We start from the raw sequence: 53,837 nt of genomic DNA on the forward strand, positions 1-53,837 counted from the left end.
TACCCTCGGACTTTGACTTCCTGATGGTGCGCAGCCAATAGCAACTAAAGTAACAAATTTGGCTCTTGAAACAGGTCCTGTTATAAACAAAAAACAGGACCGAAATGTATCAGCATTATTTTGGGTCGAATGATCCAAGGCTCAATTGCGCCGCAGCACCGATCTTATCTTCCAACACCGCCTTGAATTCCTGCGCAATCGCTTCGCGTTGCACTTCTTCACCCACCCAACGCAGCTTCAACACCGGTACCGCCCCGCTGGTGATCACGGAAATACGCAAGGTGATCTGCTGCTCGGTCAGACCCTCGAACGGGACGGTATGGAACTGCAACGCCGTCGGCAGGGTTTCTTTACTACGCGCTTCGATCTGATCCATGGCGCTGCGGCTGGCGCTTGTGTCGCCGACAGTAGTCTCAGATTCGCTGGTAGCCTTTACGGTGATGGTTCGTACCGCCGCGATGGCCTTGGCCACCGGGATCGGGTTGCCCTCTTCGTCAATAGGCGTCAGGTACTGGTGCCAATCCTCGATCCAGTCACTGAGGTCCTTTTGGGCCAGGCGGGCACCTGCGACGGCCTGCGCAGCGGCGTAGCCGGCGGTGGCTTTCAACTTCAACACCGCGCGGTCATCGGCGTGACCAGGATCTTCAGTGGTGCCGAGGTTGAACAACACCACGCAACTCATCTCGTCCTGATTGATGAAGCCGCGCGCGCCGTCTTTGGCGCGGTCCACAACGTACGCGCTGAAATCGGCCAGAGCGTGAGTGGAGAAGGTGCCGCGAAACCGGCTGCGGCCTTCTTGGTACTTTTCCAGATCCAGCACTTTTGCGCCTTCCGGCAGCACCGCTGTGGGCGTGTAGGTCGGCAACGCCTTGCCAGTTGCTTCAAGCGCCGTGTCGGTGATGAGTTGAATAGCTTCTTTGGTCAGTGACATTCGTCATTTCTCTTCGTGAGGGAGGGTGTCGCGGAGGTGCTGCGGGAGATCAGGTACGGGGATTTATTGGCGCCTGATCCCGGGTGAACAGTTGGTCATGCTTTTCCTGGAACAGCGTGATCTTGCCGCCCGTCCCGACGTACATCGGCGTGTCCAAGCTTGTGTTCTCACTGCGGGTGCCGCGCTTGGTTGGCACTTTGTAATCGAGCTTGTGTTTGATCTTCACCTGATGGGTTTCGCCGATCTGGCTGAAGTCCAGAGTGATGACCAGTTTCCCGGCTTTGCCATGGTCGACGACGCCTGAGGCGACTTCGGAAAGGGCGTGACCGATCTGGCTGGCAAACGCGCCGCCGTTCAGTTCTTCGAAGAATTCGGCGGTATCCGTTGGTGTTGGCATGGTGCTTTCTCCGAGATGGGCTGCAGCCCGCTGGGTGGGAGTTGGTGTTGAATATCGCGTTTGCGCCGCAGTGGGGACTTGAAGATTCGTCTCACGCGGCAACCTTGAGCTGGCGCCAAGCGCCTACGGAAGAGAGCAGGGCTGAAACCTGCTCGTCGCTTACTTCGATGATCCCTGGCACCGCGAGCCAGCCCATGCCGATGCGGTGGTTCGGATTACACTCGGCCTTCACCTCGTCGTAGAAGTGCTCGACCAAGTCAGCAAGGCTGGCTACACGGTGGATGCCGTCAGGCGTGAAGACGGTCATCTTGATGTACTCGGTGCCGTCATCCTTCACGCAGACTCCGGCAATGTGCATCGTCCAGCGGTGGGCGATATCGCAGAGTGCGTCGGCCACCGGCCGGGACCGAATTTGTTTGCCGGTCTTCCAGTTGATCATGATCTGCAGGCCACTCGGGTCGATGCTGATCACTGCAGCGTGGTTGGTGCCGAGCAGGGCGCGCATGCTGCGTTCGACCTGGGCTTTGCGGTTACAGGGTTTGCGTTTGCTCATATGGCCTCCGTGATGCGGCGGAGCTTGTTGCGTTCGGTGACGCTCAGTCGCCGGCGCTTGCGAGAAAGCACGTAGTCGGGGTCGATGAATTTGCTGCGCTTGGCAGGCGGCGCTTTCTCTGGAAAGGACTCAAGCGGCTGGATCTTCTTGCCGGTAGAGAGAAAGTGGTCGATTTGCACGCGCAGGTCTTCGATGATCTGTTTCCGCGGATCAGGCAGGGGGACAAAGTTCACGACACATACCCCAGAGCAATGAAAGCCAGGAGGATGGTGATGAACACCGCAGTCCACCGAAGCGTGAGCCGGGCGAAGTTGCCAACTGTCACCTGGGCGGCCTGAGTGAAGTCAGCCACGTTTTCGAAGCTCTGCGCGGCCCGGCACGCGCTGTTGTGCCCGGCGACCTCAGCGCGCTCGACGCCGGTCTGGCGATCGAGCACGCCGAACAGGTTGTTCTGATGTGGGACCACGACGAAACGCGGCTTGGCGTTGAACTCGGCCGTGGCTTGCTTGGTGCGCTGGCGCAGCACGTCGAGGACGGCCCGCTTTTGCTGAATTGTCTGATTCATGTCCTTTCCCTCAGTTGGTTGCGTTCATTCGTCAGCACTCTGGCCGCCTGCTTGTTGCCGATGGGCGCAGGGGAGAGTGCTGGCGGATAAACGCTGGGCGAGAAAAAGCCCTGTCGACGCAGGGCTTTTTCTTTTCTCACTGGCTCAACGAGGTTACCCCCCTACGTTGGCAGTTATTCCAGAGTCGCGTGGGGCGGTAGTCCGGGCTCGCTGGTGTGCTACATGGCTGCAAATCCTCCGCTTGGTGCGCGCCGGATGATGGCGGGCGCTCGCCTGTCTTCAGGTTTGATGCAGGGGGCCGCTTGCGCGGTGTGGACTCGTCCGCATCGGAGAGTGATCGAAACACCAGGTCGCTACGCCTGCTTGTTTCCCGCCGGATTTTTGGTGTTGGCCGTCTTGCACACACCGGCCCAGGAGATTCACGGGTCTTTGCGATCCTACCGTTGCAGCCCGCTCGGGCACGCTTCGGTCACTCTCCGATGCGACCTCTTCGAGGTTTTTAAAACACACCCCAGTGAGCATTAACTCGCTTAATGCTCACTGGGGTGAGGATAAGGCCAGCTAGCGAGACCTGTTGATGCTCAGCTGTAATCCATCACTTCGCAGTGCTCGTGCACTACGTGGCGCCGCAGAACGTCGCTGTATCGATGCGTTGAAACGCATTCCCTGACGGCGTTATCAGGGCCAATCGAACTCAAGACGCTGGTTCGGTTGGGCTTCACACTGAAACTGACGCGACCCATTACCTCATCTGAGCGATAGCCAGCTGAGGTGATACCGTTGCTTTCCCCGCTGCAATAGATTCCTTGGAACATTTCCTATCCTCCGGTTGATTTCCCGTCTGGCCCTCAACCTCGAAGGCCAGCCAGTGAAACCTGGTAGCGCTACGCCGCCGATGGCTTCGCGCTTTCGTGTGTTCGGCCTTGAGCTTCCCTGTTCACTCCGCGTAGATCGGCTTCCACGGTGTGGTCATGGGGTCAGATATTCGCTACACGACAGCCACTGCAGCTCGGCGGCCCGGTGGGTGTGGGCAGTCCGTCGTGGGTTGCCGGTCCGTATTCCGGCTGGTCTGGCTACTTCATTGGCAGGTTCCTCCTCTGTCGTTTGTTCCGCTCCATGCGCGGCGCCGGATTCATATCTCTGCCCAGGTCACACATTTCGTGGACGGTGTTCTTCCCGGGTGGCTTGCATGGTTTGGCGTGCTCGCGGTTTGGCGAGCCCGGCAGCTATCCAGAGGCTGCGTGGGCGACGGTTTAGCTTTTCCCGACCCAATGGGTACGTCGCGGTGGTCACGTCGAATTTTTAAAGAGCGGCGGGGGGTTGCCCATTCGCCGTGAAGCCGCTGGCGATGGAGTAAATATGAACTACAGGTTCAAATTGAGTCAAGTACCAAAAGTACATATTTTGCTTTTGCTTCCGATCTGGGATTTACGGAGAACTGAAGGTTCGCTATCCTCGGCTTCGTCTGCTGGATATATATACAGTGTTATGGAAGGAGGTGCGTATGGCAGTTCATGGAAAAATGACCCCCCCACAGTCCAACGGAATGACCGGGATGGAGCGCTTAGCGCTGCGCGTGTCGTCGATGATCAATCACCCGATCGCCCAAGAAAGGCGCGAGGTCAGGATTCATCGGCTAGACACGGACGGAGAGAGGGAGTGGAACGAGATCGTGAATGCAATCTCAGAAGCGGACGGGATCGACCTGACGCACAATCATGAAGATGCGTCGATTACGCTGAGGTGGGAGCCGACAGAAGGTGATGAGAAGCCCGCGCAGGCGTCGGATCCATTCGATACAGAAGAGCCGGCGCCTTTCTGAACTGCATAAAGAAGCCCGCACATGTGGCGGGCTTCTCCCAAGCGTCAGTTTAAGCCACCGCTTTCAAAGCAGTTCGGACTCGGTGATGCAAATCTACTGGCAGGGTTGCCAAGGAGGACGAGATGCGTTCGGGCGAGTAACCGGCCTCAAAAAGAGCGGTTGCAAGATTCTCGATCGCTCTAGCGGTGGCTTCTTTGCGAGACCATTGTGTTGAATATCTGCCTGCACCGACCTTTTGCTCGACTAAGAGAAGTATTCTATCAGCGTCGTAGGTATAGCGGGATTCCACCGTCTGTATTGATTCAGCGCCTTGATCGATGTAGGAAAGAGTAAAAGTTACTGTTTGGTCAGAATTTCTCTTGCTGCTAACGGTACGATATTCATCATCGAAGATGTTGTCGATCAGCTCACTGGGCTGCACTCCTTTGGTGACATATAACGCCATTAGAGCATTAACGGCAATGTTTACGCCTTCCTTCATTTAAGCATGCTCCTTAGCTCTTCAATGATCGTCGGAATGTAATCAAGACACTTTATTAACATCTTGTTGTCTAAAGCGTCCCGCTTTCCGAAGCGGGAGTATAGCTTGCTGTTGACAAATATCACAAGAACTGCGTCGTTGGCCTGACCGTCGGTGATGCGCGGCACAATTTTCTTGAAATGCGCAGAGAGGTTGGTCCCCTTGGGATCTATTTGCTTGTCGAACAAGAGGCTAGCAGCCTCATCTTGGATCCTTTTCTTGAGGATCTCTCGGAGTTTTTGCCTAGCCTGCGCGGGCCGTTTTTCAATTAGCTCGGGATCGATATGTTCAGACGCTTGTTTTGTTTGGGAGTCAACTACAATTGACCGTATCTTCCGCAGCGTTTCTTCGTCTAGCACAGTTCCAGCATCTTTGAGGATCTGTACTTGAACATCTGCCGCAGCTTCAATCTCTTTCCGTTTTTGTTGGAAGATGGCGTTAAAGTCTATATCTGCGAGGTAGGAGTCTTGGGTTGCGACAAAGCTCTCTGAGCTTGCTACCCCCGCAAGAGTGTTGTCACGCTGTACATAATCCAGATCCAAATCAGAGTATTCTTTCGTGCGCTGTTGTTTTGCACGATCAACTTCAGTTTGGAACAATGACCACATATCATTAAGGCCAGTTTCTTCATGGTATATAACGAGCGCGTTGTTATCTATCTCGAACGCCGTTATTTCTGCGGCAGGGATTGCTCTCAAAACGCGCCCTACAACCTGTGCAAAAGCGTTGATGCTTCGATATGGGCGGAATAACGCCAGGACAGTCAAGTATCTATGGTCATAGCCTTCCATAAGCATGTTTACGGAGACTACTACCTCGACCTCGTTCCGTTCAATTTTCTTAAATTCGTCATCCCTGACTTCAGGATCCATCTCGCTGTGAACAAGTGCCACCTTCATCCCTCGCTCCAAATACCAGGTGCGCAAATCCTCAGCGTGCAAGATGCTGCATCCGACAGCGAGTATTTTATGAGGGACGGTTTTTGATTTCTGACGGAGGTCATTCAAGCTTTTGATACTATGATTAATGACGTCCTTGGAACATGCCTCCGACAATGCAACACTTTTCTCGATCCATTCTGCATCTTTGTACGCGAGGACCTGGTCTTTAGTAAACTGTCGGTTTGGGAATGCAGGCATCGTGAAGTAAAGGTCGGAAGCGTTAACGGTCTCTTTCCTAAGCCATTTCACGTATTGGTCACGCATCGCTTCAGACAGCTTGGTTTGGTGAATCAATTGTCCTGGGACGGCAAGTCCATCTCCGCGGAATGGGGTGCCAGTTACAAAAAGTTTTTTTGCACTATCAAAATAAGCCAGTACTTCCTTCCAGCTGTTTGCTGGAGCGTGATGTGCCTCGTCGACAATGATCATGTCGAAATAGTCCCGCGGGACCTGTCTGACCAAGCTGGTCTCTCTGCTTTGGGATAGCTGGTGAATATTAGTGTAAATAAACTGGCTGGCGTCCAAATGTGTGCGTAATAAGTTCGGGCTGTATTCAGTGGTGACAGGTAAGTGTTTGTAGTTAAAAACTATATCGAAATTAACCCAAAAATTGTCATGCAATGCGTCTTGAGTTTTGCGGATGCTATCCTTCGTGACCAGGCCTGGGGTAACGATCAACACGCGCCCATTGGCTACACCATATGGCGCGATCGAGATAAGACCGCTTTTCCCAGTCCCGGTAGGTAGGACTACTAAGGCCTCCCGATTGTCAGGGTTGCCGAAAAAATCCCTGATTTTCAGGTATGCCTCGATTTGGGGCGTTCTAAGTTTTGTGTTCCCTTCGATGTTGAATGGCGTATCTATGAAGTAAGACATAAACGCTCCCTGCTTGTCGTTGAGGTTGAATCGAAGTTTTGGATAACTTGAGTAGGGTCCTGATGGACAGCTATTAGCTGAATGATCCTTCGCCTAGGTCCCCAAAATTCCGCTAAACCAAATTTCCGTTCCACACGAATAGCACACGGGCCTGGATGTATGTCTCGTCTACAGAGATATCCTCGGCCTTGTGTTTCCGGTTGTCGGAAATCATTTTGAATTTGTCCTTGCCTTTCATCTGCAAACGCTTGATGTACTGAAAGCCACCGTACGAGAAATAGTAGATCCCGTCGCCAACGAATTCCTTAATGCTGATGTCCACCAGGCAAGGGTCGCCATGCTTGATGGTCGGCGTCATCGACTGTCCCCATCCGGTGATTACCTTCAGGTGGTAGTGCTCCTTGAACTCAACGCCCATCGAGCGGAGTTGGGAAGGGCTGACGCGCACGTCCTGGAGCATCTCAGGGAAGTCATGGGCAACCTCGCCACCACCCAGCGCGCCGCGCACATCGTAGTGCGCGATCCACACTTCGTCGCCGACCTTGCCGACGCCTGGCTTATAGGCATCGTTTACCAGGACTTCGATGCTGTCATCCTGATCGGTTCCTTCAGCCACCGATAGAAGCTTTTGCAGACGATCTTCATCCAGCGTCTTGCCGGAAAGCATCTGGCGGATTTTATCGGCGGCCGAGGTCGGCTTTGAGAGCGTCGTTTTTTCGCTGCTTGCATATATCTCAGGCTCTGGTCCAGCGCCGGAGCCATGCTGGAGCCATTCGATTTTCACGCCAAGGAATGAAGCAATGGCCTGCATCTTGGCCGGCCCTGGAAGCGACTCGCCATTGAGCCATTTACTGGCAGCTTTAGGTGTGACCTTAGCAATTTCCGAGAGCCGAGCACCCGCTCCCCAATGGTCAATCCCCTTCGCGGCGAGTGACTGTTTGAGGCGCCCGGAAAATGCGGAGCGTATCTCTTCGATCTGAACCATAGGTTCAATATCGCATGCGCTTGCATGTACTTTCAGTTCCGACATAACATGTACTGAAAGTTCATAATCTTCGGAGGCCGCATGAGCGCGCTTAAGAGATCCATCGACGATGCCGGCGGCGTGCCTGCGGTCGCGGCTGCCTGCGGTAAGTCTCCTCGTGCTGTGTACAAGTGGCTGGCAGCCGATTGTCTCCCCCGCACCGAGTACACCGGCGAGACCAAATATGCCCAACAGATCGCTGCTCTGGCCGCTACACAAGGAAAGCCCTTCGACTTCGCTTGGCTGCTTACGGAAGCCCAGCCCGGCAAATCTGTCGCTTAAACACTTTGGCTCTGCCATCGAGTCGTCCCTGAAGTTTTGATGACGCAAATCTACCGGCCAAGGCACAAGGCCACCACGGAAAATGTATTGAGGGTTTACGAATGGAAGATTTCCTGCGGGCTTGTCACGCGGCAGTCAAGGAAAGCGGAGCGGAGGAGTTGGCCGGAAAGATGTGCCTGGCTCATGTGAGCCTGTTGCAGCGCTCCAACCCTGACAACGCTGCGCATCATCTGACCATTGAGCACCTGTTCGGGATCCTGTTGCACACCGGCGACATGCGACCGCTTGCGGCCCTGGCTGATCAGTTCGGCTTCGAATTGGTAGCGAAATCCGCGCCAGCTCCAAAAGTACTGACGTCGTCGTTGCTGCATGTCTCGAAGGAAATCGCTGACCTGACGTTGGCTGTGCACAGCGCGCTGGCAGACAACCATGTGTCCCAGATCGAGAAGCAAGCCATCCGCAAAGAGATCGACCACGTTCGGCATGAGCTCAACGTGATGGAAGAGTCGGTCAAGGTCGCCTGAAACGCAGGCACAAAAAAGCCCGGCGGCAACCGGGCTTCTTCAACAACACTTGTGAGGTCCGATTATGCACACCACGACCACTCAGAGCAATAGCCCGCCTGATTCGTCAGTTTTCCCGATTGAGCAAAACATGACGCGTCAGGTCATGTCGTCCCGGCTGATTGCCGAGCTCACTGGCAAACAGCATTTCCATGTGAAGCGCGACATCGAAAAGATGCTCACCGACCTAAAAGAAGATACATCCAAGTTTGGATGCATCTATCTGGACGGGCAAAACCGCAAGCAGACCGAGTACCTGCTCGACCGCGAGCATACCGACTGCCTGCTGACCGGCTACAGCGCCCCGCTGCGCATGGCCGTTGTTCGCCGCTGGCGCGAGCTGGAAGAGCAGGCCGCGCCACGCATCCCCGCCAACTTCGCCGAGGCCCTGCAGCTTGCTGCTGATCAGGTTCGCGAGAATGGTCGTCTGCTCGGACTGATCAAGTTGCAGGCGCCAAAGGTCGCCGCGATCAAGCGATTGGCAGCCGCCGAGGGCGCGATCTGCATCAGTGATGCCGCCAAGCAACTGGGCATGGCCCCATACAAGCTTTTCGACTGGATGCAGCAGAACCGGTGGATCTTCCGTCGCGGCGGTTCAAAGCGCTGGATCGCCATGCAGCCCCGCATCCAGTCCGGTTACCTCAAGCACAAAGTCACAGCGCTGCCCCCCGACACCGAAACCGGCGCGGATCGCGCTGCATTTCAGCCCCTCGTTACTCCGAAAGGTCTGACGCGTCTGGCTGAGATATTCCAGGAGGGCAAGTAATGGCCCGTATTCGTTCGATCAAGCCGGAATTCTGGACCAGTGAGCAAGTCATGGAGTGCAGCCCGATTGCACGCCTTCTGTTCATTGGCATATGGAATTTCTGCGATGACGCTGGCAATCATCCGCTGTCCCCGAAAACCTTGAAGGCTTTGGTCTTCCCAGGTGATGACATCACTTCTACTCAGGTTTCCGACCTAGTCGCCGAACTGGAGTCGAAAGGTCTGATATCGATCTACTCCCACTCGGCGAAGCTCTATCTTCACGTCAACGGCTGGCATCACCAGAAGATCGACAAGCCTACGATTAAACACCCTGCATACGTCGCATCAGTCGGCGAAACCTCTTCGAGTACTCCACGACAACTCGACGACAACTCGTCGAGTGCTAGCGGAGGCCTCACCACCGGAGTGGAAGGGGAGGGGAATGGAAGTTCTACACACTCTCCGCACGTGCCGTTCGCGATGTCGCTGGACTGGGTTCCAGACGCTGGACTGCTCAGCGCTTACGCCGTTCGAGCTGGGTTGGGCGCCGCGATCTTCACCCAAGAGGCGATCTCCGGCTTTGTGCTTCACCACGAAGCGAAAGGTCTGGCTCAGACCGAGAAGCAGTGGGTTGCCTCGCTGGTTGGCTGGGTAAAGCGTGACGTTGCAAAAGCGGCCAGAGTCGTGCCATTCGCGCCGCGCCAGTCTCTTCAGGATTTCGATGACGACGCAACAGATTGGAACGACCAAGGAATTGGCCAATGAAAAACGTGGCGGCCGTTACGACTGGCCTTTGGGCCAAAGTTCAGTCTGGCCAGTACATCGGCAAGGATGAGGCCTTGCCTGCCGATGTCCAGGCGGAGATCAATCGGGAAACTGCCGTGGTAATCAACGGCCTGTTCCGCCAACTGCGAGCGATCTTCCCGGCCTGGAAACAGGCTTGGCCTGACATGGCTGCCTACAAGTCAGCCAAACAAGAATGGCTTCAGGCGTTTCTGGAGGCGGGCCTTCGCAGCCTCGACCAACTGAAGTTTGGTTTGATGGGGGCTCGCCAGTCGGGCCGTGACTTCATCCCTGCACCTGGTGTTTTCATAGCCTGGTGCACTCCCACCGCTGAAATGCTCGGACTCCCGACACTTGAGGCTGCCCACCGCGAAGCATGCCGCAACGCTCATCCGTGCATGGCCGGGCAGGGAAGGTGGAGCCACGACGCCGTTTGGCATACGGCCAAAGAGTGCGGGTTTGAAAACCTGAACAAGCTTGAAACCGCTCTCAGCCTGAGGCTGTTCGAGCGCAATTACGCCATCACCGTGCGCCGTCTCATCGAAGGCTTGCCGCTCCAGAAGATGCCACTGGCCCTGCCTGCCGAGGTCGCTGCTCGCCGTACACCGGACGTCGGCAACAACGCATTGGCCAAGATTCGGGCAATGCGTGCTGCAAGTTCCTCCGCTCAATCGACTGCGAAGGTGAGCTAATGGCTTTTACGGAATCCCGCATTCAGCAGATTTTGGCAGGTCAGTCCTCGACTGCCCAAAAGATCTATCAACACGTCCCCATCCAGGAGCCGTGGAGCGCCCATGACATCCACTGCGCCGCCCTCAAGGCCAACGCCACGTCAGTTTCTGCTCACGCCGTGCGCCGTGCGCTTGGCGAGCTAAAAGACGCCGGAATTATCCGCGAGCCCCAGGGCAGCAAATATCAGCGGGACGCAACCACAGTAAAACTCAGGATTGAAACGCCCATGCAGAAGCCAGCTATCGAAGTCGTCACGCCGATCAAGAAGCAGGAAGTCAATGCGCTTGATGCTCTTGCAGGCCTGTCTGCCGAGGTCGTGGCTCTGGCCGATGATTTCACCGCCCGCATGAAAGCGATGGCGACCCGCATCGAAGAAGTCGCGCTATCGGTGGAGGCTGAGCGTGAAGGCAGCGCCCAGGCCACGGCCAAGCTCAAGCAACTGCAGAGCTTGCTCAAAGAAATTGGCGGTGCAGCCTGATGGGCGGACTCGTCGAGGTGCCGGTAGGCGAGCTCACAGGCGCAGCGCTTGATTGGGCAGTGGCCGCAGTGGAAGGCGTCAGTGTCGCCCTGTGTCCGCCGGCCTACGGCAACGGCTGGCGCGTTCGATATGAGTTGATTCATTGCCAGGCCAAGTACTCACCCAGTTCTGATTGGCATCACGTGGGTCCGGTGATCGAGCAGAACCGCGTTGCCTTTCGCCCGGAGTCGGGCGCTTGGGCTGCTGGCGTGGAATCGTCGGGCGCACCGGTCGAATGGCACCACGCCAATGATCCTCTTGTTGCCATCTGCTGTGCAGTGGTTGCCCACAAGCATGGTCCCTTCATCCAAGTCCCTCAGGAGCTGGTCTGATGCTCACGATCGCCGTTGCAGCGCTGCATTACGGGTTCCTATTGCTGGAGTCCGCGTATTTCCAGGCGGTGACGCCCGTCGATTATCAGTTCGGGGGCGGCCTGTGAACTCTCACATCGCTCGCACCAATACCACCACTTTCAAAGCCACTGTCTCGGAAGCCGAGATAAACGAAGCACTGTGCAACCTCCTCGCGAAGAAGCACGGCCACAGCCTGGAAAGCGACAACGTCCGGTACAGGGGCTGGCACACCACCAAGACCTACAACGCCACGCTCTCACACGCTTGGGAGATTGAGGTAACTGTCGATCATTCACGGGAAACCGTCGCATGAGGCAGACCAAACTCACCAAGGCCGCGCGCGGGCGCGACTGTCAGATCCGAGTGCCGGGCGTGTGCAATGGCAACCCGGAAACAACCGTGCTCGCGCATTTCCGCCTGGCGGGCACGCGCAGCGGGATGGGTATCAAGCCGAATGACCTGCAGGGCGCCTGGGCCTGCTCGGCCTGCCACGACGCTGTCGATGCGCGCAGTAAGACCGAGTTCAGACACGACGAGCTTCGCGTCATGCACATGGAAGGCATCGTGCGCACGCTCGATATCCTGGTGGCGGAAGGGAAGGTGGCAGCGTGACGGCCCTCAAGCTCAAAACCTACAAGCCAAAGGCCGTGCGCGCTCCGCGGATTGATCGCGAGGGCCTGGAGCAGGCAGCGCTACTCGCTGAGCTGAAGGTGCGCTTTCCTGAGGCATGGGAGCACATCCATCACGTCCCCAACGGCGGGCACCGACACAAGGCCACCGCGGCGAAGCTGAAAGCTCAAGGCGTGAAGGCGGGCATTCCCGACTTGGTGCTGACCATGGCCCGCGGTGGGTATTTCGGCCTCTACATCGAGTTCAAGGCCACTCCGCCAAACGACGCTGCGGTCTCCAGTAGCCAGCAAGCCTGCATCCGCCGCCTGAACGAGCAGGGCTATCTCGCCATCGTGTGCCGGGGGCACTTCGACGCCATGGAGCAGATCCGGGCGTATCTCCGACTGCCGAAAACTGTGGTGGCCGCATGAGCAAGACCCGCGCTGTGAAATTGTACGACGCCGAGATCCGCCGCCAAGCCGCCGACCTCGCCGTGCACGACCTGCGCGACCCACGTCACCCGGGGCTGTACCTGCGTTTCGGCCAGGATCGTCAGCGCGGGTCGTGGTACCTGGTCAAGGGCAAAGCCTGGAATCGCATCGCACGGTGGCCAGATCTGGGCGCTGCCGCTGTGGTGGCGGAGTTACCTGCGCTGCGTCAGCGGCTGCTGAATGACCCTGACGCCGCTGTCGCCGTCGGCGGCCTTGCTACCTGCGGCCAGTTGCTGGACTGGTACGGCGACCGCATGAGCCGTGATCGTTCGCTGTCCGCCAAGCGTAAGACCGGCTCGTTGTCGGCCATCAAGTGTCACCTGAAGCCGCGTCTGGACTCGACGCCGATTCGCAGCCTGAATGCCGCCGTCCTGGACAAGGAATTGATGTGGCCAGCGCAGCAGGAGCTTTCCCTGTCTTATGTCCGGCAGTTGTTCGGCCTGCTGGTGGTTGCGTTCCGCCAGGCGCAAAAGCTGGGCTTGATCGACACCAATCCCATGGCGGGGATCAAGTTCGTCGACTTCACCAAGGCCCGGATCGTACCGAAGGCGGCACGGCTGCGCGGCGTGCACTTGGTCGACGTGGTGCCCATGCTGGCCGGCCGCTTCGAACAGCAGCCGGGCGAGGCCATGCTGGCGCTGATGATGCTGTGCCATGGGACGCGTGTCGGTGAGACCCGGCAGGCGCGCTGGGCGGATATCTCTATCCCTGACGGCGAGTGGTTCATCCCTGCCGAGAACACCAAGACCCGCACCGAGCATCGCTTGCCCCTGACCGCACAGGCCAAGGCCATGCTGAGCCGTTACCGCGCAGTGCAGATCGCCCAGGGCTATGAAGGCATCTACCTGTTCCCTACACGGCGTGGCAGGGCGCTGAGCGAAGGGCAGGCGAGCGCCGTGTTCAACCGGATCGGTCAGGGCGAGTGGACCAGTCACGACCTGCGAAAGGTGGCTCGCACGGCGTGGACCGACCTTGGCATTGACGGCCACATCGGCGAAATGCTGCTGAACCATTCGCTGGGCAAGATCGCCAGCACCTACATCAACACCCAGGCCCGCGAGCAGCGTCTGGCCGCCTTGGTGAAGTGGCACAACTGGTTAGATGAACGTGGCTTCAAGGCTATTCACAACCTGACAGACGCCCAATACGAAGATTCGCAAAACCCTGCGCAAGCCTCGAACGGCGTGGGCTGCGAGGCATATTCAAACATTGTGAATGGCGAGGTTTTGAACTGATGAAAAAAAGCCATGGCCCCGCCTTCCGCCGCGAACTCAAGCCGCTGATGGAGTGCTCGTGGTGTCGCGGTGCGGGTCGAAAGAAAGAGGTTTTTTATGAGATCGACTGCATGCGCTGCAACGCATCTGGATGGGTAAGCCAAGGGACGGGCGAGGCTTTGCCGCTGGGGGAACTCGTGCCGCAACTGAGCATGCGATTGCGCAATATGGCCGCCGAATTGAACCGGGCTCGCCAAGGGCAGGGTGGGGCTCAGGAGCAGTACGAACAGAACAATCGCCGGGGCGCCGGCGGAACGAATTACACAGGGGACTGAGCATGAACACACGTAAGCCGCTGCACCGCCCGCTGGGCGACACAGAAAACATGCTCGAGCAATGGGGCTACTGGCGCATGAACGGCATGGGTGTGCCCAGCTATGCCTCGCCGATGTGGGCGATCATGCGCGACGTCCTGCCATCGGAATCGAAGGGCTACACTATCACTGACGATCTAGCCTGCGTTGTAGACGCGGCGGTCGCCAAGCTGTGCAAGCGCGAGCAACAGTTGGGCGACATGATCTGGCTCTACTACGGCGCCAAATGGCCAGCAGTTCGGGTTGGCCGCCATTACAAGGTCAGTGAAATGAAGGCGCGCGAGCTCATCAAGGCAGGTGCGGCCTGGATCGACTGCGTGTTGGAGACAGTGCGGGAAGCAGCATAAAACAGTTGTCCATATGGAATAACCCTGTTTTCATGGCACGGTGTTCAACGCATTGAGCGCGACACCCAGTCAATTAAGCCACGGCCAAGCGCTGGGTTTTTTATTGGCGGCAGTCTTTTGACTTCCCTCTGATGTCGATATGATGGCGATCAAGCCATCATCAAGAAGGGAATCTCATGCAGTCGTTATTTGCTAAAACGTTTGGCGGATTGAGCGGGCCGGTGTACCTCCGTCACTTTTTGTTCGGTGCAGCGATCGCCGCTTTGCTTATCAGCATCTCGCTCAGTGGTAATCACAAGGCAAACTTCGGTTTCATCGTCTTTGCGCTGATCAATACTGTCCTCTACCCATACGCCAGGTTTGTGTATGAGAGCGTCGTGGGATACATCGTTGGCAACAACCAGTTCTACTTCAACGCTGTGACGTTCGTTGTCGCGAAGTACTTCACGATAGCGATGTGCTGGGCATTCGCAATTTTCATTGCACCTGTAGGGCTCGTCTACCTCTTCATCCGAAACAGCAGGAACCCGACCATGTGACGCTAAACAAAGCCCGGCCGTTGCGTCGGGCTTTTGATGTCTTACATCCCAAAAAATCGAGGCGGCGTGTAGTAATGATCCAATTTCATAAGCGCCTCGAAGCCTTTAGCAGTGATGATGTGCTTCGGGCCGATTTGATGGTTCCGGTGGAGGACAAAACTTTCCTCAATCAGCCACTGTAGGACCGAGCGTACCTCGTTGTTTAGGTCGTGCCAGTCAGCACTGACTGCGAGATCTCCATCCACATAATCAACCTTTTCTTCGCTCAGCCCGATGCACGTCGGATCCGGATGGGCAGGGTTGGGAAACCTTTCGTATAGATGTCGCAGAATGCGCGTTGCCACTTCGTCAAAGCGTTCGATATTCAAAGCCATACACACCTCCATGGTGTTCGAAATACTGAGGTTAAGGTAAAGCGGGTCGGCTGTATGGAAGAGTGGTGCTCAATCAACCAAAATTGGCCTGAGGAAAGGGGAGCATCGAGCAGTTGCATTTGCCTTGGCTGACTTCAGGGACGCGTTTTCATTTCATATTGCTTTCAGTTATGCGCCTGCCTAGGACAGAGGTTCCAACGCACCTTTGCCACGCCTTGCGTTTCGGCGAATGTTTGTATGAGGCTGAGATACAGCCGCTTTGGCAACGCATCAGATGGAAGACCGGAGTGAAGGATGGCGATAACCCAAGCCTCGGTCTCATTCATGCGATATGCCTCATGAAGCGTAACTACTTTTACGCCCTGCAAAATGTAATGGATTTCATAGGTCCTAATTGAATGGCCGGTACCAGGCCAAGTGTCTGATGCGCTATTTAGGCTATTAATGATCATCCCGTTGACCACCCCCCCGTCGGTAACTCCAAGGCGTTAGCGCCATTAAGCAGACAGTCGAGTCAGAGCTGCAGGTTCTGTGCCACTAGGAGTGGTGCGACTGAAATGTCAATTCAGTCGTGTAATGGACTCGTCTGTGTGACTGGGCGAACGTTTGACAAGTTTCCCATACGAGCCTCGGCATTTGCCGGGGCTTTTTTATTTCTCCGCTCCCGTGCAGGGAGGGCAGTCGGATGTCGACGATGCCTGAAAAGACTCCTGAATTCTGGGCTTCGCTCTGGCTGGCACTGAGCAATCCACTTTGGCAGGGCGCAATTATGGCCTTCGCAATCTCGCTTCTCCGGATCATCTGGGACGCCAAGGAAACCAGCGTTCGCAGAACCTTGGCCGAGTCTCTGATCTGCGGTGGTTTGAGCCTGTCGGCCAGCACACTGATCGACTGGATGGGTTGGCCTGCGAACCTCTCGATTGCTGCCGGTGGCGCGATTGGCTTCATCGGTGTGAGCGCCGTTCGTGAGCTGATCATCCGCTTCATCGGCCGCAAGGTGGACACCCTATGAACACCATCAGATCGCTGGCTCTAGCTGGCTTGGTGCTGCTCGTGGCGCTGCTGCTGATCGGTATCCAGCAGTCACGCGTTATCGCCCTTCGCGGTGAGGTCGCCATCGAGACGAAGGCCAAGCAGGACGCCCTCGACGCCAACACCGAAAACCAGAAGACCATCAGCACGCTGCAAGCCGAGGTCGCAAGGAACGAAGCCTATCGGCTCGACCTGGACAAGCGACTGAAGGCAAGCGAGCAGAAAGCCGAACAGGCGAGGAAAGACTTTGAAGACCTCAAACGGAAGAGCCCGGCTGTTCGCAATTGGGCTGATCAGCCTTTGCCTGACGGCCTGCGCAGCAAAGCCCCAGCCAGCAACAAAGACAAGCGTGGTTCGAAGTGAGCCGCCGGTCATGGTGCCGTGCGAGCGCACCAGTGATGACACCTACGGCCTGTACAGCAACGGCGATGTTTGGGGATTGAAAGATCACGCCATCAAGCTGCTGGACACCTGTGCCGATCAGGTCGATGCCCAGATTCAGCGCAGTAAATCGAAGTGAGAGTAAGCTACGCTTATTTCACCAGTCGTAATTGAGGCTTGCCCATCGCCGTGATCGGTCTCGCCGTGCGGGGGTAATTTTTTAGCTGTGCTTGTAGCTTACTGTTGGCGTCAAGCAGCATAGATACTGCGCTAATGAGCCTAGGGTCATTTATTGGGCCCTCCGTGATCGAGTTCAAAGCTGTCAGTTGAGCCTCGAGAACGGTGTGAAGCGTTGAGAGTTCAGTAAGGGCATCCACTCCGGATTCCTCGAATATGATGTGGGTGATGACGCCCGCCGCGTTCGCTGTATCCGCGGCAGCAACATACGAAGGCCATTAGCTGGCAGTGAGGCGCAAAATCAGCGCCTCCATGATTTCAACAGACCAAGGCTTTGAAACGTATGTGATACCCGATTCCAGCCTATAAGCCGCGCCCCTTACGCCAGACGTAACAACGATAGGAAGTCCAGGGATTACCGACATTGCTTCGACTGCCAACTTCCCCCCGTTTGCCGTTCCCGGCATATGGAAGTCAGTCCACAGCAATCGGATCTCACTGGCCCCCTCACGCATAAATTCCAATGCTTCGTCCGCATTGCTGAAAATCAATGGCCTGAAGCCAAGCTCTGTGACCAGTTCGACCATGGCGTCTAACTGTAGAGGATCATCTTCGACCAGCATCGCTGAGCCGGAGCTTGCCGGCCGAGCTGGTAGATCGTTGTGAATCATCGCTTAGATTTCCATCAAAAGCGCGGCGCTGCCCTCACGGCCGCGCCGGCTTCCGCCCGTTGATATGGTCTGTCAGTGGGTGGCGACTATGCCAAACATCGTGCTCAAGTGCAGCACCAAGTCAACCCAATCGACGAGATGCGCCTGATTCTTGCCGCACACACCGGAGCAACCCAATATGGCCAGAGCACCGAAAAACGTACATCAACCAACAGCACCCGCGCCCGAAGCGGCACAGGGCGTAAACGTGAATGCTGAGGTGGGACGCCTAGAACGAATGATCAACGCGGCCACTATCAACGCCAAGACTGGTGGTTTGCCCAACGGCTACATCGTCGCCGTGCTTCACGCTCTGGCGTTGAAGGAAACGCAGCGGTTGCTCGGGCAGGAGTGACATGAGCTGTAGTGGATGCGCCGCCCGGCGCGATTGGATCAAGAAGTGGTCGAGGATTGGGTATGAACGAGCGCGTGATCTCGTTGTTGGAAAGGACCGTGGCAGCGCAGGAGGCTCAGGCCCAGGCGATGGCACAGATAGCCGAACGTCTCGACCTGCTGATTCAAGCAATGGCGGAGGAATCGGAAGATCCTGACGCTCAGCGACTGCGTTACATGGATGGCACGCCATGCCGTTGAGGCCACAGAAGCCCTGCAATGCCCAAGGCTGCAAGGCACTGACCCGGAACCCTCGGTACTGTGATGCCCACCTCCACCTGCTCAAGAGCCATGTCCGTGAGAAGCCCCGCGAGACAAGCGCTGCGCGTGGCTACGGCTACAAGTGGCAGCAGGCCAGAGCGGGGTGGCTGGTCAAGCATCCGCTGTGCGTGCACTGCGAGAGTCGGGGCAGGGTGACTGCAGCCAGCGACGTAGACCACATCACTCCACACAAGGGTGACATGGAGATGTTCTGGGACCGCACCAACTGGCAGAGCCTCTGCGGGCCGTGTCATTCGGCCAAGACGGCTGCCGAGGATGGCGGATTCGGTAACGCGAGGCGCTGAACCCCAAAAAAATCTCGAAAAATCAGAAAAAATGCTTGAAATTAGATGAATTATCGTTTTTGGGGTGGGGGAGGGTCAAAAGTCCAGTGCCTTCCGCTTCTAGACCGCGCCCTCAATCGTTTTTTCACACCCGCGAAATTAAAAGTTTAGGAGTTGCGCGATGGGAGGCACCGCCACGGTCGCCGGCCGTGGTCGCAAACCCAAGCCGACGGCGAAGAAAGCACTGGCCGGAAACCCTGGCAAGCGTGCGTTGAACACGTCTGAACCTAACTTTTCGACGGTGCAAAATGTCGATCCGCCCGAGTGGCTGAGCGAGCGCGCTGCCACGATGTGGAAAATGATCGTACCCGAGCTGCTGCGCGAGAAGGTCGTTGCCCTGACCGATCTGCACAACGTTGAAGCCTTCTGTGTAGCCTATGACAACTGGCGGATGGCGCAGGAGTCGGTGGCGAAGCACGGCATTGTGGTCGCCGGCGCCACCGGCGGACCGGTGAAAAACCCCGCACTCACCGCGGCGAACGAGACGATGCGGCAGATGGTGACTTTCGGCTCAATGCTCGGCCTGGATCCTGCCAGTCGGACGCGTTTGATAGGCGGGAACAAGGAAAAAGAAACCAACGAATTTGCCAAACTTTTGAGTTCATAGATGCCCAAGGCCCTGCACCCCAACGTCGACAAGGCGATGGCGTGGGGTCGGTCTGTGCTCCGAGGAAAGGTTCCGGCTTGCCGATTCATCCACTTGGCTATCCAACGCCACTTTGACGACCTAGCAGCCAGCCGCAAACGCGGGTACCGGTTCAAGTTCGACCCGGCCAAGGCGGAGAAGAAGCTAAAGCTTATTCAGCTCCTTCCGCACACCAAGGGCGAGTGGGCGTTCAAACGCCAACTCATCACGCTTGAGCCGTGGCAACTGTTCGGCATGGCGGTTACGTTCGGCTGGGTCCGGAAGAAGGGTGGCCACCGTCGTTTCCGCGAAAGCTACTGGGAAGTGCCGCGCAAAAACGGAAAATCGGTCATCGCGGCCGGTGTCGGCATCAGCATGTTCGTTGCGGACGGGGAGTACGGCGCTGAGGTCTACTCCGGTGCGACGACTGAGAAGCAGGCGTGGGAGGTTTTCAGGCCCGCGAAGCTGATGGTCAGCAAGTCTCCGATGCTGATCAAGGCGGCAGGCATTGAGGTCAATGCCTCAAACATGAACATCCCGTCCGACTTTAGCCGCTTCGAGCCGCTGATCGGTGACCCGGGTGACGGTGCTTCGCCCAGTTGCGCGATCGTGGACGAATACCACGAACACCGCACCTCGGCTCAATACGACACCATGCTTACCGGCATGGGCGCCCGCCGCCAGCCGCTGATGTTCATAATCACCACCGCCGGCGCTGATATCGAAGGCCCATGCTACGACAAGCGACGCCAGGTAATCGAAATGCTCGAGGGCACCGTCCCCGACGAAGAGCTTTTCGGTTTCATCTGGACCTTGGACGAAGGCGACGACTGGACCGACCCGAAGATGTTGGCCAAGGCCAACCCGAACCACGGGGTGTCGGTGTTCCAGGAGTACTTGGAGAGTCAGCAGGCCCGGGCAATTCGGTCCGCCCGATTCACCAACACGTTCAAAACGAAGCACCTCAACCTGTGGGTCAGCGCGAAGTCCGGCTTCTTCAACATGGAGGACTGGAAATCTTGCGAAGACAAGACGCTGACGCTCGAGCAGTTCGAAGGGCAAGAGTGGATCGCGTCATTCGACTTGGCCCGCAAGTTGGACATGAACTCAAGGGCGCGTCTGTTCTGGCGGGTGATTGACGGAAAAATCCATTACTACAGCGTCGGGCCGAAATTCTGGGTTCCGTACGACACCGTTTACAACAGCGACAACAAGCGTATGTCGGAGCGGTACCAGGCATGGATCAACTCCGGCCACTTGGAAGTGACCGACGGCGCCGAGATCGACTACCGCGAGATCCTTGAGGACACCAAGGAGGCAAATCACCAAGCTCCACTTCGCGAATCACCAATCGACCCACATGGCGCGACAGGATTGAGCCATGACCTTGATGATGAAGGGTTCAACCCGATCACGATCACCCAGAACTACACCAATATGTCGGACCCCACGAAGGAGCTCGAGGCAGCCATCACTGCCGGACGTTTCCATCATGACGGCAACCCGATCATGACCTGGTGTATCGGCAACGTCATCGGCAAGAACCTCCCAGGCAATGACGATGTGGTCCGTCCGATCAAGCAAGGCGATGACAACAAGATCGACGGCGCCGTTGCGGTGATCATGGCCATCGGCAGTGTGTTGCGGATTGTCGCTCAGGGCAGCGGTGGCGCTGAACAACTTATGGCTTCTATCCGAGACCCTATCTACCAATGAACACGCCAACCATCCTTTATCTGACCGCAGCTCTGTGTGGCTTTGGCCTGGTCACCTCGGGCGTCTACAACCTGGCCGGAACCGGTTGGGCTCTTATTACGGGCGCTGTCTGCTGTTTTGTTGCAGCGGCGTTCATCCGCAGAGGGTTGAGCAGTGAGTAGAACCCTTTCCCGCGTTCTCACCGCGGCCGCCAGTGCTCCCCGAGCTTCGTTGACGGAGTGGGTCGGAAAGACCATTCGGATGACGGATGGGGGATTTTGGGGGCAGTACTTCGGCACCTCGTCGAGTGGTAAGTCGGTAACCGTGAACAAGGCCATGCGCCTGACGGCTTGCTGGTCCTGTGTACGACTGATTTCAGAAACCATTGCCACTTTGCCGCTCGGCCTCTACCGCAAGATGGATGACGGTGGGCGGCAGACGGAAAGCGGCAACGACCTCCACTGGCTTCTGCGTAACAGCCCAAACAGCCGGATGACTGCCGTGCAGTTCTGGGAAGCCGTGGTCGCCTCGATGCTCCTGCGCGGCAACGCTTACGTTGAAATCCAGCGCTTGGGCACTCGTATCGTCGCGTTGGACTTCCTGATGCCCAATCGCGTCGATCTGGACGTCGACGATAAAGGGAATCTGATGTACTGGTACCGACCACCGAAAGGTGACCGCCGCCAGATACCCTCACAGGACATGATGCACATCCCGGCATTCTCGCTCGATGGCCAAGTCGGGCTTTCACCGATTGCCTATGGTGCGGATGTGTTTGGCTCGGCGATGTCAGCCGAGGATGTGGCCGGCGCCACGTTCAAGAACGGGTTACACCAGACCGTGGCATTCGAAGTAGACGCGACGCTCAACAAGCAGCAGCGAGACGAATTCCGCGACTACGTTCAGATGATTTCCGGGGCAATGAACGCTGGGAAATCCCCGGTCTTGGAGAAGGGCGTCAGCGCCAAGACCATTGGAATCAACCCTGTGGACGCGCAATTGCTCGAGTCTCGCGAGTTCAGCGCCGAGGATATCTGTCGCTTTTTCATGGTTGACCCGACACTAGTGGGCTATAGCGACAAGGCATCGAACTGGGGCACCGGGCTTGAACAGAAGCTACTGCGTTTCCTGACTTTCACGTTGCGGGCCTACATGCGCAGGATCGAGGAAGGCATAAGCCGCAGCCTGCTGTCCCCGGGTGACCGGCGCGTGATCTACCCGGAATATTCAATCGAAGGATTACTTCGTGCTGACAGCGCAGCCAGGGCTGCCTTCTACTCGCAAATGGTCCAAAACGGTATCTACACCCGTGATGATTGCCGAATTCGGGAGAACCTGCCCCGGCGCGGTGGCAATGCTGATGTTCTGACCGTGCAAACCAACCTTTCACCCATTGACCAACTCGGTCGAGAGAATGACGGGCAAGCCGCAAGGGTTGCTCTGCAGAACTGGCTCACCCAGCCGGAACCTTCCAAGGAGTAACCCATGCAACTGAACGTGAAAGCTGGCAGCTTCCGCTGCGAGCTGAGCCCGCGTGCGCTCGAAAAATGGAATCCGGCTCTACGCGCGGCGGTGGAGACCTCATCCGACACCATCACCATCTACGGGGTAATCGGCGAAGACTGGTATGGCGACGGCGTCACGGTTAACCGGATTGACGCGGCGCTGCGGGCCATAGGCGACAAGCCGGTGACCGTCTACATCAACTCCCCAGGTGGCGATATGTTCGAAGGGATCGCCATCTATAACCGCCTGCGTGAGCACAGTCAGGAAGTCACGACCAAGGTTCTCGGTATGGCCGCTAGCGCGGCGTCGATCGTTTATCTCGCAGGTGCCAAACGGCAAGTCGCTTCAAGCGCATTCCTCATGATTCACAACTGCTGGACGCTGTTGGCGGGCAATCGCAACTACCTGCGTGACGTGGCTGATGACATGCAGGAGTTCGACGCGGCCATGGTTGATCTGTACGCCGAAACGAGCGGACAGCCTGGCGCCGACATCGCCGAGATGATGGACGACGAAACCTACATTCGCGGCAAGCGTGCTCTGGAACTGGGCTTTGCTACCGGGCTGCTCACTGCCGACGAGGTCGTCGAGCGTGAGGACGAGGCCAGCCAGCAGACCAACGCCCTCAAAGCGATGGACGTGGCACTCGCTAAAGCCGGAGTCACGCGCAACGAACGCCGCGAACTCTTCGCAAATTTCAAGTCCAGCACGCTTCGCGCTGCTGGCGGGGGCACGCATGACGCTGCCCCGACCGACAAGCCTCGGGCTGTCGCGCCAGACCTTTCCGCCTCTCTGAGCGCGGCAACCGACCTTCTCAAATCCCTCAAAGGAAAATGACCATGGACTTCGAAGCCCAAGTCAAAGAGCTCAACGCCAGCCTCAAAGGCATTGGCGATCAAATCAAGGCCCAGGCGGAAGCCAGCCAGAAGGAAATCACGCGGCACGGCGAAATGCAGGCGGAGACCCGCGCCAAGGTTGACGAACTGCTGACCAAGCAGGGCGAGCTCCAAGCGCGCGTGTTGGAGGCCGAGCAGAAGCTGGTCAATGCAAGTCCCAGCGCTCCACGCAACGAACCGATTCAGAGCGCCGGCCAGTTGGTCGTTGCCAGTTCGGAGATGGAGGGCGTCAGTTCCTCCTTTCGCGGTTCGCGTCGCATTTCCGTCCCGCGTGCAGCGATTACCACCGCCTCAAGCGGCAGCCTGGTTGAGACCGACCGCCAGCCGGGCGTGATCGCGTCACCACAGCGTCGCCTCACGATTCGTGACCTCGTCGCACCTGGCACCACGGGTAGCAACTCGATTGAGTACGTCCGCGAAACAGGCTTCACCAACAACGCGGCTCCTGTGGCCGAGACCACTGCGAAGCCGTACTCGGACATCGAGTTCGCTTTGGCGACGGCGAACGTGCGCACTATCGCGCACCTCTTCAAGGCAAGTCGCCAGATTCTGGACGACGCTTCGGCTCTGCAGAGCTACATCGATGCCCGGGCGCGGTACGGCCTCCTGATGGTTGAGGAGGCCCAGTTGCTGTATGGCAACGGTACCGGTGCCAACTTGCAAGGCCTCATGACGGTCGCTCAAGCCTACGCTGCGCCTGCAGGGGTGACTGTTGTCGGGGAACAGCGGATCGACCGTCTTCGTCTGGCACTGCTGCAGGCTGAACTGGCTGAGTTCCCATCTGACGGTATCGTCATCAACCCGATCGACTGGGCAGCCATCGAGCTGACGAAGGACGGGGAAGGGCGCTACATCATCGGCGAGCCTCAAGATGGCACCACCCCACGCCTGTGGAATCGCCCAGTTGTGTCCACCCAGGCCATGACGCAGGACGATTTCTTGGTGGGCGCCTTCAAACTCGGCGCGCAGATCTTTGATCGCATGGAAATCGAAATCCTCATTTCGACCGAGAACACCGACGACTTCGAGAAGAACATGGCGACCATTCGTGCGGAAGAGCGTTTGGCCTTCTCGATCTATCGCACCGAGGCTTTCGTGACCGGTTCTCTGACCGAGTAACCAATCTACCGGCCGGGAAACCGGCCATTTGGAGGTTTGTATGGCTGATGTACTGATCAAGCCGCTGCGCAGCTATGAAGATCGTGGGAAGGTCCGCAAGCGCAACGACGACCCTTATCCCGCGCCGCAGTCGTTGGCGAAGGAACTGATGCAGCAAGGTCTCTGCGAGATCGTCGGCGAGGCTCCCATCGAAAGCGCTGAGGAACCCGAAAAACCGCCGACGAAGCCACAGGCCAAGCCATCCGCCAAAGCCAAGGACTCCTGAAAATGAGCGCGATCGACATCGAAACCGCTATGCACCATCTGCTGGCCGAGCCTGAAGATCAGGATCTCGTTCAAGCCATGCTTGATGCAGCGGAGGAGTCGGCCGCGCAGTTCATCCAGCGTCGTATCTATGCCGATCAAGTATCTTTGGATGCGGACCGGCTTCTCGTTCCAGAACTGCGGGCCAATGCACGAGCCGTTTATGACCAGGCGATCGCCGCTGCCGATGAGGTTAGCACCGGCTGTGACCGGCAATCCGCGATCAAGGATGCCGAGTTCATTTACGGGGTCGCGCTCGTCGACGCAGATAGCCGTGTTTATGGCGTCGTCCTCAACCCCGCAATTCAAGCCGCTTGCCTCCTGATTCTCGGACACCTCTTTGCGAACCGTGAGGATGTCATTGTAGGCAGTGCGGTTGCTGAAATGCCCATGGGTTCCAGACCATTGCTGATGCCATACCGCATCAAGATGGGTGTGTGATGCAGGCTGGCAAGCTGCGGCACCGCATCGATTTCCAGATTCAGGGCGAGGTGCAGGACCCTGTTACCGGCGAGATGGTGCCTGGTTGGGCAACGGTCTGGCCAAAGGTCCCTGCTTCAGTAACACCGCTCAGTGCCCGCCTGCTGTTCGCGGCGCAGGCAGCCCAGTCCGAGGCGACGGCTCGCATCGTGATTCGATACCGCCTCGGCGTGCTGCCAACCATGCGGATCATCTACCGAGGCGAGGTCTACGACATCAAGGGCCCGGCGCTGCCGGACCCAGACTCTGGCCTGGAATACCTCACCATTATGGTGGCGAAAGGGGTGAACGATGGCTGACGGTGTCGAGTTCAAGCTCGAGGGAATCGATTCGTTGGTTTCCAAGCTTGAGGCGATCAGCTATGACGCCAAGCGCAAAGGCGGGCGCTCGGCGCTCCGCAAGGCCGCTCAAATTGTGGCCAACAAGGCCAAGGAAGGCGCGCAGCGGATCGACGACCCGGCAACGGGCCGATCCATCGCTGCCAACATCGCGCTCCGCTGGAACGGCCGACTGTTCAAGAGCAGCGGCGACCTGGGATTCAGGGTCGGCGTGCTGCACGGCGCTGTCTTGAAGAATGGCGGCGACACCAGCGCGAATGCACCAACACCCCACTGGCGGTTGCTGGAGTTCGGCACGGCGAAGATGCGTGCGCAGCCGTTCATGCGCAAAGCCTTGGCTGATCACATCAGCGAGGTGACCAACACCTTCGTCACCGAATACGAAAAAGCCATAGACCGGGCGATCCGGCGCGCGACAAAGAAAGGAACGACAGCGTGAATTCAGCCCCTATCTTTGCCGTGTGCGCCGCCGATGCGGGCGTGACCGCGCTCCTTGGCGTGTCGCCCACCAGGCTTTACCCGTTCGGGGAAGCGCCCGAGGGGGTCGCCAAGCCCTATGCGGTCTGGCAACTGGTCACCGGAAGCCCCGAGAACTACCTGGCCGGTCGCCCAGACTTGGACGGCTACACCCTGCAGGTGGACGTCTACGGCGCCACCGCTGCTTCGGCCCGCGCTGTGACCACGGCCATCAGTACCGCCATCGAGTTGCAAGCCTACGTGACGCGCTGGGGCGGCGAGAGCAAGGACACCGAAACAAAGCTCTACCGATCCAGCTTCGATATCGACTGGCTCGTCCCCCGATAGTCACACCCAAACCATCCGGCCCGCCTTGTGCGGGTTTTTTTATGCCCGACATTTGGAGATCAGCATGTCGATTCTGTCCCAAGGAACCCAGATTTACGCCCTGGTGCCCCCGCTCAATGGCAACGGTGCTCGGACTGTGCTGGCGATCGAGTGCGCGACGGCGTTCAGCCCAGGCGGCGCTCCCGCTGACCAGATCGAGGACACGTGCCTTGAGGATCAGGAGCGCAGCTATAAGAAAGGCCTGCGAACGCCGGGTCAGGCCTCGTTGACCGTCAACGCAGACCCGAACAACGCCAGTCATATCCGGCTGCATCAGTTGTCCGAGGCTGATGGCGATACAACCATCAACTGGGCTGTAGGTTGGTCCGATGGAAAAGCGCCTCCGACTGTCAATGCCGATGGTGATGACTTCGAATTGCCGACTTCACGGACTTGGTTCGTGTTTCGGGGGTACGTGTCGGACTTCCCCTTCGACTTCGCGGCGAACACAGTAGTCAGCACCGCCGCGACGATTCAGCGGTCGGGCGGTTCGGCCTGGATTCCAAAAACCACGCAGGCCGGCGCATGAAACTGACTCTGGAAAGCCTGAAATCGGTGGGCGCCTTCACAGGGCGCCCGGTCGAGAAGGAAATCAAGTGGTCGCAGGGCGACAATGAATACACCGCCACCGTGTTCATCCGCCCGCTGGGCTATCAAGCCGCTGTCAGCGATGTCACCGCGCTGAACGGAAAGCATGACAACCTCGCGGGCCGTATTGCCGCGAGCGTCTGCGATGAAGAAGGCAATCCTGTCTTCACCGTGGGCGATATCACCGGCACTGCCGATCCTGAGCGCGGCGCCTTGGACGGACGGCTGACGGTTGCGCTGCTGGCGGCCATCTTCGAGGTGAACAACCTGGGAAAGACGACGCCTTCACCGCCATCGAAGAGCTCTGGCACGAACTCGCCATCACGTTCGGATGCACGATCGCGGAAGCCCAAGAGCGACTGAGTCTTCGTGAGTTTAACCGGTGGGCCAAGTACCGGCGCGAGCGCGGATCGCTGAACCCCGCTGCTCGCATCGAGCGGGCGGTTGCGTTGCTGACCACCATCTATGCCAACAGGATTTCCAAGGACAGCGATTTCAAGCTTTCCGACTTCCTGCCTCATGAGGCTGCCCGGGAACTGAGCCTTGAGGAAGCGATGGAGGCGTGGGCCTGATTATCTCGGAGACAATGAATGGCCAACTCACTGGGCACCCTGACGCTTGATCTGATTGCGAAGATCGGTGCCTTCACTGGCCCGCTGGACAAAGCAAGTCGGGAGTCCAAGAAGCGTACTGCCGAAATCGCCAAGTCGTTTGACAGCCTGGCGAAGGGCGTAGGGGCGGCCGTGGGTTCGCTCCCGGCGGTGCTCACCGCACTGGTCGTGCACTCGGCCAGTGTGGCAAAGGAGATATCGAACCAGGCGGCCCTGGCCGGTCTGGGCACGACGGAATTCCAGAAGTACACGGCTGGCGCTCAAAGCGTCGGTATCCAGCAGGACAAGTTGGCCGACATCTTCAAGGACACCAACGACAAGCTCGGGGACTTTGCGAACACCGGTGGCGGGGCGCTCAAGGACTTCTTCACCAATATCGCGCCCAAGGTCGGTGTCACGGCCGACAGCTTCAAAAAGCTGAACAGCAAGGACGCGCTGGCGCTGTACGTGACGAGCCTCGAAAAGGCCAACGTCAACCAGCAGGAAATGACCTTCTACATGGAGGCGATCGCCAGCGACTCCACCGCCCTGGTCCCGCTGCTGCGCAACGGTGGCAAGGCTTTCGACGAGCTCGGCGCTTCGGCTGAGGCTGCTGGGGTCATCCTGGACGAAGGCACGATCGCGGCGGCCAAGCAGTTCGGGATCGAGGTCCAAGGTCTGGAGCAGTATCTGACCTCTGCGAAAACCATGCTGGCCGCCGAGTTCCTGCCGGTACTGGCGCAGTTCACCAAGGACATCAATTCGTCGGCCAAGCAGGCAGGCGGCCTGAAAGGAGTGGTGGGCGACCTCGGCGAGAAGCTTGTCGAATCCACTGCGTTCGTGGTCAACGCAGGCGACGGGGTGGTTCGGGTTTTCGATATCGTGGCCAACACCCTGGTCGGCTTGTTCGCCACCGCCGTGGGCCACACCGATAATCTCGCCGCGCAGGCGAACGCGGCGCTAGGGGCATTGACCTTCGGGCAGACCTCCAAAGAGTTCAAGCAGAACGCTGCCGACTTCGCCAACAGCGCCCAAGTGCAGTTCGGCGTCGCTGCGCAAGCGGCTGGCAAGATCAGGGAAGACCTCGAAACACCGCTGGCGGGCGACAAGTTCAAAACCTACGTGGCCAATGCCAAGGCCGCTGCGGCGGAACTGGCCAAGACCAGTCTGTCGGTTACCCCTGGCACCGGATCTGGCGTTGACCCCGCTGCCATTGCCGCGGCCGCTGCTGCTGCAAAAAAGGCTGCATCTGACGCGGCCGCTGCCGCCAAGAAGATTCAGGACTCTTTCAAGGACTCCGAGACCGACCTGCAACGGCAAATCGAACTGATCAACACCTCGGTCGATGCCCGGAAAAACGCCACGGAAGTCGCAAAGGTCCAGTTCGAAATCGAGTCAGGGAAGTTGGTTGGCATCAATGCGGACCAGCAAAAGCGATTGCTTGGGTTAGCTGCCGAGCTGGATGCAAAGAAGAAGCTCAAGCAGGCGAACGAAGACGAGGCCAAGGCCGCTGCCTACGCCGCCACGCTCGATGCGGCCAACCGGACAGCGAAGTCAGGCTTCGATCAAGAGATTGCGGGTATTGGTCTCGGCGACAAGGCGCGCGACCGGCTGAAACAGGATCTTGCCATCCGGGAAGATTACAACCAGCAGATGGCTGACCTGCAGAAGCAGTTCAATACCGGCGACCTCAGTCCGGAAAACTTCAAAAAACAAACCGGGCAGCTCAAAGCCGCATTGGCCGAGCGCCTGGCGATCCAGCAGGACTATTACACCGGTTTGGACCAAGCCCAGGCCGACTGGACCAATGGGGCGACGGCTGCTCTGGCCGACTATCTCGACAGCGCTCAGGACGTGGCAGGACAAACCAAGGGCCTGTTCACCAGCGTCTTCACCGGGTTGGAAGATGAGGTCAGCAGTTTCGTCGTGAACGGCAAGGCGTCGTTCGCGGACTTCACGAAGTCGGTGCTGGCGGACCTGGCCAAGATTGCGGCGCGCCAGGCGGCTAGCGGGCTGCTCTCGGCAGGCGTCTCGGCAATCGGTGGTCTGTTTGGTGGCAGTGGAGCCGCGGGCTCGTCCCAATCGGACTACACCGGTACAGCCTTCGCGAACTGGACGAAGACCCAGGCGAAGGGCGGGGCGTGGCTGGACGGCATTCAGATGTTCGCCAAGGGCGGTGCATTCACAAACGGTTTGGTTTCCTCGCCAACTGCATTCGGCATGGCTGGCGGAAACCTCGGGCTGATGGGCGAGGCGGGCCCTGAGGCGATTCTGCCGCTATCCCGCACCTCTGACGGCTCGTTGGGGGTGAAGGCGATTGGCGGCGGGGGGGCGGCATCCTCCACTCAGGTGCTCATTCAACAAACGATCGCGGTGCCTGATTCAGGCGGCGGCGCTTCCACTCAGGACGTACAGGCGGTCGGCCAGGCCTATGCGGACACAGCGAAGCGCGGGGCCCAACAGGCAATCGCCGAGGAACTTCGCCCGGGTGGCGCGATTTGGAGGGTCATCAATGGCCGTTGAGACATTCACCTGGTGTCCAAGGATTGAGCCGACCAGTGCGCCGGGGTACCGGGTGCGCTCATCGAAATTTGGCAACGGTTATGAGCAGGTGGTGGGCGACGGGATCAACAACCGCGAGGACAGTTGGCCCCTCACCTTCGTCGTGAACGAAACGGTGGCCCGGCAGATCAAGGCCTTCCTTGACCGCCACGGCAACTTCAAGTCGTTCTTCTGGACGCCGCCGCTGGGCGAGCTGGGCTTCTGGCGCGCCACCGCACCGGCGATCACACCCAATGGTGCTGGGGTTTACACGCTAACCACCACCTTCACCCAGTCATACCTTCCATAGGTCCAACATGCCGCTGATTCAAAACCTGCAGGAGCTTGAGCCCGGCAGTGAGGTATTGCTATTCGAACTGGACGGCAGCGACTACGGCGCCGACGTGCTGCGCTTTCATGGGCATTCCATTCCCTACACGGCCGCGGAATTGTTGGCCGCTGGCGCCGATGCGGATCAACTGCCAGCCAAGTCGATCTGGTGGCAGGGCAACGAGTACGGCGCGTGGCCGATGCAGATCGACGGCATCGAGGCCAATGGCGACGGCACGGCAGTTCGCCCGAAGCTGTCAGTCGGGAACGTGAATGGGCGGATCACCGCTCTGTGTCTTGCCTTCGAGGACCTGCTCGAGTTCAAGCTGACCATGCATCACACGCTGGGCACCTACCTCGACGCCGAGAACTTCCCGGCTGGCAATCCCAGCGCCGACCCCACGCAAGAGTCGATCGAGGTCTGGTACCTCGACCAGAAGACCTCGGAAAACGGATCGAGCGTGACGTGGGAGTTGGCCAGCCCTGGTGACGTGGGCGGGGAGTCGATCGGCAGGCAAATGACGACGCTTTGCCACTGGTGCATGACGGGTGGATACCGCGGGCCGAACTGCGGCTACACCGGTCCCTATCGGGACAAAGACGGCAACCTCACCGATGACCCCGAGAAGGACGAATGCGATGCCACACTGGCGCGCGGGTGCGTGCCTCGGTTCGGTGATGGTAACCAATTGCCCTTTGGCGGTTTCCCAGCCGTCTCGCTAATCGCCCGGAGTTGATCATGCTGAAACACATCCTCAAGGCGGTGCAGGCGCACGCGGCCGCCGAGTACCCACGGGAATCCTGCGGGCTGCTGATCAGTGTTGGTCGGAAGCAGCAGTACCTCCCTTGCGCAAACACCGCGGGCGACCCGAACGAAGAATTCAGAATCGCTCCAGAGGAATATGCCGCGGCTGAAGACCAGGGCGAAGTCATCGGCATTGTGCACTCGCATCCGGACGCAACCAGCAGGCCTTCGCCGCGTGATCTGGCCATGTGCGAAGCAACTGAACTGCCATGGCACATACTTTCATGGCCCGAAGGGGATCTGCGGACCATTCTGCCCACCGGGAACACGCCGCTGCTCGGACGGCCGTTCGTGCACGGCGCCTGGGACTGCTGGCAGGTCTGCGCGGATTGGTACAAGCGCGAATGGGGGCTAGAGTTTGAAGCCTTCAAGCGTGAGGACGGTTGGTGGGAAAAGGCTGATGGCCCGAGCCTGTATGAGCAGGCCTACGAGGCTGCTGGCTTTGAGCGAGTCGGAGCTCCGCAGCGCGGCGATATGATCGTGATGGATGTAGGGCGCACTAAGCACCCGAACCACGCTGGAATTTACCTTGGCTCCGAGCCGCAGCTTTCCGGCGAATCGGCGGCTGTACACGGCGCAGGTCCATTCCTGCTTCACCATCTGTACGGCAAGCCCTCCGAGATCATCGTGTTCGGCGGGCCATGGCACGACAGAACGCGCCTGATCCTCAGGCACAAAGATGCGAAACAATGAGCGGCGATGCCGCGGGAGAAACCAATGAACCAGCCAGATCCATACACCCCTGGCATCGCTTGGCGTCGCGGGTTCAAGAACCCTGCGCGTGCTCCAGCCGAAACCGACGTTCAGGATGGGCGCGCCGAGTATCTACTCAGCGGCCCGTTTCGTATGGCCGAAGGATCCAAAATTGAAGTCATCAACGGGCAATTGAAGTGGTCCGGTGGGAGATCACGCTCTAGCTGAGATGATGGAACACTCGAGCCAGGCGCCCATCGGCGTGAGCGTAGGCGAAGTGATCAGCCATGACGAGGACGAACTCCTTGCCGGCGGTAGAGAACTCTTTTTTAAGAATTTCAAGGCTCTTTGTGGTGAGGAAGGAGTACAACTGGCTATCGTTGTGCTGATAGACACCACCTTCAGCAACAGCGCCACAGATTGACCCGACTTCCGGGTAGTTGGTAATAAGCAGGTATGGAAACAGCTCTCGACTCACATCGACCTCCTAGGTCAGATTGCCCCGGTCCATGAGCTTGCAGGCAACGAACCGGGGCTCAGGTTATTTGGTTTGCGTCATTACGATCAGACGCCAAAGCACTTCTGACTTGTCAGGGTGCTGGTGTCTGTTTTGCGGTGGGAAAGGATCTCTGTGATTGGATGTGATCTCGTGACCACACCCTTCGCAGCGATAGATTCCGGAAACTGGGACCGTGTCTCCGATTTCGTAAAGCGTGTTCCAGTGTGCGTTTCCCGGTTGATTGGTGTTCAGAATGAACTTCCGGGTTTCTTGCGTAACGAGCGCCATAGGCCTCTCCTCATTCATTAGGAAGGCAGAACGCTACTATGAGTGGATCCAATCTTGTTACTGGCCTTTTGTACACGCTGGATGGGCAGACAGGCCGGTGATACCCTCCAAGCTTTATCAATGAGGGATCATCATGAGAATTCTCGTCGGAGCGCTTGCAGTTGCTCTGTTGGCTGGATGTTCGTCCAATCCGATATCACTAAGGGACGCAAAACAAGCGCCTGCAGATAAAGTCTTTGCGTTCCAATCGGCCCCAGTCGGGGCTGCTGGAAAGATCACCGTGCTGCGTGACGGTGGAGTGAACGGTTCTGCCTGCGACTTTGTAGTCTACGTGGATGGGAAGAAATCCGCGGAATTAGGTTCAGGAGAGAAGGCGTCATTCTTGGTCAGCGCCGGAACTCACAATGTCGGTGCCGGGGTTTCAGGCGTGGGTCTGTGCTCCGGTCAAGCGATCAGAACCTTCGCGGTAAATGTAACGAGTTCGAACGACTCTACAGTTCGACTTAGTTCGGATATGACCGGGATTACTATCGGCCCATACGTCGAATATCAATGACATCAACAACTCTGAAAGCCGCAATGACGCGGCTTTTTTTGTGGGAGAAAACATGCGTTCATCTGCCAGAACCACTGTCTACCTTTCAGGGTCACTGATCAGAAAGTTTTTCCGGAAGAAAGAGTATCTTTTGGATAGCGGCGATGGCTGGGAGGCGCTCCGGGCCCTGAAAGCCACCGTTCCTGGCTGGGCTGAGGAGATCGCCAGGCTTGGAAGGCTAGGGATGCGCTTTGCGGTATTCCGCAACAGAAAGAATGTCGGCGCTAAAAACCATCAACTGATGGACCTTGCGGGTACAACAGACATCCGAATTGTCCCTATTGTCCAAGGCGCGAAACGAGCCGGAATTTTGCAAACTGTCATTGGCGTTGCTCTGATTGTTGCATCATTCTTCGTCGCACCCGGAGCCCAAGCGGGAGTACTCGCAGCGGGGATTGGCGCCTCGGCCGGCGGGGTCCTTCAACTGCTCAGCCCTCAGGTCGGCGGTTTGAAGCAAAGTGCATCGCCTGAAAACTTGCCCAGTTACGCCTTCGGCAGTGCAAAGAACACCGTCGCGAGCGGCAACCCCGTACCAATATGCGTTGGCAATCGCAGATGGGGTGGGGCCATCATTTCCGCTTCCATCGTCGCCGAAGACAAAGCCTGACCCTGAACTGGAAACACCCGGCCGCCAATTGGCGGTTTTTTTGTGCCTGGAGAAAAGCATGGGCGTAGTTGAACACCTTGATATCCACGGCTCGAAGGGCGGGGAAAGCAAGCCAAAATCGCCGATCGAGGCCGCCGACAGCCTGCGCTCTACCAACTTGGCCAAGATACTGATCGCGGTGGGCGAGGGTGAATTCGACGGCGTCCCGACGGCTGCGGACATCTATCTCGACAACACGCCGATCAACGATGCCAGCGGCAACGTCAACTTTCCCAACGTGAAGTGGGATTGGCGCTCGGGTTCGGTGGAGCAGGACTACATCCCCGGCATCCCATCTGTTGAAAACGAGACCACCGTCAACGTTGAGTTGCGCAGCGACAGCCCATGGGTGCGGTCCGTCACCAATACCCAACTGTCGGCCGTGCGCGTGCGTCTGGCCTGGCCAGTCCTTCAGCGCCAAGATGACAACGGCAACGTAGGCGGGTATCGCATCGAGTATGCGATCGACGTGGCCACAGATGGGGGCGCTTATCAGCAGGTGCTCAGCGAAGCCGTCGACGGCAAGACCACCACCCGCTATGAGCGCTCGCGCCGCATCGATCTGCCCCCGTCGACGTCTGGCTGGCTTATTCGCGTCCGTCGTCTGACTCCGAACCAGAACACCAACAAGATCGCGGACACAATGATCATCGCGGGCCTTACCGAGGTCATCGACGAGAAACTGCGGTATCCGAACACGGCGCTCCTTTACATCGAGTTTGATGCCGAGCAGTTCAGCAACATTCCTGCCGTGACGGTGAAGTGCAACGCCCGCAAGTGGCAGGTGCCGAGCAATTACGACCCAGTCGCGCGCACCTACAGCGGAGTATGGGACGGCACCTTCAAGCAGGCCTGGACCAACAACCCGGCGTGGATCACGTTCGGCATCTGCACGGTTGACCGCTTCGGCCTGGGTAAGCGCATCAAGCCGTACATGGTGGACAAGTGGGAGCTTTATCGGATCGCTCAGTACTGCGACCAACTGGTACCCAACGGCATTGATGGCCAAGAGCCGCGTTTCCTGTGCGACATGAACCTGCAGGGCAAAGCCGAAGCCTGGACGCTGCTGCGGGATATCTCGGCTATCTATCGCGGGATGACCTATTGGGCGCAGGGCCAGTTGATCATGCAGGCCGACATGCCGCGGGCGCAGGATTTTGATTACGTCTTCACCCGCGCGAACGTGATTGATGGCGAGTTTACCTACGGCAGCGCCTCCTCCAAGACGCGTTATACGCGCGCCATCGTCAGCTACGACAACCCGGCCAACAACTATGACACCGATGTGACGTCTTTCTCGGACGTTTCGCTTCAGCGGCGACTGGGCGACACCCCTGTCGAAATAACCGCCATAGCCTGCACTCGCACATCCGAGGCTCAGCGCCGCGGAAAGTGGGTGGTGCTGAGCAACAATCAGGATCGCACGGTAACGTTCAAGACTGGGATGGAAGGGGCGATCCCGCTCCCTGGCTTCATCATTCCGATCGCTGACTCTCTGTTGGCGGGCCGGGAGATCGGCGGCCGTATTTCCGCGGCGACCGGGCGCGTCGTGACGCTGGACCGTGACACCCAGGCCAAAGCGGGTGATCGGCTGATCATCAACTTGCCCAGCGGCAAGGCAGAAGGCCGGACCGTGCAGTCGGTCGCCGGGCGGGCGATCACCGTTACGACGGCCTACAGCGAAACGCCGAGCCCACAGTTGCAATGGGCGCTCGACGCCGATGACCTGGCCATTCCCTTGTATCGCGTCCTCAGCACCAAGCGCACCGCCGACGGCGAATACGAAATCTCGGCGCTGCAGTACGAGCCGAGCAAGTTCGCCTACATCGACACCGGCGCGCGCCTGGAAGAGCGGCCGATCAGCGTGATTCCGATCACGGTTGTACCGGCGCCGGCGAGCGTCACGCTGACGTCGACCACCGCCATTGCGCAAGGGCTGGCTGTCACCACGATGACCATCACCTGGCCTGCGGTGAACGGCGCTGTCGGCTACGACGTGGAGTGGCGCAAGGACAATGGCAACTGGGTCAAGGTGCAGCGCACTGGCGCGACAAGCGTCGACATCGTGGGCATCTACGCGGGCGCCTACCTGGCCCGCGTCCGTGCGGTGAGCGCTTACGACATCTCGTCGATCTGGCGCACCTCGATCCTGACCCAACTGAACGGCAAGGAAGGATTGCCACCTGCCGTGACCTCGCTTGTGGCCACGTCGCTGCTTTTCGGAATTCACCTGAAATGGACTTTCCCACCAGGTGCGGAAGACACCCAGCGGACCGAGATCTGGTACGGCCCAACGCCGGAATTGGAAGCCGCTACCAAACTCAGCGACCTAGCGTACCCGCAATCTGAGTACGCTATGCAGGGGCTGCTGGCGGGCGTGACGTTCTTCTTCTGGGCGCGGCTGGCGGACCGGACAGGGAATATTGGCCCGTGGTACCCGGTCGGCATCGGTGTGATGGGGCAGAGCAGTTCCGAGGCCGGGCCGATCCTCGACATGATCGCCGGGCAAATTGGCGAAACGGAGCTCGGCCAGGACCTGCAGGACAAGATCAACAAGATTGACGACCTGCAGGACCAGATAGACGCGTTGGACGGGCTGAAGGCTTACGACCCGGACGATACCTACACCGACGGCCAGATGGTGATCGTCGATGGCAGGATCTACCAGGCTTCCGGTTCTGTGCCAGTCAATACGCCGCCCCCTGATCCAGCCCATTGGATCGATGTGGGCCAGAGCGTTGAGACGGCCACCGGTCTTGCTCAGGAACTGGAGCAGACCAAAGCCGAAGTCGATGCGCTCGCGGCTGAAGTCACCAGTACGCAGACGCTACGAGCTACCTTCCGGTACGATAACGGCGAGGGTGATCTGGCGGACGCTCTGAAGGGCTGGAGCAGCACCGCGAGCATCGCGGCCGAATCGAAAGTCCGGGCGTCTGAGAATGAGGCAACAGCTCGGCAGTTGGTGGTGGTTACCGCCCAAGTCAACGACAACGTGGCGCAAGTGACTGACCTCAGGCAGTCAGTGGCCACCGATAAGGCCGCTACCGCCACAGCGCTTACCCAGGTCAACGCCCGGGTGGACGACAACACTTCCTCGATTCAGCAGGCAGCCACTGCCTACGCAGACACCTCTGGCAAGCTGTCGACGATGTGGTCGGTGAAGATGCAGCTCAACGCCAACGGCCAGTACGTGGCTGCGGGCATTGGGTTGGGTATCGAGAACACCGGCGCCGGGCTGCAAAGCCAATTCCTTGTTTCGGCGGATCGATTCGCCATTGTGAACACCCTGGCGGGCGGGGCTGTATCTGTTCCATTCGCTGTGCAGGGCGGCCAGGTGTTCCTGAATCAGGCGTACATCCAAGACGGCACGATCACCAACGCGAAGATCGGCAGCTATATCAGTTCGACAAACTATGTGGCAGGCCAGCAGGGATGGATCCTGAACAAGGACGGGACGCTGGAAATCAACGGCATTGTTCCTGGGCAAGGGCGACTGGTGATTAACGCGCAGAACGTCTCGGTTTACGACGCCAACGGAGTGCTGCGTGTGCGTCTCGGATATCTGGGGTGATCGATGGCTTATGGGATGCGGATATGGGGCGCCGACGGGGCGCTCCAGTTGGACGAAAACTCGTTCACCATGAGGATCGCGGCTTCGTATCTGGTCACCTTCTCCGGCTCAGCCAAGCAATCGCAGGTTTTCTCTGCTGCAGGATGCAACCAGCAGAATGCCGTCGCGGTGATGGTGCCTATCGGCGTCTACAACAGCACGGCCCGTCAGCACAAGGCTGTCCTGAACAATGATGGGACGGTGACCGTGTACAACTACCTGACCGAAAACCCAGCCATCAACAACGTTTCAACTGGAACCATGAGACTTATGGTGGTGAGGTTCAAATGAGCTTCGGGCTTCAATTCATCAACAACAGCGACAGCGTCGTGCTTGATTCCGAGTTTGCCCGGATGTGTGTCATCGCGGCGGCCTCTTTGAACAACAATGGCAGTTCCGATAGAAACTCGACCAACATGTTCGGGCGAACCATCACGACTCAGGAACCACCGTTGATATTCGTCAAACCCTCCAACCCGAATAATGGATGGGCTGTCAGCCTTTCCACATTCATGCCGGTTGGCTCACCGGGGGCGTGGACCGGTTTCCAGATCGTATCGACCTACGTCCAATCGGCAATTTTTGCTCCAGGCGAATGGTTCGCTTGCCAGTTTGGCAGCGTACCGGCCGCCCAGTATGGGCTGCGGATGTGGGACGGCGGCAGCAACTTGCTTTTTGACTCGGCGTCACCGGCTGCGAACTTCACCAGATCTGCGCAGAACTGGGCCTTCGTTAAGATCGAGTCGACTGAGACGACTGCGCTGCGGCGCTATTACTCGACGCCGTTCAACTTCTCAAGTGGCGAATTCCAGATGGTGAACCAATTCGGTATGACACTGGTGTCCAACGACAATATCGGCAGAAGTATTTCCTGCTGGTGGGACTGGCCAACAAATACGCTATGGGCGGTAACGATGGGGTTCAGTAATCCCGTCGATTTCCAGATCCCCGCTCTGTTCGCTAAACGTACAGTCAACTAAGAGAGCCACACTATGCCCTGGTACAAGGCCGGGACGGTTTCTGTCGTCCAAAATTCGAACGCTGTCATCGGTACATACACCGCGTTCATTGCCAACAGCCGCGTCGGTGATGCGTTTCTTGGGCCTGATGGTCGCTGGTACGAGGTCACCAACATTGCCAGCGACACCGCGATGTCGATCTCGCCGAACTACCTCGGCGCGAACAATATGGCAGGCGCTTATGCGTTGGTACCCATCAACGGCTATACCAAGGCCCTTGCCGACGCCTTCAATGCATTGAACAACCAGTTTGGCGCAAAGCTCGCTGCATTGGGCACGACCGGCAACTACGACATCCTGCCGCTCGCAAAAGGTGGCACCGGAATCAATGCCGCTTCGCTACCGGCCCTGCTTACTGCCATGGCCGCCATGCCTGACACCGGCATCAGCAAGAGTGTCACGTTCAGGGACGTCCGAACGCTGGCTGCGGGAAACTATGCAGCAGGGCAGGGTGGCTATGTCGGCTGGAACGATACCGGAGACGGCTCAGGGTTCAGCGGCCACGTGGCCTTCACCTCGAACCGCGGTGGCGGCACCGGGGGATTCAGTTGGCGATCGGTGACGGCGGACAACACTCAAGGCGGTCCGCCGATGACCTACTCCTACGCCGGCATCCTGACAGTGCCGACGCTGGCGCTGACAAACGCGCTCAGCATTGCCAACGGCGGTACCGGTGCCAAGGACTACCAGCAGGCCATGGTCAACCTCGGCATTCGGGCCGGCGTTTTGCGGCCGATATTTGCCTCCCTGAAAGCCAGCTCGCCACCCACCGATGGCAACACCAGTGGCACCTTCGTGGGGTGGAACGAAAGCAATGGCGGTGGCGAAGGCAACTTCATCTGCAACCGCGGTGGCGGCAGTGGCGGATTCACGTGGCGCACTGTAAACGCGGACAACACCGTTGAAGTCAGCCGAATGATTCTGTCCGGTACCGGCAACTTGTCCATCCCCGGTAGCCTTTCCCAAGGGTCTGATCGCAATCTCAAGATCAACGATGTGGAAATCACCGAGGGACTGGAGACTGTTCTGAAGATCCGTCCGGTAGAGTTTGATCGTCGGCCAAATCTCACGTCGAAGAAATACGATCGTCACGACTCTGGCGTGATCGCTCAGGAGCTCTACGATGTGATCCCGCATGCGGTTTCCCTACCGGAAGAGGAAGGGGACATCTGGAAAGTGAACTACACGGCGATCATCCCGTACCTGGTCTCAGCCGTTAAGCAGTTGAAAGCCAAGGTAGATGATCTCGAATCGAAACTGGAAAAAGGGGTTTGAACATGACAGTTCCAAAAATCAAAAAGGGCGACACGGTCACCAACAAATTCGGTGAGGGGCTATTGGTCACCCGCACCGCGACCGACGACGATGGATTTCTGGTCGTGTATTTCCTCATCGGGGATGAAGAGCAAAGCTGCTTCGCAGTGGATTGCGAAAAGATCTCGTAACCCACCGTCGCTGATTCAAAGAACCCGCCAACGAGCGGGTATTTTTTTGCCTGGAGAAAAGTGAATGCCGACTGTCACCCGTGGGGTACGTTTGAACAACCCCGGCAACATTGATTACAACCCGCGCAACCAGTGGCTGGGCCAACTCCCGCCAGATCCCTCAATCGAGAAGCGCTTCGCCCGGTTCGACACCGCGGAGAACGGCATCCGTGCGCTGGCCAAGCTTGTGCTGGCGTATCGGGGCAAGGACGGGATGCCCCGTGTGGGCGGTCCCGGTATCGACACGGTGCGCGAAGTCATCAACCGGTGGGCGCCGGGCGTCGAGAACGACACTGAGGCATACATCAAGGCCGTGGCGAACGGCGTGGGCGTTGCGCCGAATCAGCCCATCGATCTGCGCAACTTCCGCACGCTGATCGCGATCACGACCGGAATCATCAAGCATGAGAACGGGTGCGTGCCTTACGCTGCTTCGCTGATCGTGGAGGGCGTGCGGCGGGCTTTGGCATGATCGCTAATCCCGCTGCACCCTCGTCACCCAATGTCTAAGCCTTGGGAACAAACTGGGACTCGCCTGAATCAAGCGTCAGAGAATTGATCGAATAAGCGCTATGCCTACAACGTTAATAATCGACTGGAACCCTCAGTGGCGGCTGAGTCCAGACAAGGTGATATGCCGCGGCTGCGAAGCGGAGCAGGTCGAAAAGTATAAAGATCGACCATTTGTGCATATTGATCGCTGTCTCTACGGAGAACGCCGGTGGCCTTGGGTAGAACTGGGGGCGGCGCTCAACACCGCTGGCGTCAGGAGCCGGATAGCTAGGCTCTGACTGTTAGGCGCAGCATCGCTGATCGCCGAGGGAGTACCGCGGGCTTCGGTCTGTAGGCTCCTAGAGCTGTTTCTGTGGGCTTTGCGCCTGCACTTCACCGCTGCGGGCCGCGACGGCCTGCTCAACCAGGAGATACGACGTCTCGATCAATGCAGGTTGCAGCGCCTTGGCGCGCTCAATACCCAGCAAAAAATTCTCTGCACGATTACCGGCACGGTCAAGCTCATCGCTGTCGGGCGACCTGTTGATCGTCGAAAGCAGATGGTCAAGCTCTTTGCGGATTGCCGCTGGCATCGCGATGTGGTCTGGCGTCATGGAGCGCCTGATACGATGAGGCCACCGAAATTCATGGTAGATGAGCTGTAACGACGCGGGAGGCTTTCCGAGTGGATTAGTTGCTTGCCTTCATCGCTGCCGGGTTTGATGCACGGCTGTCGGCTTTGGAGGGAGACGACCGAGCAAACTAGTGCATTGTGCCGATTGCTCATCGAAACGTAGAATGCCGCCCCATTCAGGATGCCAGCCAGGCATCGGCCCGGTTTCTACTTTCAAGGGAATTGTTTGATGAGCCTTCACTTCGCGGAAAAGCACAATCCTCACTTGAGCTATCGTCCCGATATAGACGGTATGCGGGCGATTGCCATTTTGTCGGTTGTGCTTTTCCACGCATTTCCAGCCTTGCTCACGGGTGGATTTGTCGGGGTTGATGTCTTCTTTGTGATTTCTGGCTATCTGATTTCCAGCATCATTATGAAGGCTGTATCGAAGGGGGGCTTCAGCTTCTACGACTTCTACATGCGTCGTGTCAGGCGGATATTCCCCGCCCTCATGGTAGTGATAGCTGCCACCTTTGCGGCTGGCTGGGCAGTCATGATGGGAGATGAGTTTAAACTTCTGTCGAAACACATCATGGCTGGCATTGGGTTTCTGCAGAACGTGTTGCTCTACACTGAATCAGGCTACTTCGACGCCAGCGCTGAAACAAAGCCACTACTTCATCTTTGGTCGCTTGGGGTGGAAGAGCAGTTCTACCTAGTCTTCCCTATCATTCTGATCGCTTTGCATAAGGCGAAGATCCCACTCCTGCCAGCATTGGTATCAATGTGGCTAGCATCGTTTATCTTGGGTGTGGCCTTCTTAGCTGACAGCCCTTCTGGCGTGTTCTTCCTTCCTCAGTATCGTTTTTGGGAAATCCTCACCGGGAGCATTCTGGCCTACCTATCTCTTCGTAAGGGTGGACTCAAGGCTTCAGATGCAACCGGCAACCTGATGTCCTTTACAGGCATCATCATGATCTCCTTGGCGATTGCCTTAATCGACAAGACGGCTCGGTTCCCAGGATACTGGGCGCTCCTGCCTGTCGTAGGTGCTGCATTGATTATTGCTGGCGGCCCTGAGGCATGGGTTAATCGCAAGATCCTGTCAAACCGAGTCATGGTGTTCGTCGGGCTGATCAGTTATCCGCTTTATTTGTGGCACTGGCCAATCTTTTCATTTGCCTATATCGACCTGTCCGGGACACCTTCTACGGGGATTCGTGTTGCGTTGGTGTTAACTGCATTCATTCTGGCCTATCTCACATATCTTCTGATCGAGACGCCACTGCGTGTCAATGTGCCTGGACCAAAAGCATTCGCTGGGCTAATCGTCATTGCCCTCGCATTCATTGCTGTAAGCGCAACGACTGTCCATAAAAACGGCTTTCCGGGACGACAGGATGAGCGCCAAGAATTTGCAGAATACTTCGCCAATGGGCGCCCGGAGTGGCATTACTTCACTGAAAACAAGATCCCAGAACGTTTCCGCTACGACTGCGATTGGTACGATCAGACAGCATTTTTCAGCGGTGCAGCCACGAACGTACCAGTACCAAGCATTGCAGAGAAGTGCTACAAGTCTGCCGCGTCAAAGAAGGTGCTGTTCTGGGGCGACTCACATTCTCAGATGTATATCTATGGCGTAACCCATGAACTGCCAGCAGGTATTGGCATCCTAAGCGCCGCGAGTTCGGCTTGCCTGCCAAATCTTCCAGAGGTCGACACTTCGCCTGCTGAGTACTGCCGCAGATCTAATCAGTTCGCCATACAGACCATAAAAGACCAAAAGCCAGATGTGGTCATAATCGGGCAAATTATCGGTCACGACGTTTCGAACAGCCTCCCTCAGATTGCTGGCGCTCTGAAATCATATGGGGTGAAGCACGTAATTGTTATGGGGCCGGTGCCACGCTGGGAAACCAAGCTTTATCAGATCGTCCTGCGTAAATATTGGAAATCTACACCTCGCTTTATCAAGGATGACGTCGTTCAAGACGTTCTAGTGTCTGATGCATCTCTGCAGGCCAAGTACGGCGAAGGGCAGGGAGGCTTCGAGTACATCTCCATGATTTCGAATATATGCAATGGTGACGGATGCATGGTTTATATAGGTTCAGATCGTAAAATCGGCCTGACTACCTTTGACAACAGCCATATCTCACCAGCGGCATCGGTCTATGTCGCCCAAGGGATACTGGTTCCTGCCATCATGAGGGATCTCGAAGGCGACAAGCGCTGACGTCACCTGTCGCTCACCATCGCATCCAGTATTGACCCTCTACGTCGATTGCCAGTTAACTGTATGTACATACAGTTCTGGCAGCCCATCATGTATTTCCTCATCACCCCACGCAGGCGGCTCGGTGTCGCCCTCAAAAAGGAAGAAGTCCGCAAGGCAACGCCTGCAAGGGGCGATGTCCACATTCGAGAAGATCGCGATGAAGCGCTGGGTCGCGTCACAATCACAGCCAGAGTGTTCAACACTTCCGCGACAGGGTTTGATGAATTGCCAAGCCTGGTTGATGCCAGCGTCACTAGCATGGCGCAGAACGGGATGAATGTCTCAGGTGTGGAAGAGGTAGGGGGTGTATTACTTCCAGTCGTGGTAGTGCCGCGTTGAATGGCCCGCTGGCGGAATAGGGCGGGGCCATCCGTCAGTCGGCAGAATACGTCATAGATCCCGACGGATTCAGGCGCAAGCTCTCGGTCTTGGCTGTTCGATCATTTTCTGCGCGCCAGGTCAGCATCGAGGATCTGAACGAAATGCTCGAACTCGTCGATGCCGGGAGGGAGTGGGCGATGGCAGAGTTTGAAGGGGCGAACGCGATCGCCGAGTCGCCCAGTGGGCTTACATGCGACAGCTATTTCGATCGAGGATCCTCTTCAACGGCGGGGCCAAGGAGATCGTAGTACCGGTAATGGAAAACAGCCTGATCCTCGCGACCCTCCACTTTTGCTCTCAATGCCTGCTTCAGGTGCCAATCGCGCATCCGGCGCAGACTTTCCAGTTGTCGTTGAGAACGAGAACTTTGCGGCATATGCCCTCCATGACAGACAGTGCTCACTCAACAATTTGAGCACAGCTATCCGAAAAGGATGCCCAAATTATCCAAACGACTGCATTTCCCCGACGAGCGAGATATTCGCCGGTGCATCCACTATTCTTGCTACACGCTTGCCGTCCAATTCGAGGACGACGCTTGGGAACAAACTAGGGCAAGCGTGAATCCAGAGTGAGAGCGGATATCGGATCATCGCTATGCCCACAACTTTGATAACGGATTGGAATTCTCGCTGGCGGTTGGATGCGGAGAAAGTGACATGCCGCGGCTGCCATGCGGAGCAGTCGGAGCAGTGTAAAGATCAGCCGTTCAGTCATGCTGATAGCTGTCGCAACGAACAACATTGGTGCCCCTGGTTAAAACTTGAGGCGGCCCTCAAGGCCGCCGGGCGCTAGCTCAGACGCGTGCTCCTGTGTTTTGGAGGCCAGGCAATTCGATCCTGACGGCCGTCCTGCTCACGCCCCAATTAAGTATGTAGAGCGGACGGAAGTCAGCCGTCGCTCTCGTCATTCCTCAGTGGCTTGATTAGATGCCCGCCCTGATTCCGCACATTCCCCACGTCCTTGCCAACCTTGTACCAGGTGAACTCCTCCGTTGGGCGGCAACATTCCTTCGCGATCTCGGCGGCCCGCTCCGCCGTGGTTTCAGGATCGACCCATTCCCGCGCGTGTCCTGGGCTGAGCACCACCGGGCGTCTGTCATGGATGTCCACCATTCCCTGATCCGAGTCGGCGGTGATGATGACAAAGCCGTCTTGCGGATCAGGCTCCATACCCTGATGCACTTCCGCCAGGGCCGCGAAGAACATTGGACGTTCCTCCTTCAGTCGAATGAAGTACGGTTGTTTCTTTTTTGGGTCATCGCGATCCTTCACCCATTCAAACCACCCGTTGGCTGGGGCGAGCGCGCGACCGCTCGGCCACAGCTGCTGGAAGTACTTCCCCGTCGTCACCGTTTCGACCCTGGCGTTTATGGGGGCGGGGCGCTTTGCATCCTTCTTCGCCCAGAAAGGCGACCATCCCCATTTCACCTTGTCCACGCTCAATCCGCCATCCACCGGTCGGATGATCTCCACCCGAGTTGAGGGTGCGACGTTATAGCGCTCGATTGGCCACAGGTCGTAGCCGTTGATCACCAGCTGCTCTGGCGCAAGCTCTTTGAGGTAATGGTCCATCGATTCGTAGATCGAGTAGCGTCCGCACATGCTGTCACCCGTCGAAATTTCCCACTCATGAGATTGACCGCAAGCGAGCGAGAACGTTAACTGTATATACGTACAGTTAACCAAAACAAGGCTTGCATCATGAGCGTCACGATCCTTGGCCCAGCGGCTTCCGGGGGCGAGCGGCTGCCCCTTTACTCTTTCCATGTGCCTGCTGGCTTCCCTTCGCCCGCGGCGGACCACATCGAGAAGCACATTTCCCTCGATGAGTTGTTCGACATCCGCGCGCCGCACGTCTACCTCTGCAAGATTGAGGGGGATTCGATGCAGGGGGCAGGGATCTACTGTGGCGACCTGGTCATCGTGGACCGCAGCCTGTACGCCGAGCACGGCGATATCGTCATTGCGGCGCTCAACACTGAACCTGTCTGCAAGCGTTTGCACATGCGCGGAAACGAAATCATCCTGCAGTCGGAAAATCCGAAATACCCGGCGCGGCACGTTATGGAGGGTGATGAGCTTGTGATTTGGGGCGTTGTGAAATATAGCGTTCGCGATCATGACAAGGCCTGAGCCCGTCTTCGCGCTGATCGACTGCAACAGTTTCTACGCGAGCTGCGAAAGAGTCTTCCGGCCTGACCTGGCCAGGACGCCCATCGTGGTGCTGTCAAACAACGACGGCTGCGTTATCGCCCGGTCCTACGACGCGAAACCTTTCGTGAAAATGGGTCAGCCGTATTTCCAGATCCGCGACCATCTGCGACGCAACGGTGTAGTCGCGTTCAGCAGCAATTACGCACTGTACGGCGAGATATCTGAGCGCGTCATGACGATTATTGAGTCGATGGTCCCTGCGACCGAGATTTACTCGATCGACGAGTGCTTCGCCGACCTGACAGGCATCCCAGGGGACCTGACCCGGTTTGGCCGCGAAATTCGCGCCCGAATCCTGAAGCACACCGGCATTCCGGTCGGCGTCGGTATCGCCCGCACGAAGACGCTGGCCAAGCTGGCTAACCACACGGCCAAGCGGCTGCTGGCGCACACCGGCGGGGTCGTCGATATTTGCGAGCCGTTTCGGCGCGATTGGACGTTGCGGAACACCGAAGTGGGTGAGGTGTGGGGCGTGGGCAAGCGCATGAGGGCGCATTTCGAAGCCATGGGGATCAAGACGGCGATGGACCTGGCCCAGGCCGATGCCTGGACGCTGCGGCAGAAATTCAGCGTGGTAATCGAGAAAACTGCTCGGGAGCTCGCCGGTACTCCGTGCCTGGAGCTCAGCGAGGCCGACCCGCCAAAACAGGAGATTTGCTGCAGCCGGATGTTCGGCACCCGCCAGAGTGAGATCGAGCCCATCAAGGAAGCGGTGGCCACATACACCCAGCGTGCGGCGGAGAAGCTGAGGGCACAGGGCTCGATGTGTAAGAAGATCAGGGTGAGCATCCGCACCGGGATGTTCAATCCGGAGGAAGCGAAGTACGCCAACGGCGCACTGGTTGAGCTGCCATACCCAACGAACGATGTCCGGCTGTTGACGAAGGCGGCGGTCGAAGCCGTGAACCGACTGTTCCGGCCTGGCTTCAAGTACAGCAAGGCCGAGGTGCTGCTAATGGATTTGCGGCAGCCGGGCGAATTCACTGAGGACCTGTTCGCGGCGTCTCAATCTGCCGCGGCAGGGAAGGTGATGGAGGTCTTGGATGAGATCAATGGAAGGTGGGGGCGGGGGACGTTGCGCGCCGCCAGCGTTCCGTCCGATCCGGCCTGGGCGATGCGGAGGGAGCTGATGAGCCAGAGCTTCACTACACGGCTCGATCAGCTCTGGACGGTCAAATGTAACTGAGGGGTATAGGTCGGCAGAACGCCAAAGGAGGGGGCTAAAACCGTTCCGAAACTAAAAGCGAGGCCCTTGCGGAATGCGGTGTACAGGCCGGTGATTTCAAAAAAGTATGGGAACTCCAATTGCATCCGAGGTCGCGGCCCGGTTGTTTTTCTATAACGGTCTTGAAAACCGGCGAACGTTAATAGCGTTCCCAGGGTTCGAATCCCTGGTTTCCCGCCACACAGATACAGAAAAGCCCTGCACATGCGGGGCTTTTTTGTTTTCACCGTTAGGGGCCGGGGGGGCTACGGGGCAGCGCTTTCAAGCGTCAGATCCTGAACTGCTTGATGGCGGCCTCCAGGTCTGCACTGAGTGACGACAGCTCCCGCGCGGTATCGGCGCCGCGTTGGGTGTCCTGCGCAACGGCCTCGATGGACACGGCGATCTGCTGGACGCTGCGGTTGATCTCTTCGGAGACGGCGGTTTGCTGCTCCGCCGCACTGGCGATCTGCGCGTTCATCGCGTTGATGGACGAGATCAGACTGGCGATTGCCTCCAGCGAGGTCATGGCGCGCACCGCCTGTTCGCGAGTCTTGCCGCCTGCTTCACTGGATTGCTGCATCGCACTGACCGTATTGACGGTCCCGGTCTCCAGCCGTCCGATCATCCCATGAATTTCCTTGGTGCTGTCCTGCGTGCGGCTTGCCAGCGCTCGGACTTCATCGGCGACGACCGCAAACCCGCGGCCTGCTTCACCGGCGCGAGCCGCCTCGATCGCGGCGTTGAGTGCCAGCAGATTGGTTTGCTCGGCGATGGCGCGGATAACCGCCAGCACCCCGGCGATCGCATCGACTTCGGTCTGCAGCTGAGTCAAGGACAAGCCGCTGGCGGTGAGGTTTTCCACCAGGCCATTGACGCTGTCGACGCTGGCGTTGACGACGGTCCCGGCCGAGGCGCCTTCGTTTTGTGCCTGGCTCGCGGCCCGGGCAGCTTGCTGAGCGTTCTGCGCGACTTGCAGGGCGGCGGTGGACATTTCATGGATGGCCGTGGCGACTTGATCGGTTTCCTGGCGCTGCAGGTCCATCGCCTTTTCTGAGCGTTGGGCCTGATCCGCGACATCCGCGACCAGCGTGTTCAGGCGATAAGTCATGCCTGCGACATGGCCGATCAAGCGGTGAATTTTGTCGACGAAACGGTTGAAGGCCAGGGCCAACTGCCCCAGTTCATCCTCGGCCGCAATGGGCAGGCGATGGGTCAAGTCCCCGTCTCCCGAGGCGATGTTGTTCAATTGCAAGCGGAGTTGGAGTAACGGCGAAAACAGCCGCTTGACCTGCCACGCAGCCAGCAAGGCCAACAGAATCGAGGCCACGATGCTCAGCGCGAGCACCTGCCAGACCAACTCTGAACGACGCGACTTCAGCTCGGCGGAAACCTGCGCCACCTGCGCGTCGATGTCGTCCAGGTTCACCGCGGTCCCGATCATCAGGTTCCACTTGGCGAGATAGAGGGCATAGCCGATCTTCGGGACAACCTTATCGCTGTTGGGGATGGGAAAACGGTAGCGCTGGTAGTGCGAACCTTCTTGGGCGACGCGCACCAGTTCGTTGATCACCGGCACGCCGTCGGGATCGCGGAAGTCGCGAAAGCTCTCGCCGATTTTGACGTCTTTGTCGGCCCAGAAAACCCTGACGCTGTTGGCATCGTAGCCAAAGTAGTAGCCGTCAGTTCCGTATTTCAGTTGTTTGAGGATGCTGACGGCTTTGTCACGAGCGGTCAGGTCTCCGGGGGAGGAGGCTTCGTAGAGGGCCGCGATAGCGCTCTGGGCAACCTGGACAGAGTGTTCCAGCGCACTTTTTCGGCTGGTGATCAGCGTGTTTCGCGTGTCGTTTACCTGGTCGTCAGCGGTTTTTTGAAGGAGAGTGACCGATAAACCAGCAATCAGGAAGGCGAGCAGGAGTGCGGGAGCGACGCAAAGTACCACCACTTTGCTACGGATGGACAGAGTCATTGTTCAATACCGGAATTGTTATTGGGGTGTCGGCAAACGGCACGATGATAGTCGCCATTTACTTGGCAGGATGCTCGTAATACTACGTAGAAGTCGGGCAGTGTTTGACTGCGGCCAATGACCCGCAGCCAGTGGTGGAAGGCGGGTATGCGGCCTGAGCGTTCACGTTTTCAGCTATCCGAACGCTTTACCATCATCGTTGCGGGGGCCACATGGCAGCGGATCTATAACGGACCAGACTTTTCATGATCGTGAGCGGCGCGAGCGTTGTTCGCTTGACGCTGCTTTCTTATTTATCCAGCTTTTTTGCCTTCAGTCGGAAACTCACCGAAAAAACCGGATAGCAAACCGCTGACTGTGTCTACGTTTTCCACTTATCACGCTTCCCGACCACTGGTCAGCTCTATTCGAAAAGTCATTTCGGCTATCCGTTTAAGAGTATTGTGGTTGGACAGCCAAGAGCGGCGCTGTTTCGCTCCAAGCTTAAATTGGACGCTTACACTCCAGCCCCCCATTGCATCTGCGGATGACACCGCGCAGGTGAATTCAGCAGGAGCAATAACATGGAACTACTCGGAACACGATTGAGAAACGAGCGTAAAAGACTGGGCCTCACCCAGTTGGCATTCGCAAAGATCGCCGGCGTCGAGCCAAATGCGCAAAGTCATTATGAAAAAGGGCTTCGCTTACCAAAGGCGGACTACCTCCAACGGGTCTGCGATGCAGGGGTGGACCTCCTGTACCTGTTTAACGCAGGTGAGCGCGACGCTGGGAAAGCTGGGCCCGGTTTGTCCTCTGTAGCATTCGCGCAACGTAGGCGCGAGGCATATCGTGAAGTCAATAAACCTGTCGATGCCGGTCTGATACTGGATGACCTTTTCCAGTCGCTGTCCTATACCACGCAAGTCATCGAGGACGTCGCGACCTGGTTTCAGCCAGCATACGGGGAGAGCCCGGGCGCCAGTTTCGCCTCTCAGGTCACCGAGTTCAGGAAGGACTCCCAGCGATTCATTGACCGTGCGTTGATGCATATCGCCAGTTCATCTTCATCCCCTTGATGGGTCCGGGCAAACGCTGAAATAGCCCTTGCATCGGCCGGGTGCAAGGGGCAGGCCACACTCCACACTCCACACTCGACCGCCACACAGCCTGACCACGTCCACCCCGGCGATGGCTGAATGTAGCCATCCCGCTCAATGAGGCCGCTGCCTCTCAGACACTCGGCCTATAACGTTTGGCTAGATGGCTGACTGCCCCGGCACACCCCTGGTGAATTCTCCAAAGCGGCTCGCACTTGCGGCACAGAATCTGCTACGGACGCATACAATGACGTCCCTCCCACGCTTTACAGAAAGACCAAGCAGTTATGGCGCTCGACCCAATTACCCTGTTGACCCTCTCAATCGCCTTGGCAGCCGCTGCCGCGCTTTACTTGGCTGCTGAGTGGCGCCATGTCAGAGAAACTTCACTGCTGTTCTGGAGCGCCGGTTTTGCGACGATCACCGTGGGGTCGACCCTGGCGCTCTTGCGCAGCAGCGGCATTTTGTTCATTGGCATCTGGTTCGCCAACGGTTTGCTGGTCACGGCGCACTTCTTGTTCCTGTTGGGCGTGGGACGCTTTACCGAGTCGAAACTCGCGCGAGGCTGGTACCTGATTTTCGCCGTTTGGGTGGGGATGTTGCTGCTGCCCGAGGCGCCGTGGTGGTCCAAGGTCATGCTGATGGTCAATTCGACGCTGGTGGCGTTGTTGATGTTCAAGGCCAGTTCGCTGCTCCGGCCCCACGGCAGGTCGCTGAGCGTGGGCGCGGGTCAGTTGCGCTATGTGTTGATGGGGCATGGGCTGTTTTACCTGGCCAAGGCCTTCACGGCAGGGCTGCCGGGGACCTTGATAGACCTCGCGGCATTTCGAGGGGAAATCATCCAGGTTTCGCTGGTGGAAGGTGCGATGGCAATCATGCTGATTGCCCTCTCGATGACGGGCTCGGAACGCTATCGCCGGGAAAAACGCATTGAACGTCTGGCGGCCCGCGACCCTCTCACCGCGCTGTACAACCGTCGTGCGCTGGAGGTCCGTGCACCTCGTTTGCTGGAAGACGTACGCGCCTTTCGCCTGGGTGCCTTGTTGTTGATCGACATCGATCACTTCAAGTCGGTCAACGACCTGCATGGTCACCTCTCGGGTGACCGCTTGCTGATCACCCTCAGTGAGATGGTTCGCTCGCTGTTGCCCAATGGAGCGCTGGCCGCGCGGTTGGGCGGCGACGAGTTCGTGATCCTGTTGAGCGACACGTCCCACGAGCAGGTCGATGCATTGAGTGGGGCGCTGCGCCAGCGCTTTCACGACGCGGCATCGGTGGCGTTCGTCACCCCTGAGGCGGTGACGTTGAGCATTGGTGCCATTCTGTTCGACACCCCTCCGACGAGCCTTGGCGCGTTGATCGAACAGTGTGACGCCGCGCTTTACGCGTCCAAGCGCGGCGGGCGTGACAGCACGCGGCTGGTGGATCGGACGAACTTGGCAGAGACCCTGCTGCCGCCCGTTTGACGAGTCGCCGTGCAACTGGTCCGAATTTTTGCGGCGCTCACGGCACTGGTCTGAACCTTGCTGTAACCCTGGGGCAGGCGGCGCGATCACCATTTTTTTGACGTGATGACACCCTGCATCATCCCCGCAGTCATGTATTGGCGCGCCTCGCGCGCGCCCTGGAGCCCGTCGTGAGTACCCTCTCGGAAATTGCAGCAAACCTGATGAAGCGTGAACGTATGGCCGAAGCGGCCAATGAAAGCCGTGTTGCATCGCAGGGGATGGGCTGGCAGGCGTTGATGGCGTTGTCGCAGGAGAAGGACATTCACCGGTGGCAGGCTGCGCTCAATCAAATGATCGCGCAAAATCCGGGAAAACAACGGGTCACCGTGTTGAGGGTGATAGAGGGCGGGCTGTCCTGATCAATCTGTCCTTTTGCCGCTATTCACGGACTCATTGGCGTTAGCCCGCACCTGTCTGAAGGCGTACAGTCGCAACACTGTCCATGCCTTGACCGGATAACGCCCATGAGTCGTCCTCGCTTTCTCCCCGATAATTTCACGTTGACGCTGATCGCTGTGGTGATCATTGCCAGTGTGCTTCCCGCCAGCGGCCAGGTCGCGGTGGGTTTCAGTTGGCTCACCAACATCGCGATCGCACTGCTGTTTTTCCTCCATGGCGCCAAGCTGTCCCGCGAGTCGATCATTGCAGGCGCCGGTCACTGGCGCTTGCATGTGCTGGTATTTGGTTTGACGTTCGTGATCTTCCCGCTGCTGGGGTTGGCGCTCAAGCCGGTTCTGTCGCCGCTGATCGGCAACGACTTGTACATGGGCATTCTGTATCTGTGCGCGTTGCCGGCGACCGTGCAATCGGCCATCGCCTTCACGTCGCTGGCCAGAGGCAACATTCCCGCTGCAATCTGCAGCGCTGCAGCCTCGAGCCTATTCGGGATTTTCATCACACCGCTTCTTGTCACGTTGCTGCTGAATGTTCATGGCGACGGCGGCTCGACCGTCGACGCGATCGTGAAAATCAGTATCCAGCTACTGCTTCCCTTCATCGCCGGTCAGATTGCGCGCCGCTGGATTGGCGGCTGGGTGGGGCGCAACAAACACTGGCTGAAATACGTCGACCAAGGTTCCATCCTGCTGGTGGTCTATGGGGCCTTCAGTGAAGCGGTCAACGAAGGTCTCTGGCACAAGATTCCGCTGTGGGACTTGGTCGGCCTGGTGGCGGTGTGTGGCATCGTGCTGACGCTGGTACTGGTCATCTCGACCCTACTGGGCAAGGCGTTCGGTTTCAGCCTGGAAGACCGCATCACCATCCTGTTCTGCGGGTCGAAGAAAAGCCTGGCGACCGGTGTCCCGATGGCACAAGTCCTGTTCGCGGGCAGCACCATCGGGGTGTTGATCTTGCCCTTGATGCTGTTTCACCAGATCCAACTGATGGTCTGCGCGGTTCTGGCTCAGCGCTACGCGAGAAGAACCGAATCGGTCCCCGAGCTCATGGCACAGGTCGATCCTTGAAGGCCTGACAGTCAACCGGCCATCCGGCACGTGTGCCGACACTCGGCTGATCAGGGCGGTGGCGTCTTCTTTCGTCGCCACCGCACCCACCTCGAAGCCGGCGGACGGTTTCACGCCTCGGCCAGTTGCTCCTCGTACTCTTTCACGTAGCGGCTCGCCAGCGTTTCTTTCTGTTGGTCGTCCAGCAGCTTCCCGGCCATCTGGAAGAATTTATGTTCTTCCTCCTTGAGATGGTGGTGCACCTTTTCCGACAGCTTTTTCGCGGTCGCCAGCCAGGCGGGAC

The 53,837-nt window shown here is 58.0% G+C and carries 68 protein-coding genes and 1 pseudogene (2 of these 69 cut by a window edge); 54 read left to right on the forward strand and 15 right to left on the reverse strand.

Annotation, left to right across the window (positions count from 1 at the left end; translation table 11 throughout):
• Positions 1-41, forward strand: partial view of a DUF2971 domain-containing protein gene (locus tag N5D61_RS02695; RefSeq protein WP_279890614.1) — the 3' end only. Its footprint begins 598 nt before the window's first position; 41 of the gene's 639 nt are visible here — the last part of the coding sequence; its start codon lies beyond the left edge, outside the window; its stop codon occupies positions 39-41.
• A gap of 74 nt (positions 42-115) precedes the next feature.
• Here N5D61_RS02695 and N5D61_RS02700 read toward each other — a convergent pair whose 3' ends face one another.
• From N5D61_RS02700 to N5D61_RS02720, 5 genes are all read right to left on the reverse strand, one after another.
• Positions 116-931, reverse strand: a complete 816-nt coding sequence (locus N5D61_RS02700; protein ID WP_279890615.1) for a DUF2303 family protein — start codon at positions 929-931, stop codon at positions 116-118.
• 49 nt (positions 932-980) lie between these two features.
• Positions 981-1,328 (reverse strand): hypothetical protein, encoded by a 348-nt coding sequence (locus N5D61_RS02705; RefSeq protein WP_279890616.1) that lies wholly within the window; start codon positions 1,326-1,328, stop codon positions 981-983.
• A gap of 91 nt (positions 1,329-1,419) precedes the next feature.
• Entirely contained in the window at positions 1,420-1,881 is a 462-nt protein-coding gene (locus N5D61_RS02710) for a hypothetical protein (protein ID WP_279890617.1), read from the reverse strand.
• Positions 1,878-2,114: a hypothetical protein gene (locus N5D61_RS02715; protein ID WP_279890619.1), complete on the reverse strand. Its 237-nt coding sequence runs from the start codon at positions 2,112-2,114 to the stop codon at positions 1,878-1,880. Before N5D61_RS02715 ends, N5D61_RS02710 begins: the two co-directional genes overlap by 4 nt.
• Positions 2,111-2,446: a hypothetical protein gene (locus N5D61_RS02720; RefSeq protein WP_279890621.1), complete on the reverse strand. Its 336-nt coding sequence runs from the start codon at positions 2,444-2,446 to the stop codon at positions 2,111-2,113. The genes N5D61_RS02715 and N5D61_RS02720 overlap by 4 nt, the downstream gene beginning before the upstream one ends.
• Before the next feature lie 1,504 nt (positions 2,447-3,950).
• Here N5D61_RS02720 and N5D61_RS02725 point away from each other — a divergent pair.
• Positions 3,951-4,268 carry a DUF1654 domain-containing protein gene (locus N5D61_RS02725; protein WP_279890623.1) on the forward strand — a complete coding sequence of 106 codons (318 nt, stop codon included), beginning with the start codon at positions 3,951-3,953 and terminating at the stop codon, positions 4,266-4,268.
• A gap of 49 nt (positions 4,269-4,317) precedes the next feature.
• Here N5D61_RS02725 and N5D61_RS02730 read toward each other — a convergent pair whose 3' ends face one another.
• The 3 genes from N5D61_RS02730 to N5D61_RS02740 all read right to left on the reverse strand — a co-directional run bounded on the left by N5D61_RS02730 (position 4,318) and on the right by N5D61_RS02740 (position 7,929).
• Complete coding sequence (locus N5D61_RS02730; RefSeq protein WP_279890625.1) at positions 4,318-4,749, reverse strand: hypothetical protein; 432 nt, start codon at positions 4,747-4,749, stop codon at positions 4,318-4,320.
• Positions 4,746-6,605: a DEAD/DEAH box helicase family protein gene (locus N5D61_RS02735; RefSeq protein ID WP_279890627.1), complete on the reverse strand. Its 1,860-nt coding sequence runs from the start codon at positions 6,603-6,605 to the stop codon at positions 4,746-4,748. Before N5D61_RS02735 ends, N5D61_RS02730 begins: the two co-directional genes overlap by 4 nt.
• A gap of 112 nt (positions 6,606-6,717) precedes the next feature.
• On the reverse strand, positions 6,718-7,929 hold the full coding sequence (locus N5D61_RS02740) for a LexA family transcriptional regulator (RefSeq protein WP_347881572.1): 1,212 nt from the start codon (positions 7,927-7,929) through the stop codon (positions 6,718-6,720).
• An 83-nt stretch (positions 7,930-8,012) separates the two neighbouring features.
• Here N5D61_RS02740 and N5D61_RS02745 point away from each other — a divergent pair, with 83 nt between their 5' ends.
• From N5D61_RS02745 to N5D61_RS02805, 13 genes are all read left to right on the forward strand, one after another.
• Positions 8,013-8,435 carry a phage regulatory CII family protein gene (locus N5D61_RS02745; RefSeq protein WP_279890629.1) on the forward strand — a complete coding sequence of 141 codons (423 nt, stop codon included), beginning with the start codon at positions 8,013-8,015 and terminating at the stop codon, positions 8,433-8,435.
• 145 nt (positions 8,436-8,580) lie between these two features.
• Positions 8,581-9,240: a phage regulatory protein/antirepressor Ant gene (locus N5D61_RS02750; protein WP_279891112.1), complete on the forward strand. Its 660-nt coding sequence runs from the start codon at positions 8,581-8,583 to the stop codon at positions 9,238-9,240.
• Complete coding sequence (locus tag N5D61_RS02755; protein ID WP_279890631.1) at positions 9,240-9,986, forward strand: DnaT-like ssDNA-binding domain-containing protein; 747 nt, start codon at positions 9,240-9,242, stop codon at positions 9,984-9,986. Before N5D61_RS02750 ends, N5D61_RS02755 begins: the two co-directional genes overlap by 1 nt.
• Positions 9,983-10,696, forward strand: a complete 714-nt coding sequence (locus tag N5D61_RS02760) for a replication protein P (RefSeq protein ID WP_279890633.1) — start codon at positions 9,983-9,985, stop codon at positions 10,694-10,696. The genes N5D61_RS02755 and N5D61_RS02760 overlap by 4 nt, the downstream gene beginning before the upstream one ends.
• Positions 10,696-11,214 (forward strand): hypothetical protein, encoded by a 519-nt coding sequence (locus tag N5D61_RS02765; RefSeq protein ID WP_279890634.1) that lies wholly within the window; start codon positions 10,696-10,698, stop codon positions 11,212-11,214. The genes N5D61_RS02760 and N5D61_RS02765 overlap by 1 nt, the downstream gene beginning before the upstream one ends.
• Complete coding sequence (locus N5D61_RS02770; RefSeq protein WP_279890636.1) at positions 11,214-11,585, forward strand: phage protein NinX family protein; 372 nt, start codon at positions 11,214-11,216, stop codon at positions 11,583-11,585. Before N5D61_RS02765 ends, N5D61_RS02770 begins: the two co-directional genes overlap by 1 nt.
• Before the next feature lie 103 nt (positions 11,586-11,688).
• Positions 11,689-11,919: a hypothetical protein gene (locus N5D61_RS02775; RefSeq protein WP_279890637.1), complete on the forward strand. Its 231-nt coding sequence runs from the start codon at positions 11,689-11,691 to the stop codon at positions 11,917-11,919.
• On the forward strand, positions 11,916-12,218 hold the full coding sequence (locus N5D61_RS02780) for a DUF1364 domain-containing protein (protein WP_279890638.1): 303 nt from the start codon (positions 11,916-11,918) through the stop codon (positions 12,216-12,218). The genes N5D61_RS02775 and N5D61_RS02780 overlap by 4 nt, the downstream gene beginning before the upstream one ends.
• Positions 12,215-12,646, forward strand: coding sequence for a VRR-NUC domain-containing protein (locus tag N5D61_RS02785; protein ID WP_279890639.1), 432 nt, complete (start codon positions 12,215-12,217; stop codon positions 12,644-12,646). The genes N5D61_RS02780 and N5D61_RS02785 overlap by 4 nt, the downstream gene beginning before the upstream one ends.
• Positions 12,643-13,941, forward strand: a complete 1,299-nt coding sequence (locus N5D61_RS02790; protein WP_279890641.1) for a site-specific integrase — start codon at positions 12,643-12,645, stop codon at positions 13,939-13,941. The genes N5D61_RS02785 and N5D61_RS02790 overlap by 4 nt, the downstream gene beginning before the upstream one ends.
• Entirely contained in the window at positions 13,941-14,255 is a 315-nt protein-coding gene (locus N5D61_RS02795; RefSeq protein ID WP_279890643.1) for a hypothetical protein, read from the forward strand. The genes N5D61_RS02790 and N5D61_RS02795 overlap by 1 nt, the downstream gene beginning before the upstream one ends.
• 2 nt (positions 14,256-14,257) lie before the next feature.
• Positions 14,258-14,641, forward strand: a complete 384-nt coding sequence (locus N5D61_RS02800) for an antiterminator Q family protein (RefSeq protein ID WP_279890645.1) — start codon at positions 14,258-14,260, stop codon at positions 14,639-14,641.
• 176 nt (positions 14,642-14,817) lie between these two features.
• Positions 14,818-15,180: a hypothetical protein gene (locus N5D61_RS02805; RefSeq protein WP_279890646.1), complete on the forward strand. Its 363-nt coding sequence runs from the start codon at positions 14,818-14,820 to the stop codon at positions 15,178-15,180.
• Between the two features lie 41 nt (positions 15,181-15,221).
• On the opposite strand, the gene N5D61_RS02810 is transcribed toward N5D61_RS02805, so the two are convergent.
• Positions 15,222-15,554, reverse strand: a complete 333-nt coding sequence (locus N5D61_RS02810) for a hypothetical protein (RefSeq protein ID WP_279890647.1) — start codon at positions 15,552-15,554, stop codon at positions 15,222-15,224.
• Positions 15,555-16,239: 685 nt separating this feature from the next.
• On the opposite strand from N5D61_RS02810, the gene N5D61_RS02815 reads away from it, so the two are divergent.
• The 3 genes from N5D61_RS02815 to N5D61_RS02825 are packed head-to-tail and all read left to right on the forward strand — an operon-like array spanning position 16,240 to position 17,106.
• Positions 16,240-16,566: a phage holin, lambda family gene (locus tag N5D61_RS02815; RefSeq protein ID WP_279890649.1), complete on the forward strand. Its 327-nt coding sequence runs from the start codon at positions 16,240-16,242 to the stop codon at positions 16,564-16,566.
• 5 nt (positions 16,567-16,571) lie between these two features.
• On the forward strand, positions 16,572-16,949 hold the full coding sequence (locus N5D61_RS02820) for a hypothetical protein (protein ID WP_279891113.1): 378 nt from the start codon (positions 16,572-16,574) through the stop codon (positions 16,947-16,949).
• Entirely contained in the window at positions 16,936-17,106 is a 171-nt protein-coding gene (locus tag N5D61_RS02825) for a hypothetical protein (protein WP_279891134.1), read from the forward strand. Before N5D61_RS02820 ends, N5D61_RS02825 begins: the two co-directional genes overlap by 14 nt.
• 316 nt (positions 17,107-17,422) lie before the next feature.
• Here the strand turns inward: N5D61_RS02825 and N5D61_RS02830 are convergent, their stop codons facing one another.
• The gene (locus N5D61_RS02830) at positions 17,423-17,815 is read right to left on the reverse strand and encodes a response regulator (RefSeq protein WP_279890651.1); all 393 of its coding nucleotides are present in this window, start codon (positions 17,813-17,815) and stop codon (positions 17,423-17,425) included.
• Positions 17,816-17,993: 178 nt separating this feature from the next.
• On the opposite strand from N5D61_RS02830, the gene N5D61_RS02835 reads away from it, so the two are divergent.
• The 20 genes from N5D61_RS02835 (at position 17,994) to N5D61_RS02930 (ending at position 32,204) form a co-directional block, all read left to right on the forward strand.
• A complete protein-coding gene (locus tag N5D61_RS02835; protein ID WP_279890652.1) occupies positions 17,994-18,209 on the forward strand; it encodes a hypothetical protein in 216 nt (71 codons plus the stop codon).
• Between the two features lie 62 nt (positions 18,210-18,271).
• Positions 18,272-18,448, forward strand: a complete 177-nt coding sequence (locus N5D61_RS02840; protein WP_279890654.1) for a hypothetical protein — start codon at positions 18,272-18,274, stop codon at positions 18,446-18,448.
• On the forward strand, positions 18,439-18,813 hold the full coding sequence (locus N5D61_RS02845; RefSeq protein ID WP_279890655.1) for an HNH endonuclease signature motif containing protein: 375 nt from the start codon (positions 18,439-18,441) through the stop codon (positions 18,811-18,813). The genes N5D61_RS02840 and N5D61_RS02845 overlap by 10 nt, the downstream gene beginning before the upstream one ends.
• A gap of 160 nt (positions 18,814-18,973) precedes the next feature.
• Positions 18,974-19,459: a phage terminase small subunit P27 family gene (locus N5D61_RS02850; protein WP_279890657.1), complete on the forward strand. Its 486-nt coding sequence runs from the start codon at positions 18,974-18,976 to the stop codon at positions 19,457-19,459.
• A complete protein-coding gene (locus N5D61_RS02855) occupies positions 19,460-21,193 on the forward strand; it encodes a terminase large subunit (RefSeq protein WP_279890658.1) in 1,734 nt (577 codons plus the stop codon).
• A 153-nt stretch (positions 21,194-21,346) separates the two neighbouring features.
• Positions 21,347-22,654 (forward strand): phage portal protein, encoded by a 1,308-nt coding sequence (locus N5D61_RS02860; RefSeq protein ID WP_279890659.1) that lies wholly within the window; start codon positions 21,347-21,349, stop codon positions 22,652-22,654.
• 3 nt (positions 22,655-22,657) lie between these two features.
• Positions 22,658-23,515, forward strand: a complete 858-nt coding sequence (locus N5D61_RS02865) for a head maturation protease, ClpP-related (RefSeq protein WP_279890660.1) — start codon at positions 22,658-22,660, stop codon at positions 23,513-23,515.
• A gap of 2 nt (positions 23,516-23,517) precedes the next feature.
• Positions 23,518-24,693 (forward strand): phage major capsid protein, encoded by a 1,176-nt coding sequence (locus tag N5D61_RS02870; RefSeq protein WP_279890661.1) that lies wholly within the window; start codon positions 23,518-23,520, stop codon positions 24,691-24,693.
• Between the two features lie 40 nt (positions 24,694-24,733).
• Positions 24,734-24,958 carry a hypothetical protein gene (locus tag N5D61_RS02875; RefSeq protein WP_108239211.1) on the forward strand — a complete coding sequence of 75 codons (225 nt, stop codon included), beginning with the start codon at positions 24,734-24,736 and terminating at the stop codon, positions 24,956-24,958.
• 2 nt (positions 24,959-24,960) lie between these two features.
• Positions 24,961-25,437 carry a phage gp6-like head-tail connector protein gene (locus tag N5D61_RS02880; RefSeq protein WP_279890664.1) on the forward strand — a complete coding sequence of 159 codons (477 nt, stop codon included), beginning with the start codon at positions 24,961-24,963 and terminating at the stop codon, positions 25,435-25,437.
• Positions 25,437-25,775 (forward strand): phage head closure protein, encoded by a 339-nt coding sequence (locus tag N5D61_RS02885; protein ID WP_279890666.1) that lies wholly within the window; start codon positions 25,437-25,439, stop codon positions 25,773-25,775. Before N5D61_RS02880 ends, N5D61_RS02885 begins: the two co-directional genes overlap by 1 nt.
• Entirely contained in the window at positions 25,768-26,253 is a 486-nt protein-coding gene (locus N5D61_RS02890; protein WP_108239208.1) for an HK97-gp10 family putative phage morphogenesis protein, read from the forward strand. The genes N5D61_RS02885 and N5D61_RS02890 overlap by 8 nt, the downstream gene beginning before the upstream one ends.
• Positions 26,250-26,618: a DUF3168 domain-containing protein gene (locus tag N5D61_RS02895; protein WP_108239207.1), complete on the forward strand. Its 369-nt coding sequence runs from the start codon at positions 26,250-26,252 to the stop codon at positions 26,616-26,618. Before N5D61_RS02890 ends, N5D61_RS02895 begins: the two co-directional genes overlap by 4 nt.
• Before the next feature lie 64 nt (positions 26,619-26,682).
• On the forward strand, positions 26,683-27,186 hold the full coding sequence (locus tag N5D61_RS02900) for a phage tail tube protein (RefSeq protein WP_108239206.1): 504 nt from the start codon (positions 26,683-26,685) through the stop codon (positions 27,184-27,186).
• Positions 27,183-27,608, forward strand: coding sequence for a phage tail assembly chaperone family protein, TAC (locus tag N5D61_RS02905; protein ID WP_279890669.1), 426 nt, complete (start codon positions 27,183-27,185; stop codon positions 27,606-27,608). Before N5D61_RS02900 ends, N5D61_RS02905 begins: the two co-directional genes overlap by 4 nt.
• Positions 27,609-27,694: 86 nt before the next feature.
• Complete coding sequence (locus tag N5D61_RS02910) at positions 27,695-27,817, forward strand: hypothetical protein (protein ID WP_279890671.1); 123 nt, start codon at positions 27,695-27,697, stop codon at positions 27,815-27,817.
• 18 nt (positions 27,818-27,835) lie between these two features.
• Positions 27,836-30,358, forward strand: a complete 2,523-nt coding sequence (locus tag N5D61_RS02915) for a phage tail tape measure protein (RefSeq protein WP_279890673.1) — start codon at positions 27,836-27,838, stop codon at positions 30,356-30,358.
• The gene (locus N5D61_RS02920) at positions 30,348-30,686 is read left to right on the forward strand and encodes a phage tail protein (RefSeq protein WP_279890675.1); all 339 of its coding nucleotides are present in this window, start codon (positions 30,348-30,350) and stop codon (positions 30,684-30,686) included. The genes N5D61_RS02915 and N5D61_RS02920 overlap by 11 nt, the downstream gene beginning before the upstream one ends.
• Positions 30,687-30,693: 7 nt before the next feature.
• Positions 30,694-31,443, forward strand: a complete 750-nt coding sequence (locus tag N5D61_RS02925; RefSeq protein ID WP_279890677.1) for a phage minor tail protein L — start codon at positions 30,694-30,696, stop codon at positions 31,441-31,443.
• A gap of 2 nt (positions 31,444-31,445) precedes the next feature.
• The gene (locus N5D61_RS02930) at positions 31,446-32,204 is read left to right on the forward strand and encodes a C40 family peptidase (protein WP_279890679.1); all 759 of its coding nucleotides are present in this window, start codon (positions 31,446-31,448) and stop codon (positions 32,202-32,204) included.
• Positions 32,205-32,424: 220 nt separating this feature from the next.
• Here the strand turns inward: N5D61_RS02930 and N5D61_RS02935 are convergent, their stop codons facing one another.
• Positions 32,425-32,682: a hypothetical protein gene (locus tag N5D61_RS02935; RefSeq protein WP_279890681.1), complete on the reverse strand. Its 258-nt coding sequence runs from the start codon at positions 32,680-32,682 to the stop codon at positions 32,425-32,427.
• Positions 32,683-33,124: 442 nt separating this feature from the next.
• On the opposite strand from N5D61_RS02935, the gene N5D61_RS02940 reads away from it, so the two are divergent.
• From N5D61_RS02940 to N5D61_RS02975, 8 genes are all read left to right on the forward strand, one after another.
• Positions 33,125-33,547 (forward strand): hypothetical protein, encoded by a 423-nt coding sequence (locus N5D61_RS02940; protein ID WP_279890682.1) that lies wholly within the window; start codon positions 33,125-33,127, stop codon positions 33,545-33,547.
• 52 nt (positions 33,548-33,599) lie between these two features.
• On the forward strand, positions 33,600-34,193 hold the full coding sequence (locus N5D61_RS02945; protein WP_279890684.1) for a tail assembly protein: 594 nt from the start codon (positions 33,600-33,602) through the stop codon (positions 34,191-34,193).
• 58 nt (positions 34,194-34,251) lie between these two features.
• Entirely contained in the window at positions 34,252-37,803 is a 3,552-nt protein-coding gene (locus tag N5D61_RS02950; protein WP_279890686.1) for a phage tail protein, read from the forward strand.
• Between the two features lie 3 nt (positions 37,804-37,806).
• The gene (locus tag N5D61_RS02955) at positions 37,807-38,133 is read left to right on the forward strand and encodes a hypothetical protein (RefSeq protein WP_279890688.1); all 327 of its coding nucleotides are present in this window, start codon (positions 37,807-37,809) and stop codon (positions 38,131-38,133) included.
• Complete coding sequence (locus tag N5D61_RS02960) at positions 38,130-38,822, forward strand: hypothetical protein (protein ID WP_279890690.1); 693 nt, start codon at positions 38,130-38,132, stop codon at positions 38,820-38,822. The genes N5D61_RS02955 and N5D61_RS02960 overlap by 4 nt, the downstream gene beginning before the upstream one ends.
• Before the next feature lie 12 nt (positions 38,823-38,834).
• A complete protein-coding gene (locus N5D61_RS02965; protein ID WP_279890691.1) occupies positions 38,835-40,136 on the forward strand; it encodes a tail fiber domain-containing protein in 1,302 nt (433 codons plus the stop codon).
• A 2-nt stretch (positions 40,137-40,138) separates the two neighbouring features.
• Entirely contained in the window at positions 40,139-40,306 is a 168-nt protein-coding gene (locus tag N5D61_RS02970; RefSeq protein WP_279890694.1) for a hypothetical protein, read from the forward strand.
• 64 nt (positions 40,307-40,370) lie between these two features.
• Positions 40,371-40,817, forward strand: coding sequence for a structural protein P5 (locus N5D61_RS02975; protein ID WP_279890696.1), 447 nt, complete (start codon positions 40,371-40,373; stop codon positions 40,815-40,817).
• 379 nt (positions 40,818-41,196) lie between these two features.
• Here N5D61_RS02975 and N5D61_RS02980 read toward each other — a convergent pair whose 3' ends face one another.
• The gene (locus N5D61_RS02980; protein ID WP_279890698.1) at positions 41,197-41,451 is read right to left on the reverse strand and encodes a hypothetical protein; all 255 of its coding nucleotides are present in this window, start codon (positions 41,449-41,451) and stop codon (positions 41,197-41,199) included.
• Positions 41,452-41,700: 249 nt separating this feature from the next.
• Here N5D61_RS02980 and N5D61_RS02985 point away from each other — a divergent pair, with 249 nt between their 5' ends.
• Both N5D61_RS02985 and N5D61_RS02990 read left to right on the forward strand, forming a co-directional pair.
• Positions 41,701-43,692, forward strand: coding sequence for an acyltransferase family protein (locus tag N5D61_RS02985; protein WP_279890700.1), 1,992 nt, complete (start codon positions 41,701-41,703; stop codon positions 43,690-43,692).
• A 90-nt stretch (positions 43,693-43,782) separates the two neighbouring features.
• Positions 43,783-44,073 carry a hypothetical protein gene (locus N5D61_RS02990; RefSeq protein ID WP_279890701.1) on the forward strand — a complete coding sequence of 97 codons (291 nt, stop codon included), beginning with the start codon at positions 43,783-43,785 and terminating at the stop codon, positions 44,071-44,073.
• A gap of 932 nt (positions 44,074-45,005) precedes the next feature.
• Here N5D61_RS02990 and N5D61_RS02995 read toward each other — a convergent pair.
• Entirely contained in the window at positions 45,006-45,719 is a 714-nt protein-coding gene (locus tag N5D61_RS02995) for an SOS response-associated peptidase family protein (RefSeq protein WP_279890702.1), read from the reverse strand.
• A 99-nt stretch (positions 45,720-45,818) separates the two neighbouring features.
• Here N5D61_RS02995 and umuD point away from each other — a divergent pair, with 99 nt between their 5' ends.
• Both umuD and N5D61_RS03005 read left to right on the forward strand, forming a co-directional pair.
• On the forward strand, positions 45,819-46,250 hold the full coding sequence (umuD, locus tag N5D61_RS03000; RefSeq protein ID WP_279890703.1) for a translesion error-prone DNA polymerase V autoproteolytic subunit: 432 nt from the start codon (positions 45,819-45,821) through the stop codon (positions 46,248-46,250).
• Positions 46,237-47,517: a Y-family DNA polymerase gene (locus N5D61_RS03005; RefSeq protein WP_279890704.1), complete on the forward strand. Its 1,281-nt coding sequence runs from the start codon at positions 46,237-46,239 to the stop codon at positions 47,515-47,517. Before umuD ends, N5D61_RS03005 begins: the two co-directional genes overlap by 14 nt.
• Before the next feature lie 307 nt (positions 47,518-47,824).
• On the opposite strand, the gene N5D61_RS03010 is transcribed toward N5D61_RS03005, so the two are convergent.
• On the reverse strand, positions 47,825-49,504 hold the full coding sequence (locus N5D61_RS03010; RefSeq protein WP_279890706.1) for a methyl-accepting chemotaxis protein: 1,680 nt from the start codon (positions 49,502-49,504) through the stop codon (positions 47,825-47,827).
• A 563-nt stretch (positions 49,505-50,067) separates the two neighbouring features.
• Between N5D61_RS03010 and N5D61_RS03015 the strand changes: the two are divergent.
• The 4 genes and pseudogenes from N5D61_RS03015 to N5D61_RS03030 form a co-directional block, all read left to right on the forward strand.
• A pseudogene (locus N5D61_RS03015) lies at positions 50,068-50,250 on the forward strand (helix-turn-helix transcriptional regulator); the annotation flags it as partial.
• A 620-nt stretch (positions 50,251-50,870) separates the two neighbouring features.
• Positions 50,871-52,049, forward strand: coding sequence for a GGDEF domain-containing protein (locus N5D61_RS03020; RefSeq protein WP_279890708.1), 1,179 nt, complete (start codon positions 50,871-50,873; stop codon positions 52,047-52,049).
• 137 nt (positions 52,050-52,186) lie between these two features.
• Complete coding sequence (locus N5D61_RS03025; RefSeq protein WP_146749678.1) at positions 52,187-52,450, forward strand: hypothetical protein; 264 nt, start codon at positions 52,187-52,189, stop codon at positions 52,448-52,450.
• 105 nt (positions 52,451-52,555) lie between these two features.
• Positions 52,556-53,554, forward strand: a complete 999-nt coding sequence (locus N5D61_RS03030; protein ID WP_108239177.1) for a bile acid:sodium symporter family protein — start codon at positions 52,556-52,558, stop codon at positions 53,552-53,554.
• A gap of 110 nt (positions 53,555-53,664) precedes the next feature.
• Here N5D61_RS03030 and N5D61_RS03035 read toward each other — a convergent pair whose 3' ends face one another.
• On the reverse strand, positions 53,665-53,837 hold the 3' portion of the coding sequence (locus N5D61_RS03035; RefSeq protein ID WP_108239298.1) for a hemerythrin domain-containing protein. It continues 271 nt past the right edge of the window; 173 of the gene's 444 nt are visible here — the last part of the coding sequence; its start codon lies beyond the right edge, outside the window; it ends in the stop codon at positions 53,665-53,667.

It is taken from the genome of Pseudomonas sp. GD03842, from assembly GCF_029841165.1.
In the GTDB taxonomy this organism is placed as follows: Bacteria; Pseudomonadota; Gammaproteobacteria; order Pseudomonadales; family Pseudomonadaceae; genus Aquipseudomonas.

Coding starts and splice junctions, on each gene's coding strand:
- N5D61_RS02700 (WP_279890615.1), bottom strand. CDS start 931: ATGTCACTGACCAAAGAAGCTATTCAACTCATCACCGACACGGCGCTT.
- N5D61_RS02705 (WP_279890616.1), bottom strand. CDS start 1,328: ATGCCAACACCAACGGATACCGCCGAATTCTTCGAAGAACTGAACGGC.
- N5D61_RS02710 (WP_279890617.1), bottom strand. CDS start 1,881: ATGAGCAAACGCAAACCCTGTAACCGCAAAGCCCAGGTCGAACGCAGC.
- N5D61_RS02720 (WP_279890621.1), bottom strand. CDS start 2,446: ATGAATCAGACAATTCAGCAAAAGCGGGCCGTCCTCGACGTGCTGCGC.
- N5D61_RS02725 (WP_279890623.1), top strand. CDS start 3,951: ATGGCAGTTCATGGAAAAATGACCCCCCCACAGTCCAACGGAATGACC.
- N5D61_RS02730 (WP_279890625.1), bottom strand. CDS start 4,749: ATGAAGGAAGGCGTAAACATTGCCGTTAATGCTCTAATGGCGTTATAT.
- N5D61_RS02735 (WP_279890627.1), bottom strand. CDS start 6,605: ATGTCTTACTTCATAGATACGCCATTCAACATCGAAGGGAACACAAAA.
- N5D61_RS02740 (WP_347881572.1), bottom strand. CDS start 7,929: ATGGCAGAGCCAAAGTGTTTAAGCGACAGATTTGCCGGGCTGGGCTTC.
- N5D61_RS02745 (WP_279890629.1), top strand. CDS start 8,013: ATGGAAGATTTCCTGCGGGCTTGTCACGCGGCAGTCAAGGAAAGCGGA.
- N5D61_RS02750 (WP_279891112.1), top strand. CDS start 8,581: ATGTCGTCCCGGCTGATTGCCGAGCTCACTGGCAAACAGCATTTCCAT.
- N5D61_RS02755 (WP_279890631.1), top strand. CDS start 9,240: ATGGCCCGTATTCGTTCGATCAAGCCGGAATTCTGGACCAGTGAGCAA.
- N5D61_RS02760 (WP_279890633.1), top strand. CDS start 9,983: ATGAAAAACGTGGCGGCCGTTACGACTGGCCTTTGGGCCAAAGTTCAG.
- N5D61_RS02765 (WP_279890634.1), top strand. CDS start 10,696: ATGGCTTTTACGGAATCCCGCATTCAGCAGATTTTGGCAGGTCAGTCC.
- N5D61_RS02770 (WP_279890636.1), top strand. CDS start 11,214: ATGGGCGGACTCGTCGAGGTGCCGGTAGGCGAGCTCACAGGCGCAGCG.
- N5D61_RS02780 (WP_279890638.1), top strand. CDS start 11,916: ATGAGGCAGACCAAACTCACCAAGGCCGCGCGCGGGCGCGACTGTCAG.
- N5D61_RS02790 (WP_279890641.1), top strand. CDS start 12,643: ATGAGCAAGACCCGCGCTGTGAAATTGTACGACGCCGAGATCCGCCGC.
- N5D61_RS02795 (WP_279890643.1), top strand. CDS start 13,941: ATGAAAAAAAGCCATGGCCCCGCCTTCCGCCGCGAACTCAAGCCGCTG.
- N5D61_RS02800 (WP_279890645.1), top strand. CDS start 14,258: ATGAACACACGTAAGCCGCTGCACCGCCCGCTGGGCGACACAGAAAAC.
- N5D61_RS02805 (WP_279890646.1), top strand. CDS start 14,818: ATGCAGTCGTTATTTGCTAAAACGTTTGGCGGATTGAGCGGGCCGGTG.
- N5D61_RS02810 (WP_279890647.1), bottom strand. CDS start 15,554: ATGGCTTTGAATATCGAACGCTTTGACGAAGTGGCAACGCGCATTCTG.
- N5D61_RS02815 (WP_279890649.1), top strand. CDS start 16,240: ATGTCGACGATGCCTGAAAAGACTCCTGAATTCTGGGCTTCGCTCTGG.
- N5D61_RS02830 (WP_279890651.1), bottom strand. CDS start 17,815: ATGATTCACAACGATCTACCAGCTCGGCCGGCAAGCTCCGGCTCAGCG.
- N5D61_RS02835 (WP_279890652.1), top strand. CDS start 17,994: ATGGCCAGAGCACCGAAAAACGTACATCAACCAACAGCACCCGCGCCC.
- N5D61_RS02840 (WP_279890654.1), top strand. CDS start 18,272: ATGAACGAGCGCGTGATCTCGTTGTTGGAAAGGACCGTGGCAGCGCAG.
- N5D61_RS02845 (WP_279890655.1), top strand. CDS start 18,439: ATGCCGTTGAGGCCACAGAAGCCCTGCAATGCCCAAGGCTGCAAGGCA.
- N5D61_RS02850 (WP_279890657.1), top strand. CDS start 18,974: ATGGGAGGCACCGCCACGGTCGCCGGCCGTGGTCGCAAACCCAAGCCG.
- N5D61_RS02855 (WP_279890658.1), top strand. CDS start 19,460: ATGCCCAAGGCCCTGCACCCCAACGTCGACAAGGCGATGGCGTGGGGT.
- N5D61_RS02865 (WP_279890660.1), top strand. CDS start 22,658: ATGCAACTGAACGTGAAAGCTGGCAGCTTCCGCTGCGAGCTGAGCCCG.
- N5D61_RS02870 (WP_279890661.1), top strand. CDS start 23,518: ATGGACTTCGAAGCCCAAGTCAAAGAGCTCAACGCCAGCCTCAAAGGC.
- N5D61_RS02875 (WP_108239211.1), top strand. CDS start 24,734: ATGGCTGATGTACTGATCAAGCCGCTGCGCAGCTATGAAGATCGTGGG.
- N5D61_RS02880 (WP_279890664.1), top strand. CDS start 24,961: ATGAGCGCGATCGACATCGAAACCGCTATGCACCATCTGCTGGCCGAG.
- N5D61_RS02885 (WP_279890666.1), top strand. CDS start 25,437: ATGCAGGCTGGCAAGCTGCGGCACCGCATCGATTTCCAGATTCAGGGC.
- N5D61_RS02890 (WP_108239208.1), top strand. CDS start 25,768: ATGGCTGACGGTGTCGAGTTCAAGCTCGAGGGAATCGATTCGTTGGTT.
- N5D61_RS02900 (WP_108239206.1), top strand. CDS start 26,683: ATGTCGATTCTGTCCCAAGGAACCCAGATTTACGCCCTGGTGCCCCCG.
- N5D61_RS02905 (WP_279890669.1), top strand. CDS start 27,183: ATGAAACTGACTCTGGAAAGCCTGAAATCGGTGGGCGCCTTCACAGGG.
- N5D61_RS02915 (WP_279890673.1), top strand. CDS start 27,836: ATGGCCAACTCACTGGGCACCCTGACGCTTGATCTGATTGCGAAGATC.
- N5D61_RS02920 (WP_279890675.1), top strand. CDS start 30,348: ATGGCCGTTGAGACATTCACCTGGTGTCCAAGGATTGAGCCGACCAGT.
- N5D61_RS02925 (WP_279890677.1), top strand. CDS start 30,694: ATGCCGCTGATTCAAAACCTGCAGGAGCTTGAGCCCGGCAGTGAGGTA.
- N5D61_RS02930 (WP_279890679.1), top strand. CDS start 31,446: ATGCTGAAACACATCCTCAAGGCGGTGCAGGCGCACGCGGCCGCCGAG.
- N5D61_RS02940 (WP_279890682.1), top strand. CDS start 33,125: ATGAGAATTCTCGTCGGAGCGCTTGCAGTTGCTCTGTTGGCTGGATGT.
- N5D61_RS02945 (WP_279890684.1), top strand. CDS start 33,600: ATGCGTTCATCTGCCAGAACCACTGTCTACCTTTCAGGGTCACTGATC.
- N5D61_RS02950 (WP_279890686.1), top strand. CDS start 34,252: ATGGGCGTAGTTGAACACCTTGATATCCACGGCTCGAAGGGCGGGGAA.
- N5D61_RS02955 (WP_279890688.1), top strand. CDS start 37,807: ATGGCTTATGGGATGCGGATATGGGGCGCCGACGGGGCGCTCCAGTTG.
- N5D61_RS02960 (WP_279890690.1), top strand. CDS start 38,130: ATGAGCTTCGGGCTTCAATTCATCAACAACAGCGACAGCGTCGTGCTT.
- N5D61_RS02965 (WP_279890691.1), top strand. CDS start 38,835: ATGCCCTGGTACAAGGCCGGGACGGTTTCTGTCGTCCAAAATTCGAAC.
- N5D61_RS02970 (WP_279890694.1), top strand. CDS start 40,139: ATGACAGTTCCAAAAATCAAAAAGGGCGACACGGTCACCAACAAATTC.
- N5D61_RS02975 (WP_279890696.1), top strand. CDS start 40,371: ATGCCGACTGTCACCCGTGGGGTACGTTTGAACAACCCCGGCAACATT.
- N5D61_RS02980 (WP_279890698.1), bottom strand. CDS start 41,451: ATGACGCCAGACCACATCGCGATGCCAGCGGCAATCCGCAAAGAGCTT.
- N5D61_RS02985 (WP_279890700.1), top strand. CDS start 41,701: ATGAGCCTTCACTTCGCGGAAAAGCACAATCCTCACTTGAGCTATCGT.
- N5D61_RS02990 (WP_279890701.1), top strand. CDS start 43,783: ATGTATTTCCTCATCACCCCACGCAGGCGGCTCGGTGTCGCCCTCAAA.
- N5D61_RS02995 (WP_279890702.1), bottom strand. CDS start 45,719: ATGTGCGGACGCTACTCGATCTACGAATCGATGGACCATTACCTCAAA.
- umuD (WP_279890703.1), top strand. CDS start 45,819: ATGAGCGTCACGATCCTTGGCCCAGCGGCTTCCGGGGGCGAGCGGCTG.
- N5D61_RS03005 (WP_279890704.1), top strand. CDS start 46,237: ATGACAAGGCCTGAGCCCGTCTTCGCGCTGATCGACTGCAACAGTTTC.
- N5D61_RS03010 (WP_279890706.1), bottom strand. CDS start 49,504: ATGACTCTGTCCATCCGTAGCAAAGTGGTGGTACTTTGCGTCGCTCCC.
- N5D61_RS03020 (WP_279890708.1), top strand. CDS start 50,871: ATGGCGCTCGACCCAATTACCCTGTTGACCCTCTCAATCGCCTTGGCA.
- N5D61_RS03030 (WP_108239177.1), top strand. CDS start 52,556: ATGAGTCGTCCTCGCTTTCTCCCCGATAATTTCACGTTGACGCTGATC.